Source organism: Clostridium sp., from assembly GCF_032576335.1.
GTDB lineage: Bacteria > Bacillota > Clostridia > Oscillospirales > Acutalibacteraceae > Faecalispora.
In genome coordinates, this window is record NZ_JAWFXC010000006.1 from 1 (window position 1) to 57,671 (window position 57,671).

Annotated in this window: 54 protein-coding genes and 1 tRNA gene (1 of these 55 running past the window's edge); 44 read left to right on the forward strand and 11 right to left on the reverse strand. The window is 46.2% G+C overall.

What is annotated here, in order from left to right; translation table 11 throughout:
* Positions 1–163: 163 nt before the first annotated feature.
* The 3 genes from E7L17_RS08175 (at position 164) to E7L17_RS08185 (ending at position 2,793) form a co-directional block, all read left to right on the forward strand.
* Entirely contained in the window at positions 164–562 is a 399-nt protein-coding gene (locus tag E7L17_RS08175; protein ID WP_316322770.1) for a hypothetical protein, read from the forward strand.
* A 446-nt stretch (positions 563–1,008) separates the two neighbouring features.
* The gene (locus E7L17_RS08180; protein WP_316322771.1) at positions 1,009–1,353 is read left to right on the forward strand and encodes a helix-turn-helix domain-containing protein; all 345 of its coding nucleotides are present in this window, start codon (positions 1,009–1,011) and stop codon (positions 1,351–1,353) included.
* A gap of 294 nt (positions 1,354–1,647) precedes the next feature.
* Positions 1,648–2,793, forward strand: coding sequence for a site-specific integrase (locus E7L17_RS08185; protein WP_316322772.1), 1,146 nt, complete (start codon positions 1,648–1,650; stop codon positions 2,791–2,793).
* Positions 2,794–2,958: 165 nt separating this feature from the next.
* Here the strand turns inward: E7L17_RS08185 and E7L17_RS08190 are convergent.
* The 3 genes from E7L17_RS08190 to E7L17_RS08200 all read right to left on the reverse strand — a co-directional run bounded on the left by E7L17_RS08190 (position 2,959) and on the right by E7L17_RS08200 (position 7,486).
* Positions 2,959–3,035 (reverse strand) — tRNA-Arg (locus tag E7L17_RS08190).
* A gap of 116 nt (positions 3,036–3,151) precedes the next feature.
* Complete coding sequence (locus E7L17_RS08195; RefSeq protein WP_316322773.1) at positions 3,152–4,996, reverse strand: glycoside hydrolase family 13 protein; 1,845 nt, start codon at positions 4,994–4,996, stop codon at positions 3,152–3,154.
* A 60-nt stretch (positions 4,997–5,056) separates the two neighbouring features.
* Positions 5,057–7,486, reverse strand: a complete 2,430-nt coding sequence (locus E7L17_RS08200) for a glycogen/starch/alpha-glucan phosphorylase (RefSeq protein WP_316322774.1) — start codon at positions 7,484–7,486, stop codon at positions 5,057–5,059.
* Positions 7,487–7,986: 500 nt separating this feature from the next.
* On the opposite strand from E7L17_RS08200, the gene E7L17_RS08205 reads away from it, so the two are divergent.
* From E7L17_RS08205 to E7L17_RS08220, 4 genes are all read left to right on the forward strand, one after another.
* Entirely contained in the window at positions 7,987–8,622 is a 636-nt protein-coding gene (locus tag E7L17_RS08205; RefSeq protein WP_316322775.1) for a cell division protein ZapA, read from the forward strand.
* 357 nt (positions 8,623–8,979) lie between these two features.
* Positions 8,980–11,070, forward strand: a complete 2,091-nt coding sequence (locus E7L17_RS08210) for a U32 family peptidase (RefSeq protein ID WP_316322776.1) — start codon at positions 8,980–8,982, stop codon at positions 11,068–11,070.
* 23 nt (positions 11,071–11,093) lie between these two features.
* Complete coding sequence (gene dut / locus E7L17_RS08215) at positions 11,094–11,537, forward strand: dUTP diphosphatase (RefSeq protein ID WP_316322777.1); 444 nt, start codon at positions 11,094–11,096, stop codon at positions 11,535–11,537.
* A 24-nt stretch (positions 11,538–11,561) separates the two neighbouring features.
* Positions 11,562–11,828 (forward strand): DUF4321 domain-containing protein, encoded by a 267-nt coding sequence (locus E7L17_RS08220; RefSeq protein WP_316322778.1) that lies wholly within the window; start codon positions 11,562–11,564, stop codon positions 11,826–11,828.
* A gap of 292 nt (positions 11,829–12,120) precedes the next feature.
* On the opposite strand, the gene dcd is transcribed toward E7L17_RS08220, so the two are convergent.
* Positions 12,121–12,648 carry a dCTP deaminase gene (gene dcd / locus E7L17_RS08225; RefSeq protein ID WP_316322779.1) on the reverse strand — a complete coding sequence of 176 codons (528 nt, stop codon included), beginning with the start codon at positions 12,646–12,648 and terminating at the stop codon, positions 12,121–12,123.
* A gap of 278 nt (positions 12,649–12,926) precedes the next feature.
* On the opposite strand from dcd, the gene E7L17_RS08230 reads away from it, so the two are divergent.
* The 8 genes from E7L17_RS08230 (at position 12,927) to E7L17_RS08265 (ending at position 22,384) form a co-directional block, all read left to right on the forward strand.
* Positions 12,927–13,421, forward strand: coding sequence for a pyridoxamine 5'-phosphate oxidase family protein (locus E7L17_RS08230; RefSeq protein ID WP_316322780.1), 495 nt, complete (start codon positions 12,927–12,929; stop codon positions 13,419–13,421).
* 13 nt (positions 13,422–13,434) lie between these two features.
* Positions 13,435–13,824, forward strand: a complete 390-nt coding sequence (locus E7L17_RS08235; RefSeq protein WP_316322781.1) for a PH domain-containing protein — start codon at positions 13,435–13,437, stop codon at positions 13,822–13,824.
* A gap of 803 nt (positions 13,825–14,627) precedes the next feature.
* A complete protein-coding gene (gene murI, locus E7L17_RS08240) occupies positions 14,628–15,425 on the forward strand; it encodes a glutamate racemase (protein WP_316322782.1) in 798 nt (265 codons plus the stop codon).
* A gap of 401 nt (positions 15,426–15,826) precedes the next feature.
* Positions 15,827–17,083, forward strand: coding sequence for a sodium/glutamate symporter (locus E7L17_RS08245; RefSeq protein ID WP_316322783.1), 1,257 nt, complete (start codon positions 15,827–15,829; stop codon positions 17,081–17,083).
* 286 nt (positions 17,084–17,369) lie between these two features.
* Positions 17,370–18,719: an NADP-specific glutamate dehydrogenase gene (gene gdhA / locus E7L17_RS08250; RefSeq protein ID WP_316322784.1), complete on the forward strand. Its 1,350-nt coding sequence runs from the start codon at positions 17,370–17,372 to the stop codon at positions 18,717–18,719.
* 92 nt (positions 18,720–18,811) lie between these two features.
* Positions 18,812–19,780 (forward strand): NAD(P)-dependent oxidoreductase, encoded by a 969-nt coding sequence (locus E7L17_RS08255; protein WP_316322785.1) that lies wholly within the window; start codon positions 18,812–18,814, stop codon positions 19,778–19,780.
* A gap of 472 nt (positions 19,781–20,252) precedes the next feature.
* Positions 20,253–21,542, forward strand: coding sequence for a sensor histidine kinase (locus E7L17_RS08260; RefSeq protein ID WP_316322786.1), 1,290 nt, complete (start codon positions 20,253–20,255; stop codon positions 21,540–21,542).
* Positions 21,539–22,384, forward strand: coding sequence for a response regulator (locus E7L17_RS08265; protein ID WP_316322787.1), 846 nt, complete (start codon positions 21,539–21,541; stop codon positions 22,382–22,384). Before E7L17_RS08260 ends, E7L17_RS08265 begins: the two co-directional genes overlap by 4 nt.
* Positions 22,385–22,742: 358 nt before the next feature.
* Here the strand turns inward: E7L17_RS08265 and E7L17_RS08270 are convergent, their stop codons facing one another.
* Both E7L17_RS08270 and E7L17_RS08275 read right to left on the reverse strand, forming a co-directional pair.
* Entirely contained in the window at positions 22,743–23,576 is an 834-nt protein-coding gene (locus E7L17_RS08270) for a 3-hydroxyacyl-CoA dehydrogenase NAD-binding domain-containing protein (RefSeq protein ID WP_316322788.1), read from the reverse strand.
* Positions 23,577–23,888: 312 nt separating this feature from the next.
* Positions 23,889–25,073, reverse strand: coding sequence for an acetyl-CoA C-acetyltransferase (locus E7L17_RS08275; RefSeq protein WP_316322789.1), 1,185 nt, complete (start codon positions 25,071–25,073; stop codon positions 23,889–23,891).
* Between the two features lie 356 nt (positions 25,074–25,429).
* Between E7L17_RS08275 and E7L17_RS08280 the strand changes: the two genes are divergently transcribed.
* The 14 genes from E7L17_RS08280 to hgdB all read left to right on the forward strand — a co-directional run bounded on the left by E7L17_RS08280 (position 25,430) and on the right by hgdB (position 40,016).
* Entirely contained in the window at positions 25,430–26,182 is a 753-nt protein-coding gene (locus E7L17_RS08280; RefSeq protein WP_316322790.1) for an IclR family transcriptional regulator, read from the forward strand.
* Between the two features lie 153 nt (positions 26,183–26,335).
* Positions 26,336–26,587: a hypothetical protein gene (locus tag E7L17_RS08285; protein WP_085831879.1), complete on the forward strand. Its 252-nt coding sequence runs from the start codon at positions 26,336–26,338 to the stop codon at positions 26,585–26,587.
* A 62-nt stretch (positions 26,588–26,649) separates the two neighbouring features.
* A complete protein-coding gene (locus E7L17_RS08290) occupies positions 26,650–27,099 on the forward strand; it encodes an acetyl-CoA carboxylase biotin carboxyl carrier protein subunit (RefSeq protein WP_316322791.1) in 450 nt (149 codons plus the stop codon).
* A gap of 363 nt (positions 27,100–27,462) precedes the next feature.
* Positions 27,463–29,238, forward strand: a complete 1,776-nt coding sequence (locus E7L17_RS08295; RefSeq protein WP_316322792.1) for an acyl-CoA carboxylase subunit beta — start codon at positions 27,463–27,465, stop codon at positions 29,236–29,238.
* A 267-nt stretch (positions 29,239–29,505) separates the two neighbouring features.
* A complete protein-coding gene (locus E7L17_RS08300; RefSeq protein WP_316322793.1) occupies positions 29,506–30,804 on the forward strand; it encodes an acetyl-CoA hydrolase/transferase family protein in 1,299 nt (432 codons plus the stop codon).
* A 46-nt stretch (positions 30,805–30,850) separates the two neighbouring features.
* Positions 30,851–31,633 carry an enoyl-CoA hydratase-related protein gene (locus E7L17_RS08305; RefSeq protein ID WP_316322794.1) on the forward strand — a complete coding sequence of 261 codons (783 nt, stop codon included), beginning with the start codon at positions 30,851–30,853 and terminating at the stop codon, positions 31,631–31,633.
* A gap of 32 nt (positions 31,634–31,665) precedes the next feature.
* A complete protein-coding gene (locus E7L17_RS08310) occupies positions 31,666–32,805 on the forward strand; it encodes an acyl-CoA dehydrogenase (protein WP_085831884.1) in 1,140 nt (379 codons plus the stop codon).
* Between the two features lie 14 nt (positions 32,806–32,819).
* Positions 32,820–33,599, forward strand: a complete 780-nt coding sequence (locus E7L17_RS08315; protein ID WP_085831885.1) for an electron transfer flavoprotein subunit beta/FixA family protein — start codon at positions 32,820–32,822, stop codon at positions 33,597–33,599.
* Between the two features lie 20 nt (positions 33,600–33,619).
* On the forward strand, positions 33,620–34,639 hold the full coding sequence (locus E7L17_RS08320) for an electron transfer flavoprotein subunit alpha/FixB family protein (RefSeq protein WP_316322795.1): 1,020 nt from the start codon (positions 33,620–33,622) through the stop codon (positions 34,637–34,639).
* 194 nt (positions 34,640–34,833) lie between these two features.
* A complete protein-coding gene (gene gctA / locus E7L17_RS08325) occupies positions 34,834–35,808 on the forward strand; it encodes a glutaconate CoA-transferase subunit A (RefSeq protein ID WP_316322796.1) in 975 nt (324 codons plus the stop codon).
* On the forward strand, positions 35,808–36,605 hold the full coding sequence (gctB, locus tag E7L17_RS08330; protein WP_316322797.1) for a glutaconate CoA-transferase subunit B: 798 nt from the start codon (positions 35,808–35,810) through the stop codon (positions 36,603–36,605). Before gctA ends, gctB begins: the two co-directional genes overlap by 1 nt.
* A 103-nt stretch (positions 36,606–36,708) precedes the next feature.
* The gene (gene hgdC, locus E7L17_RS08335) at positions 36,709–37,497 is read left to right on the forward strand and encodes a (R)-2-hydroxyglutaryl-CoA dehydratase activase HgdC (RefSeq protein ID WP_316322798.1); all 789 of its coding nucleotides are present in this window, start codon (positions 36,709–36,711) and stop codon (positions 37,495–37,497) included.
* 78 nt (positions 37,498–37,575) lie between these two features.
* Entirely contained in the window at positions 37,576–38,856 is a 1,281-nt protein-coding gene (locus E7L17_RS08340; protein WP_410470658.1) for a 2-hydroxyacyl-CoA dehydratase subunit D, read from the forward strand.
* Positions 38,857–38,861: 5 nt separating this feature from the next.
* Positions 38,862–40,016: a (R)-2-hydroxyglutaryl-CoA dehydratase subunit beta gene (hgdB, locus tag E7L17_RS08345; RefSeq protein WP_316322800.1), complete on the forward strand. Its 1,155-nt coding sequence runs from the start codon at positions 38,862–38,864 to the stop codon at positions 40,014–40,016.
* Positions 40,017–40,422: 406 nt separating this feature from the next.
* Here the strand turns inward: hgdB and E7L17_RS08350 are convergent, their stop codons facing one another.
* The gene (locus E7L17_RS08350) at positions 40,423–40,641 is read right to left on the reverse strand and encodes a hypothetical protein (RefSeq protein ID WP_316322801.1); all 219 of its coding nucleotides are present in this window, start codon (positions 40,639–40,641) and stop codon (positions 40,423–40,425) included.
* Positions 40,642–41,818: 1,177 nt separating this feature from the next.
* Here E7L17_RS08350 and E7L17_RS08355 point away from each other — a divergent pair.
* From E7L17_RS08355 to E7L17_RS08375, 5 genes are all read left to right on the forward strand, one after another.
* Positions 41,819–42,457, forward strand: a complete 639-nt coding sequence (locus E7L17_RS08355; RefSeq protein ID WP_316322802.1) for a 5-bromo-4-chloroindolyl phosphate hydrolysis family protein — start codon at positions 41,819–41,821, stop codon at positions 42,455–42,457.
* Between the two features lie 36 nt (positions 42,458–42,493).
* Positions 42,494–43,627: a toxic anion resistance protein gene (locus E7L17_RS08360; protein WP_316322803.1), complete on the forward strand. Its 1,134-nt coding sequence runs from the start codon at positions 42,494–42,496 to the stop codon at positions 43,625–43,627.
* A gap of 21 nt (positions 43,628–43,648) precedes the next feature.
* Entirely contained in the window at positions 43,649–44,218 is a 570-nt protein-coding gene (locus E7L17_RS08365; protein ID WP_316322804.1) for a hypothetical protein, read from the forward strand.
* On the forward strand, positions 44,215–45,189 hold the full coding sequence (locus E7L17_RS08370; protein WP_316322805.1) for a TPM domain-containing protein: 975 nt from the start codon (positions 44,215–44,217) through the stop codon (positions 45,187–45,189). Before E7L17_RS08365 ends, E7L17_RS08370 begins: the two co-directional genes overlap by 4 nt.
* A 202-nt stretch (positions 45,190–45,391) precedes the next feature.
* Positions 45,392–46,000, forward strand: a complete 609-nt coding sequence (locus E7L17_RS08375) for an HD-GYP domain-containing protein (protein WP_316322806.1) — start codon at positions 45,392–45,394, stop codon at positions 45,998–46,000.
* A gap of 269 nt (positions 46,001–46,269) precedes the next feature.
* On the opposite strand, the gene E7L17_RS08380 is transcribed toward E7L17_RS08375, so the two are convergent.
* Entirely contained in the window at positions 46,270–46,656 is a 387-nt protein-coding gene (locus tag E7L17_RS08380; RefSeq protein WP_316322807.1) for a metal-dependent transcriptional regulator, read from the reverse strand.
* Between the two features lie 236 nt (positions 46,657–46,892).
* On the opposite strand from E7L17_RS08380, the gene E7L17_RS08385 reads away from it, so the two are divergent.
* The 7 genes from E7L17_RS08385 (at position 46,893) to E7L17_RS08415 (ending at position 51,284) form a co-directional block, all read left to right on the forward strand.
* The gene (locus E7L17_RS08385) at positions 46,893–47,102 is read left to right on the forward strand and encodes a FeoA family protein (RefSeq protein WP_316322808.1); all 210 of its coding nucleotides are present in this window, start codon (positions 46,893–46,895) and stop codon (positions 47,100–47,102) included.
* A 25-nt stretch (positions 47,103–47,127) separates the two neighbouring features.
* The gene (locus tag E7L17_RS08390; RefSeq protein ID WP_316322809.1) at positions 47,128–47,349 is read left to right on the forward strand and encodes a ferrous iron transport protein A; all 222 of its coding nucleotides are present in this window, start codon (positions 47,128–47,130) and stop codon (positions 47,347–47,349) included.
* A 73-nt stretch (positions 47,350–47,422) separates the two neighbouring features.
* Entirely contained in the window at positions 47,423–49,561 is a 2,139-nt protein-coding gene (feoB, locus tag E7L17_RS08395) for a ferrous iron transport protein B (RefSeq protein WP_316322810.1), read from the forward strand.
* Positions 49,562–49,564: 3 nt separating this feature from the next.
* The gene (locus E7L17_RS08400; RefSeq protein ID WP_316322811.1) at positions 49,565–49,720 is read left to right on the forward strand and encodes a FeoB-associated Cys-rich membrane protein; all 156 of its coding nucleotides are present in this window, start codon (positions 49,565–49,567) and stop codon (positions 49,718–49,720) included.
* A gap of 158 nt (positions 49,721–49,878) precedes the next feature.
* Positions 49,879–50,160 carry a DUF2325 domain-containing protein gene (locus E7L17_RS08405; RefSeq protein WP_085831903.1) on the forward strand — a complete coding sequence of 94 codons (282 nt, stop codon included), beginning with the start codon at positions 49,879–49,881 and terminating at the stop codon, positions 50,158–50,160.
* Positions 50,161–50,207: 47 nt separating this feature from the next.
* Positions 50,208–50,759 (forward strand): DUF3793 family protein, encoded by a 552-nt coding sequence (locus E7L17_RS08410; protein ID WP_316322812.1) that lies wholly within the window; start codon positions 50,208–50,210, stop codon positions 50,757–50,759.
* Positions 50,760–50,858: 99 nt separating this feature from the next.
* Entirely contained in the window at positions 50,859–51,284 is a 426-nt protein-coding gene (locus E7L17_RS08415; RefSeq protein WP_316322813.1) for a flavodoxin, read from the forward strand.
* Positions 51,285–51,330: 46 nt separating this feature from the next.
* On the opposite strand, the gene E7L17_RS08420 is transcribed toward E7L17_RS08415, so the two are convergent.
* Positions 51,331–51,504 carry a hypothetical protein gene (locus E7L17_RS08420; protein WP_316322814.1) on the reverse strand — a complete coding sequence of 58 codons (174 nt, stop codon included), beginning with the start codon at positions 51,502–51,504 and terminating at the stop codon, positions 51,331–51,333.
* A 90-nt stretch (positions 51,505–51,594) separates the two neighbouring features.
* Here E7L17_RS08420 and E7L17_RS08425 point away from each other — a divergent pair, with 90 nt between their 5' ends.
* Positions 51,595–51,840, forward strand: coding sequence for a helix-turn-helix transcriptional regulator (locus E7L17_RS08425; protein WP_316322815.1), 246 nt, complete (start codon positions 51,595–51,597; stop codon positions 51,838–51,840).
* A gap of 79 nt (positions 51,841–51,919) precedes the next feature.
* Here the strand turns inward: E7L17_RS08425 and hemW are convergent, their stop codons facing one another.
* Both hemW and lepA read right to left on the reverse strand, forming a co-directional pair.
* Positions 51,920–53,029, reverse strand: coding sequence for a radical SAM family heme chaperone HemW (hemW, locus tag E7L17_RS08430; RefSeq protein WP_316322816.1), 1,110 nt, complete (start codon positions 53,027–53,029; stop codon positions 51,920–51,922).
* Between the two features lie 27 nt (positions 53,030–53,056).
* Entirely contained in the window at positions 53,057–54,865 is a 1,809-nt protein-coding gene (gene lepA / locus E7L17_RS08435; protein ID WP_316322817.1) for a translation elongation factor 4, read from the reverse strand.
* A gap of 281 nt (positions 54,866–55,146) precedes the next feature.
* Between lepA and E7L17_RS08440 the strand changes: the two genes are divergently transcribed.
* Complete coding sequence (locus E7L17_RS08440) at positions 55,147–56,721, forward strand: spore germination protein (protein ID WP_316322818.1); 1,575 nt, start codon at positions 55,147–55,149, stop codon at positions 56,719–56,721.
* Positions 56,718–57,671: the 5' portion of a Ger(x)C family spore germination protein gene (locus E7L17_RS08445; protein WP_316322819.1), read on the forward strand. It continues 186 nt past the right edge of the window; 954 of the gene's 1,140 nt are visible here — the first part of the coding sequence; the start codon lies at positions 56,718–56,720; its stop codon lies beyond the right edge, outside the window. The genes E7L17_RS08440 and E7L17_RS08445 overlap by 4 nt, the downstream gene beginning before the upstream one ends.

Consider the following 57,671-nt stretch of genomic DNA (forward strand, 5'->3'; position numbering starts at 1 on the left):
CTCCTCATTGCAACACCGTTGCCAGCAGTACAACTGCAAACACCACACCATACACATACCACAAGTACCGGTTGATTTTTAAAGCTTTAGATTTCATGGATAAGCCCCTTTCTTTTTCTCCCCTCCTACTGTAAAATAATGGTAAGAGGGGAGGTGAAATATAATGGATAATCCAAGTTTGAAGAAAAATATAGTTTCCCACATGTATAGCTCTCTGTTTTCGGAATTTCTAGAAAGCAATTCCTTAATATTGCTTACTCCAATGGGAGTAATTAAAGGAAAACCCGTAGACGTGAAAGAAGCATTAGACAAAGTATCGAAAAACACAGATTTTTCTAAATTATCATCAAGCGAAATTAGCTGCGGCGCCATAGCTCAACTAACAGAAAATGCCGCAGATGAATACCAAAAAGAATTTTCAATTTCTTTTCCGTTAAAAGGCAATGACGGATACATTATTCTTAAAAATGTGACTTTTGATAACTCAAATAAATCTTACAATCTTCCTGCGCTCGTTGTGTTTTTTGACCAAATCATCGGAATCACCATTGCTAATATTTAAAGTTAATAATTCAGTTTCTTTTTGCCGTTCTTGTATCTCAATTACAAGGGCGGCAACCTCTTTTGGGCTCCCATCAATAATAATTTTCAAGTTTTTCACCTCCTTCCCTGCCAAAAATCTACAAAAACGCTGTTTTTTGGTTATTTGTTATAAATTACCAACCCCCATTTCTACGCAGTTAACCTTGACATACAAGCTAAATTACCATATAATAAGTGACTGTCAGGACAACTTAATAAGGCTTTTTCGCTTTTAGTCAACCGGCTAAAGGTGCGATTTGTTACTGTCTGTCGCTGTAATTTTTGATTACACCATCATTATAGTTTCGCAAATGCGAAATGTCAACTAGTTTTAACGACATTTCTTCGCAAGTGCGAAACTTTAGCTGTTTTACACAACAGTTGCAATGTTTGGTTGTTTACAATTCTGAAAGAATGGTGTTTTATATGACTTTTTATGACACAATAAGAGATTTGCTTAATCAAAAAAATTCGAATGTAAATAGAATGTGCAAATCTATTGGCATAGGAGCGAGCACTTTCAGGACTTGGGAAACAAGAGAGACTCTTCCAAACGCAGAATATTTATCTCGTATATCTGACTATTTAGGGGTAACAACAGATACTCTTTTGGGAAAAGAGCAAAAAAATAAGCCCACCGCCGAAGCGGAAGGCTTTTCTAAAGAAGATATAGAGTTTTTAAGCAAAATTAAACATCTTTCGCCTGACAGCAAAGATTTTTTAGTTGCTCAGATTGATTTGCTGATAGCTCGTCAAGAAGACCCAAAATAAGCATTTTGTTATTTTCTGAAAGCAATTGAAACCTATTTAGTATTTCTGTATCCGTTAACTTGTCCACAATCACACCCCTATGTAATCGCACGTTATTTCAAAAGTAGCGTGCTTTTATTATAGAACAAACTTTCGGTTTATTCAAGTGCTAAAATAAAATAATCTGTTGTTTTTGTACATTTATTGCGTTTAACAAATAACGTTGTTTGTTTGTAATACAATAATATGCCAAAGATTGACAAAATACAACAGGAAAAATTTTACAATATTTAGTAATTATTGGAAGGTGAAGGAATGGGAAGGCCAGCAAAGGAAGCGCCTAATCATGGGATATATTATGAAGTTAAAAAAATTATTACCGATTCCAGCGGCAACAAAAAAAGAAAATCGTTTTACAGCACAATCAGCAAAGCGGATGCGGCGAGGCAAGCTAATGAATATCAAATTAAAGTTCTTGGAAAACCGACTGAAAATAAAACGGTCAAATTCAAGGACTATGCGATAGACTGGTTGGAAAACTCAAAAAGAGGTACAGTGTCTGCAAGCACATACGAATACACTTACAAATTAGTAGTACATAATCATTTAATCCCATATTTTAAATCGTACAATCTTTCCACCATTAAACGAGAAGATGTTGAAAAGTTTTTCAATTTAAAAAGAAGTTTTTCATACAGTCAATTAGATAAGCTAAAAATCACTCTTTCCGCTATATTTGAACGGGCGATTGAAGATGATATAATCTATAAAAACCCTTGTAAAAAAATTGTGTTGCCTAGATCGGAGCAGACTCCAAAAGAAAAGCACGCTTATACACCAGAAGAAGCGCGCCGGCTGATTGACTATGCTAAATCCGTAGAAAACGGAGAATCCATAGCAATACTGCTTAAAACCGGATTACGGAGAGGGGAGCTGCTAGGGCTGCGGTGGAAAGATATAGATTTAAAAAACAAAGTGATACACGTGAGAAATGCAGTAAAGGAAGTGCGCGGTGCCGCAGAAGAAGGCCTTCCTAAGTCTAAAAACTCCGTTAGGGATATTCCGTTCGACGATGAACTAAAATCCATTTTAACAAAGATTCCAAAGCGTATAACAAAAACTAAAGGTAAAAAAGATAATCCAATAAAGTATGATGTGGAAAACCTTTATGTAATACCAGATTCTAGAGGATTGTATATGCGCCCTACCAATTGGGCGAAAAGGGTCTACAATCCCGTTATAAGCGATTTTATGTTAGAAGAAGGTAAACATAAGCATGACACGTTAAAGTTGAGTGCACACGAGCTGAGGCACACTTATGGCACGCTCTTGTACAAGTCTGGAACAGATATTTATACGATACAAAAATTAATGGGGCATTCTGATATTAGTGTAACCATATCAATTTATGTACACAACGACCTTGATACAATTAAAAAAGCTATGAAATTAGATTATTAATCGCCGTTTTATTGATTGTAGTACGACACTTTTACGACATAATGATGGTTTTATTTGATAAAAATTGATATAAGTGAAACTGTTTCGATTAATCAGAACAAAGCAAAACCCGCATGCTTATCTGGAAAAATCCAGTATTCATGCGGGTTTCACTCTGTATTAACTTGGCGCGCCCGAAGGGATTCGAACCCCTGACCTTCTGATTCGTAGTCAGACACTCTATCCAGCTGAGCTACGAGCGCAAATCGCTGATGCCTGTCCTAAGACGGAACAGCTTTATTATTATATGCAAAGCCAGACAAAAAGTCAATAGATTCTGCAAAATAATTTTGTTTTAGGAAGAAATGCCTTGCTGCCATTACAGCAGCAAGGCTAAAAATCCTATGGGAGGAAGGGTTAGAACGCCATTATTGGGGGCTTCCCCCACCAAAGAGGTAGCGTTCTCCCAGCCTATGGGCAAGGGGATTTCTTCCTCTGCACTGCCGGAGTTAAGAGCCACTAGCAGCTGCTGGGATTCACCTTTGCGTATATAACACAAACAGCGCTCCGAAGCACAAACGGGCACAAGCGGTGAATCCTCCAAAGCGGCATGTGCGGTTTGCCGCAGCTTTGCCAGAGTGCGGTACCACTGGGTAAGGGAAGCATCTTCTTTCCCCCATGGGAAGCACCTGCGGTTAAAGGGGTCACGGTAGCCCTCCATACCGGCTTCGTCCCCGTAATAAATGCAGGGCACACCGGGCAAGGTGTACTGCATTAAAGAAGCGCCGCGTAGCCGCCTTAGCGCAATCTCTCGCTGGTTAGTGCTTAGGCACTGCTGGCTTTGCCATTCTCGGTTCCGTCCGTTTAGAGCTTCTCCGCCCAAAATGGTGAGAGCACGTTCCGTGTCGTGCGTACCAAGGTGATTCATTAAGCAGCGCAGCACCTGAGGCGGGTAATTCTCTTGTATCGAAAGCAAAATCTCCATTGCGTCTTTCGCCTGCATACCGGTAAAAAAACCGAGGGTTGCATTGCGGTACGGGTAGTTCATTACACTGTCGAGCTGATTTCCCTGAAAATAACGGCGGCGCTGTTCGTAGGCAATTTTATTGGAGGCGTCTTCCCATACCTCGCCTAGAATCACAGCGTCAGGCTTTTCTGCCTTTGCTGCATGGGTTATTTGCTCCAATAGGGAATCGGAGAGCTCATCCGCTACGTCCAGCCTCCAACCAGACGCGCCAAGACGAAGCCATTTTCGAACGATGCCATTTTCGCCGCACAGGTATTCCTGGTAGCTTTCACGGCATTCGTTGATACAGGGCAAAGTAAGAAACCCCCACCAGCAGTCGTACTTATCTGGCCATGCTTGGAATTCGAACCAATCGTAATAAGGGGAATCCTTTGATTGATAAGCGCCCTGTACGGGGTAGCGCCCCTCGCGGTTAAAATAGATGCTGTCACTGCCGGTGTGGTTAAACACACCATCCAGTAAAATGCGAATGCCATAGCGCTGTGCTTCATTGCAAAGCTGCGTAAAATCTTCTTCCGTACCGAGCAAGGGGTCAATTCTGCTGTAATCTGCCGTGTCGTAACGGTGGTTGGAGTGTGCCTCAAAAATGGGGTTTAAATAAAGGCAGGTAACCCCTAAAGATTGAAGATAAGGTAGTTTTTCACGTATCCCCTTGAAATCTCCGCCAAAAAAATCTTGGTTTGTAATTTCCCCCGTTTCATCCGGCTGCCACTGTGGCTCTTCTCCCCACTCGCCGTGCATTTTTCGCCCGGAGGGTATATTGTTTTTTGCACACCCAGAGGCATGAAAACGGTCTGGGAAAATCTGGTACAAAATTCCACCTAAAAGCCAGTGGGGCGTTTCAAAACCCGGTTCATATACGGTGAGCTGCCATTGATTTGTTCCGGAAAGATCACCATGACCGCCAAATGAACGGCCGATGGTAATACTGCCCCGGTTCGTCTGTAACAAAAAGGTGTAAAAATACAGCCCGCTGCGCGGCGGAGTAAAATCGCACTCCCACCACTCTTGGTCTTCGCCATTCATCCCGCACCAGAACAGCTCCCAGTGAAAACTCTCACCTGCATCTTCCTGCATGAGGAGTGTAGCCGCAGTACAGCCAAGGGTGCGGGGAAGTGTAATTTTAAAGTGGATGTTGTGCCCCGATGGAGTGGCTCCTACGGGGTTTTTATATACAGGGTCCCTGGAATCAAACATAAAAGAACGAAGCTCCTTTTCCCCATCGGCCACCCTGTGGTCAGGTGCGTGAGGAGTATATTATTTCCCAGCCTTATCCATTGGAGGAACGGGCTCGGCATTCCAAATCTCGGTTGCGTATTCGCGGATGGAACGGTCGGCGGAGAAGCGCCCGGCATGGGCGGTATTGATAAGTGCCATGCGGTACCAGTGCTCTTGGTTCTGGTATAGCTGCTGTGATAGGCGGCGGGCACGAGAGTAATCATCATAGTCAGCCAGAACCATATAGGGGTCACTATTCTTAAGGGAATCTGCAATTTGACCAAAGCTCACTCCACGGAAGCCGCGGCTGAGTTCGTCCAGTGCATTGTGCAGAACCAAATGATTTTGGTAGATTTCCTGCGGGCGATACCCATTTTTACGTTCCAGTACCTGTGGTGTGGTCATACCAAACAGAAGAATGTTTTCATCCCCTACTGCGTCGTGAATTTCCACATTTGCGCCGTCCAGTGTGCCGAGGGTTACCGCTCCATTTATCATAAACTTCATATTGCTAGTTCCGGAAGCCTCGGTACCGGCAAGCGAAATCTGCTCACTGATGTCAGCGGACGGAATGAGAAGCTCCGCGAGTGTGACGCGGTAATCTTCCAAATACACAATTTTCATTTTCTGGTTGACACGCGGGTCGTTATTAATGGTATTCCCCAGCTGCACAATGAGTTGAATAATCTGCTTTGCCATATAGTACCCGGGAGCGGCTTTTGCACCAAAGAAATACGTTCTGGGGGTGAAATCTGCATTGGGGTTTTCCCTTAGCCACTGGTAAGTGGCAAGAATTTCGAGCGCATTGAGGTGCTGGCGCTTATATTCGTGCAAACGCTTGACCTGCACATCGAAAATAGAATCGGGGTCTAATTCAATTCCATTATTTTTTAGTACATAGGCTGCAATTCGCACCTTATTATCGCGACGAATTTTTGCCATTCGTTCCAGTACGGATTTATCATTCTGAAATTTGAGCAGGCGGTCAAGCCGAGCTGCATTGTGAATGTAGTCTTCGCCAATGAGCTCTGTAATGAGACTTGCGTATTCTGGGTTGGATTGGTTCAGCCAGCGGCGGTAGGCAATGCCGTTTGTCACGTTGCGGAATTTTTCAGGCATTTCGGTGTAGAAATCGTGAAAAACAGTTTGCTTTAAAATTTCACTGTGAAGCTGCGAAACACCGTTGATGGAGTGCGTGCTCACCACCGCTAGATTGGCCATTTTCACATAGCCGTCATTCAGGGGTGCCATTCTGCCAACCTTATAGCCGTCTGCTCCCTTTGCGTGCATTTCCGCACAGAAACGGCGGTTAATTTCCTCTACAATCTGGTATATGCGCGGCAAGCGGCGGCGGAATAAATCCACGCCCCAGCATTCGAGGGCCTCTGCCATTACGGTATGATTGGTGTATGCCATGGTGCGGTGTACAATGCTCCATGCCTTATCCCACCCATAGCCGCATTCATCGAGCATAATGCGCATCATTTCGGGGATTGCCAGAACCGGGTGTGTGTCGTTAAGGTGAATGGCGATTTTTTCAGGTAGATTGTCAAGTGTACGGTTTACCGAAAGGTGGCGGCGAATAATGTCTTGAATCGTAGCCGAAACAAGAAAATACTGTTGTGTCAGGCGCAGGCTTTTTCCCTCGGGGTGGTTATCCTCCGGGTAAAGCACCTTTGTAATCACCTCTGCCATCGCGTTTTGCTCCATAGCCCGAAGGTAATCTCCGCCATTAAACAGCTTCATATCAAAATCGGCTTCGGCAGAGGTTGCTGCCCAAACACGCAGGCGGCTGATGCCTCGGCCGTCCATACCAGCTACATACAAATCGTAAGGGACTGCCAATACCTTGGTGTAGTCTTTGTGGCGTACCACGTGGTACTGGTTGTTCCAAGATTCTTCAATGGTGCCGTCAAAATGCACCTCTACGGCGCGGTCCGGCACAGGCTGAAACCACACGCTGCCTCCCGGCAGCCAAAAATCCGGCAGCTCGGTTTGCCAGCCCTCCACCAGTTTTTGGCGGAAAATTCCATACTCATACCGCAAGGAATACCCCATTGCCGGGTAGCCCAGTGTGGCAAGGGAATCCAAAAAACAGGCGGCAAGTCGCCCAAGGCCGCCGTTGCCAAGGCCAGCATCTGGCTCTTGGTCGTAAAGATAATCTAAATTTACATTCATACCGGAAAGTGCTTGGCGGAAAGCACCCTCCAGGCCAAGGTTAAACAGGTTGTTTTTCAAAGAGCGGCCTAAAAGAAATTCCATACACAAATAGTAAATGGTTTTTGTATCTGAGTTCGTGGCGTTATCGCGAAATTCTTTGCGACCCTTGACCAGCATATCGCGAACAACCAAAGCTACCGCCTTGTAATACTGTTCATCGGTAGCGTCCTGCCATTCCACACTCATTTCATGGCCTAGGGTTTCTTTTATGCGGGTTTGTATCTCTTCGTTTGTTAATGTATAATTCATGTAACACTATCCTCCGCTTCCTCATAAAAGTGATTTCATAATGTGCTGCGCCTAGCTTGCGAAAGCGGAATGCCGCTTGCAGCAATCAAAGGGGTGATTTGATTTAAACTTTATTCATTTTGATTTAAAGTAAAGCTTTACTTAATAAGATATGCTAAGATTGATTTATGTTTATTGTATACCAAAATTGATGGAAATACAATTCTAATAAACGTACAGAATAAAATAAGAAAAAACGTAAGTTTTGCCTTGTTATCTAAATTAATTCTTGTTTTTGTGAGTTATGATAGATTTCTTTACTGCAAGTCGAACTTTGATTATTTTTGAGCATAATTCACAAAATTGTGTGTTGCGAAAAGCTGTGGTTTTCCACGCAAACAAGAAAGAATATATGGCAATTCGGGTCAAGCTCTTTTCTATTTAGCAAAAATGCCTTATAATAAAAGGGATTGAAATTAGCAATGCTAGCCTGCTGCTAAGGCTATGAAAGGATGGTCACCATGAATAAGATTAAGGTGCGTCTGAATATTTGCGGAACCGAGTGTACTCTTACCTCAGAAGATAATGAGACCTACGTGCTCGCACTTGGGGATGAAGTGGAAAAAAGCATTCAGAGCATAATGGCCAGAAACGACCGTGTGTCGTTGACTTTGGCCGCAATCATCACTGCTCTGTCTTTCTGCGATGAGTCAAAGAAAGCAACTGCGGCTGCGGATAACCTGCGGTCTCAAATTAAAGATTACTTAGAGGATTCTTCCCGCAGTCGTTTGGAGGCGGATGAAGCTCGCCGTGAGATTGAGCGTATGAAGCAAGAAATACAAACACTGCGTACACGGCTTTCGGCAGGAGAAGCAGCTCAGGCTGCTGCCCGTGAAGCGGCTTTCACTGCGCCTGTGGTGCCAGAAGTTGAGGTGCCAGTGCAAAAAGCACCAGTGCAGGAAGAAAAAACGGCAGAACAGCCCGAAATGCCCGAGCCTCCTTATGAGGAAGAGCCTGTGGAAGAGCTGCGCCCTGCCGCACCGGCTGTGCCAAACGTGCATACCGGCCATTACTCCCGCCCGCTCTCCGCTGAAGTGCCGGAGGAATTGGATCGCAGTAGCTTCATGAGCTTTTTTGAGAAGAAAGAAACGGACTAAAGATAGAACATACCCGTTCGGAAGAGAAAGGGACGCTGTGATGAGCAACCGAGACTATACAATTGTACTTTTGCTTGCGGCTGCGATATTTTTGGTTGGCTATAATGTTCTGGAAAAAATTACAAACCAGCCCTTGTCCTCCAATTCGTTCGGGATAATAATGATAATTGTGTTTGCACTATATGTGATATATTTGGAAAAGCAAAGAAAAAAACCAAAAAAGTAGCGCCGTTTCATTTTCGGTGTTGCAATTGGTATGATTGGGCTGCCTGCGTGTTGTAAGGAGCGAGATTGCTGCTTCTGCGTTCGGCGGCCTGTACTATTATTTTATACAATAATAAGGTTGGGATACAAACAATGGAATTATTATCACCGGCAGGTTCGCCGGATTCTCTCGTTGCCGCAGTGCGCTCCGGAGCAGACGCCGTTTATTTGGGCGGCACGGCTTTTTCAGCTCGAGCTTCTGCCAAGAATTTTGATGATGAGGCTCTACGGCAAGCAGTGGAATACTGCCATGCGCGCGGTGTTAAAGTTTACTTAGCACTCAATACGCTTTTGCGGCAGGAGGAGCTTGCTGCCGCGCTGGAGCTTTCCCGGTACGCAGCTACTCTTCCAATAGATGGAATGATTATACAAGACTTGGGGTTGGTTTCACTCTTGCAGGAGCGTGCGCCAAAGCTACGGCTGAACGCATCTACACAAATGTCGGTTACCAACCCAGCGGGAGCACGATTGCTGGCTAAAAATGGATTTCCCCGTGTGGTGGTTGCAAGAGAGCTTTCCCTCGAACAAATTCGAGAGATAAAGGAAGGCACTCTGGATACACCCATTGAAATAGAAAGCTTTGTGCATGGCGCATTGTGTATGTCGGTTTCGGGTCAGTGCTATTTTAGCTCTGTGTTAGGCTCACGCAGCGGCAACCGCGGCATGTGCGCCCAGCCCTGCCGCCTTCCTTTCTCGGTGCCCGGCGGTACAGGCAACGATTTAAGCCTGCGCGACCTTTCTATGCTTTCTCGTATTTCGGAATTGGAAGAAGCGGGTGTGACTAGTGCAAAGATTGAGGGGCGCATGAAACGCCCGGAATACGTTGCCGCTGCAACAGCTGCTTGCCGTTATTCTGCGGACGGTAAACCCATACCATCGGATTTGACCGAAAACCTATCCGCGGTGTTTTCTCGATCTGGCTTTACAACCGGATATCCGGATGGCAAGCTGGGTCGCTCGATGTTTGGAATACGTTCCAAGGAAGATGTTACAGGAGCCACCAAAGAGGTATTTGCAAAACTCCATTCCTTATATAAGGATGAGTTTGCTCGCGTCCCGGTTTCGCTGGGGCTGTCGGTGCATGCAGGGAAACCCGTTACGCTCACCGCCACGGATGATGAGGGTTATAAAGCGGAAGCGCTTGGCGAATGTCCTGAGCAGGCGCTTAATCGGCCGATTGACGAAGAACGCTGCCGCACCCAGCTTGAAAAAATGGGCGGGACTCCATTCTTTGCAAAACAGGTAAACTGTGATATTGAGCCGGGTCTTTCCATGCCGATCTCTATGCTAAACCGCCTACGGCGCGACATTCTCGAGCAATTGCTCACGATGCGCTCAAAGCGGAATCCGGTTCCATTTGCACAAATACCGATACCGGAGCAGCAACCGCACAAACCAGCCAAAACGCCACGGCTGCGCGCTTCTTTTCGCCGGGTGGAGGATGTACCTGAGCTAGCAAAGCAGTGCGAATTGGTGTATTTGCCGGTAACGCTGCCGCAAAAACAATTTGAGGACTTGCTCTCTCGTGGCTTCCCAGTCGCGGCTGCCCTGCCACGTGGAATCTTCGGTTCCGAAAAGCAGCTTAAAGAACGACTGAATGCCTTAAAAAGCATCGGAGTTCGAGATGTATGGGCAGGAACTTTGGGTGGTGTTGGTCTTGCACTGGAAAGCGGCTTAAAGGTTCATGGTGGTTTTTCTCTTAATGCGATGAATACCCAGGCTATCGATTGGTTGGAACGCCAAGGGTTGGCAGATATAGAACTCTCCTTTGAGCTTTCGCTCTCGCAGGCTGTTGGGCTTGGCGGTAACTTGCCCCGAGGCCTTGTGGTTTACGGGCGGCAGCCGCTCATGCTGTGCCGCAACTGTCCCGGGAAAAATGGCACACAAAGCTGTGCGGAGTGTGGCGGTAACGCGTGGTTAACTGACCGCCGCGGCATTCGCTTCCCTGTGATGTGTGATGGGGATGCCAGCGAGGTTTTAAACTCGGTTCCGCTGTATTTGGCAGACCGAATGCGCGAAGTTCGGGGGCAAGATTTCGGAGTATTAAGATTTACTGTGGAAAACTCTGTGGAAATTGAGGAAATCTTTCGGAATTATCTTGGTTTGCGGGCTGTGGAAAATACAAAACGTGACAAAGAGCAGCAACCTTTTACACGAGGTTTGTATTATCGTGGGATTGAATAACAAAACATGCAGGAGGAGCACCAATGGAACCCATTCGTTTTCAAAAATTACACCCTAACGCAGTTTTACCACAGCGGGCTACCCCCGGCAGTGCCGGTATGGACCTAGTCGCCTGCCTGCAAGAGCCGGTGCAATTGCTGCCGGGCGGGCGGGCAATGGTTCCCACCGGACTGGCAATGGCACTGCCTACCGCAGAGTGGGTGGGGCTTGTGTATGCACGGAGTGGTTTGGCGGTTCGCCATGGGATTACTCTTTCCAACTGCGTTGGCGTGATTGATAGCGACTACCGGGGTGAAATCCGCGTAGGTTTGTGTAATTTAGGGCAAGAGGCATATACCATTGAGCCGGGCGAGCGCATTGCGCAGCTCGTTATCACTCCGGTGCTGCTGCCGCCTGTGGAGCAGGTGGACGAGCTGGACAGCACCGAGCGCGGAACCGGTGGATTTGGCTCAACCGGAAAACAGTAACACACAGAAAAGAGGAAAACCGAAATGAAACATAATTGGCTCAAAAATTTGTTTCTGGTGATTCTGCTTGTGCTGGCAGTGGTGCTGGGCAAGCTGCTTGGTTCGGTAACGGCAAAGCAACCGCTTCTTTCTTGGCTTGGTATGAGTGCAGATTTTGGCCTAAAACCTGTGACGGTAGATTTATCTGTGGTGAATTTCACGTTTGGATTGATGGTAAATATAAATGTGGCACAGGCACTGCTGCTTGCGGTAGCAATTCTTATCTTTAGTTCGGTTCATTTGCGTCCCTAACACAAGAGTGATAAGTTTACATAGTTATTTCCATCAAAAAACCGCTGTTCTTCAAATGAGAACAGCGGTTTTAATAATTGTGGTGGATGATTCAGAGCGTGCTGCAAAGGTTTTCCCCACTTTCTCGTTCTCTTGTGGAAAACAATAACCGTGCAGATTGATGAAATAAAAGAAAAAGTGGAGAAGTGTGATATTCATTGCCATGGCGTACTATTATATAATGAAAAGCACTATTTTATTTTGATAAAAAAGAGAAGACTTCAACTTGAAGTCTTCTCTTACCATAATATACTTATTTGCAGCCTTCAAAATCCTTATAGAGCAGGCTGGGCTGAATCCCTTTGTTGTTTTGGTATTTGCCGCTGCAATACGGGTCGTATTCCCCATCAATGGTATGGAAGTAAATCTGGCAAACCTCAACATCCGGGTAAATAATTAAAGGCTGCACCACAAAAATCTCCAAAGTCCAAAATCCGGCGAAGCCGACGTCACCAAAACCGGCAGTGGCATGAATGCACATTCCAAGGCGGCCAATCGAGGAGCGTCCCTCCAACATGGGGACAAATCCCTCGGTTTTTGTAAACTCCTTGGTACGGCCAAGGTACAAACGGCCAGGAGCCAGGGTAAGACCCTCCGGTGGAATTTCAAGGAGTGTGGCGGGGTTAGGGGTTTTCATGTCCAATACAGGGGCGTCATAAACCAATAGCTCGTTGTGCAGAGACAAATTGTAGCTGTTTGGGTTCATTCTCGATTCATCGAAGGGATCGATGACAATCTCTTTCCCCATATGTTTTAGAATCTCTTTTCCCGATAATATCATGACGAAAGGCTCTCCTTTTTGTGCAGTCGGTTTTTATTATGTATCATTTGTAATTGCGATTAGGAATAAAGACAAAATAAACAGAACTTCTGCTTATTCACACTCTTTTGAAATAGGTAAAATTAATTATAACACATTGCAGATTTTGTGTAAAGAAAGGCGGCACAGAGCTTTTTTGGTGAAAATAGGAAATACTTGCGCTATAAAGTAAAATAGAGTATCATACACGCAGAAGAAAGCCTGTAAACCAAAAGGTACTAAGAAAGGGCTGTGTTTTTATGCGTTCTATGAGAAAAAAGGATCGGCAAACGACGGAAGAAGAAGCGTACCAAATATTAGAAGCTGGGGAATACGCAACACTTTGTACGGTGAACGCAGAGGATGGTACGCCGTATGGTGTTCCGATTTCCTTTGTGGTAAAAGACCACTCCATTTATATTCATATGGCTGTGGCCGGGCAAAAGCTGGAGAATTTAAAAAAAGACCCCCGTGTTTGCATTATGTGTGTTGGCCAAACACTGCTGTACCCGGAACAATATAGCACGGACTTTGAAAGTACCATTGTTACTGGTTCAGCAGAATTTATAATAGATCGAACAGAAAAACTCGAAGCACTCAAAATGCTGTGCGATAAATACGGTATGCCAGAGGGTGGAGAATTCTTAGAAAAGAAAATGCAAGGCGGAGTAGACCGTATGGAGGTTGTAAAGATACCGATAGAATCCATTACCGGAAAGGCCCGCTGGAGAAAGCCGAAACCGCCGCTGGAATGAATGGAGGATTACGATGGGAGATGCTGTTGTAAACAAATCATTTTTATTTTACGGGAAAGAATCGCCTACACCAGAAATAAAGCGCTTGCTGCATTCGTCGGAGGAGCTTCAGTTTTGTGTGAAGACTTTCCGGGATGTGGCAGCGTTTACAGATAAGAGAATTTTAATCGTAGACCGACAAGGAATAACCGGGAAAAAGATTGAATATTTTTCGGTACCCTACCGCAGTATTGTCACTTATGCCCTTGAAACAGCAGGTACTCTGGATTTGGATGCCGAAATAAAGCTGGTTCTTTCTGGTGGCATTGTACTGGAGCTCAACTTTTTTAAAGATAAAGAAAATCAAATGGAGGAGCTTTTGTTCCAGGTTTACGATTTAATTACGCAGTATGTTTTGGGATAAGAGCTTTGTTATATAGAAGAGCGGTTATTTTTCTTTGGGATTCTATCTTTCTTTTTGGGGAGGACAGAGTCCTTTTTTTGAGGAATCGTGCCGATTTTTAGTGGGCTATAAACCAGCGTTTATGGCGAGTTCAAAAAAAATTCATATTTTTTTTATTGGATTATAGAATAATATGTATTTATTTGGAGGACAGAATAAGAAAAACACTTGCCATAGATTTGGTAGCTTTGTATAGAATTGTTTTGGGGCCCATGAGTGGAAACCGTGCAAAATTTTTATATAATTCACAATACTTCAGAATACTACAATTTGTAAGGAATCAATATATGGGGGATAACATACACATAAGTAGTTTTAATACACAATACTTCTTTCTTGACGCAATTCGACTATTTTCATCTCTAATTTGAAGGAAGTAAAAACGAAAAGAAGCATTTTGTTGCTTTTTCGGCATTTTTCGCGCCTTATTTCAATCAAGGAAGAAAGTCTCTGCTGTGAATCCGTTTTTTATGGTAAGAAGGGCGGTGATAAATTCAAAATAAACGGGGTGTGTTTTATAGGCACAAGGGATAGTAAAAAAGACGCGAAAAACAGTGAATAAAAAGGACAAAAATAAATTGATTTATTGATGGTATAAATAGATGTATATGTGTCCTCGAGGTGTAGACAAACACCGCCAAAATCCACTGCTGGCCGTCATTTTCGGGCTATTGCCTTTGCAAAACAAATGCACTATAATAAGGGCGTATTCTAAATCGACAGCTCGGACAGGTGACTGCCCGGCGGGAAAAAAGGAGGCTGTTATGTCAATTTTAAAGGGGTCCATAGGGGTGATGGATTCCGGCATTGGCGGGCTTACGGTAGCAAAAGAAATCCAACGTATCCTGCCTCATGAGGACATCCTGTATATTGGTGACAGTGCCAATTGTCCCTACGGAAACAGAACGGCACACGAGATTGCAGAGTTGAGCCGCAATATGCTCCGCTATTTGGGCGAGCGGGGAGTAAAAGTGGTAGCAATTGCCTGCAACACCATCTCAACCCTAGTTGATGTATTAACACCAGATTTTGATTTTAAGATCGTTGGCATTGTAGCTCCTTCCGCTGCATATGTTGCGCGTTCGGGAATTAAAAGGGTAGGGCTTGTGGCAACCGAGTTTACAGTTGCAACAGGGAACTATGATAAGTTAATTCATCAGCTTGACCCTACGGTACAGGTTACCGGCAAGGGCAGCCCACTACTGGCGGGGCTGGTTGACAGAGGTGACTTTAACCAGCAAGAAATTAACACAGAGATCCGTACCCAGATCAACTACATCTTATCCAAAGACTCTGAGATTCAGCACATTATATTAGGGTGTACACATTACCCGATAATTGAGGCGAATTTTAGAGAGTGTTTCCCGGAGATTACTTACATTAATCCGGCTCTGGAACAGGCGAACGCCGTTCGCAGTTATTTAGAGGAAAATAACTCTTTGGGCGAGGAAAAGGAAGGGAGCTTTACCATTTGCACTTCAGGCGACCCGGAGGTTTACGTTCAGGTAGCAAAGCGCATTGGTATGAAAGAGCCTTCTTCCGCAATTCACATTGCTCTATAAAAACGGTATTCCAATTTGTTTTTAAAGAGTAAAGAAATCGGAAAGCTATTGTACATAATAGATTAGCTTTCAGGCAAGGCAGAGTGAAACATATTGCACAGCCTGCGTTTCGTATTCCACCGCTGAATATTTCAGCGTTAGCGGGAACAGTGCTGTAGCGGAGCACGTGGTTGCTCATGAAAAGCCACGGGATTGGCAGAATAAGGAGTATTCCAGCATAGGGCTTTTGGCAGAATAACGAGAACAAAGCTTTTGGTTTGGTTATGTTGGATAAAAAATGCTCCGGCGTCAAATAAAATTTATTGTAACTTTGACGTTATTGTATTTTTCTGTAGCATTTTGACATTGCGGTGTCATACTTACAGACAACCAAATTTCTATTGTTGTAGGAGGAAAACTTTATGGGCGCTCTTAAAGGAGTTATTGATGTCGCTACCAACGATGCTGGTATGACGACAGTAGGCCTGAACATGTACCTGGCGGCAGGTATAGCAGCTATTCTGTTCTGGGTTGGTACTTATTTAGTAGACAAAATTCGCTTTCTTAGAGAAAAATGCATTCCCGCACCGTTGGTCGGAGGACTTTTCTTTGCTTTGACGAACACAGTTCTCAATGCAACCGGTGTTATGTCAATTTCGTTTAACGACACATTGCAGTCCTTCTTTATGTTGGTGTTCTTCTGCACCGTCGGTTTTACGGTAAGCATTCCGCTGCTCAAGAGCGGCGGTAAATCCATTATCATTATGTTGGTACTCGCAACTGTAATGACATTCCTGCAGAACTTCCTGGGCGGCGGCATCATGGCTGCATTTGGCCAGGATCCCAGACTCGGCGTCGCAGCAGGTTCCACCGCTTTGATCGGTGGCCCCGGCACAGCAGCAGCTTTTGGTGCTACCATGGATGCTCCAATCGCACAGGGCGGTTACGGCATGGGCGGCTCGGGTTCCCTTGTTGGTGTTACCGCAGCGATCTTCGGTCTTGTTATGGGTTCCATTATGGGCGGACCCACTGCAGCAAGAAGAATTCGCAAGCACAACCTCAAATCCACTGAAGCAGCACTCGTAGACGGTGAAGATGGTGAGACCTTCAAGAGCACCAGCTTTGACTTTACTCAGGCTTGCATGCTTCTTGCAGTTGCAATCGGTATTGGTCAGCTCGTTTCCGTTGGATTGAAGGCCGCAACTGGCATTACACTCCCCGGCTACATCGGCGCTATGCTCGTTGCCGCTGTTATGCGTAATGTGATTGATGCTGGCGGTAAGAAATTCCAGGCAGAAGAAATCGATGTTCTTGGTAACTTGTCCTTGAACATGTTCCTCGCAATGGCGATGATGGGCCTCAAGCTGTGGCAGCTGGTTAATCTGGCTCTGCCGCTGATTATTACACTTGCAGCTCAGATCGTTCTGATGTATCTGTTCGCTTACTATGTAATATTCAATGTAATGGGCAAAAACTACAACGCAGCTGTTCAGACCGCTGGTTTCATCGGTTTTGCAATGGGTGCTACCTCTAACGCAATGGCTAACATGCAGGCGATTACCCGCCGCTATGGCCCTGCAAGAGAGGCATATTTCGTAATCCCCATGGTTGGCGGCTTGTTTATCGACTTCGTCAACGCAGCAGCGATTACCGGCTTCCTCAACTGGTGGACTCCGTGATTTCGCTTCCCTACTAAATTCGCTTAACTAAGTGTGTGGTTCTGCCGCCCGGCGGTCTTCTGGGCGGCAGAGCGTGGATAAAAGAAGTTCGGCAGTTCAGGATGAATTGTGTGGTTTTATACTGCATGCCGAGTCTGAAAATAGCGCGACGTTACTTTAAGCAAAACAGGAAAAGCAAATTTGAAAGGAGTGTTCGCACAAATTTTAAATTTGCAAATCCTTTTTGTAATATTTACGTATATTTTCCCTATTTTTAGAGAAAAATTTTTTTATGGAGGTCTTTGTTATGAACGCGTATGTTGAAAGAGTGTTGCAAGAAACCCAGAAGAAAAATGCCAACGAACCCGAATTCCTGCAGACAGTTGAAGAGGTTCTTACTTCTTTGGCTCCTGTGGTAGAAGCCCATCCTGAGTACGAGAAGGCTGGCTTGCTCGAGAGAATGGTTGAGCCCGAGCGTACCATCGAATTCCGTGTAGCATGGGTTGACGATGCCGGTAAGGTTAACGTAAACCGTGGCTATCGCGTACAGTACAATGGAGCAATCGGACCCTACAAGGGCGGCCTGCGTTTCGCTCCTTCCGTAAACCTGTCTGTTATCAAGTTCTTGGGCTTTGAGCAGACCTTTAAGAACAGCCTGACCACTCTGCCTATGGGCGGCGCTAAGGGCGGTTCCGATTTTGATCCCCGTGGTAAGAGCGATGCAGAGATCATGCGCTTCTGCCAGTCCTTTATGACCGAGCTGTATCGTCACATTGGTCCCGACATCGACGTTCCCGCTGGCGACTTGGGCGTAGGCGGAAGAGAAGTTGCTTACATGTATGGCCAGTATCGCCGTATTCGTGGCGCTTTTGAGAATGGCGTTATCACCGGTAAGGGTCGTTCTTTCGGCGGCAGCGTAATTCGCCCCGAAGCTACCGGCTTTGGTGCAATCTACTATGTAAACGAAGTTCTTAAACATGAAAATGATTCCATTAAGGACAAGACTTTCGCTGTTTCCGGCTTCGGTAACGTTGCTTGGGGCGCAGTGAAGAAGATTGCAGAATTGGGCGGCAAGGCTGTTACCATTTCTGGTCCTGACGGCTACGTTTACGATCCCGATGGTATCGTAACTGAAGAGAAGATTGAATTCATGCTTCAGATGCGTTCCAGCGGCCGTGACAAGGTTCAGGATTATGCTGACAAGTTCGGCGTAGAATTCTTCCCCGGCGAGAAGCCTTGGGGCCGTAAAGTTGATGTTATTCTCCCCTGCGCAACTCAGAATGACATTAACATGGACGAGGCAAAGAAAATTGTTGCTAATGGCATTAAATACTATATCGAAGTTGCTAACATGCCCACCACCAACGATGCTCTGGTATACCTGATGGGCCAGAAGAACATGGTCGTTGCTCCTTCTAAGGCTGTTAACGCTGGTGGCGTTGCTGTTTCCGGTTTGGAAATGTCTCAGAACAGCGAGAGACTGTCTTGGACCGAAGAAGAGGTTGACGCGAAGCTTCACCAGATCATGAAGAACATTCATGATTCTTCTGTTGCTGCTGCTGAAGAGTTCGGCCTGGGCTACAATCTGGTTGCTGGTGCAAACATCGCTGGCTTCAAAAAGGTTGCAGATGCTATGCTGGCACAGGGTGTATTCTAAGAAACACTAACAATTATATTGTTTGGGATAGGCGGGCGTTCTGCGCCCGCCTATTTATTTGTTTACAGCAAAGCAGGAGGCACTTGAGAGTAATGAAGTATAAGGTACTGTTTTTAAAGGAACTCGATGTTTCCGGAAAGCAAATCTTATGGGATGACGGCGCTGAGCTTTTGATTACGGATGGCCATAGCGAAGAGTGTTTCATTAATGAGCTTCAGGTGCATCAGGTGGATGCGATTATGTGCCATAATGAAGCAGTAACTCCCGCAATGATGGATGCTTCGAAAAACCTGAAGGTGATTGCAAAACAAGGCGCTGGGCTGGATAATATTGATGTAGAGTATGCAACACATAAAGGCATTCAAGTAGTTTATGCTCCGCTGTGCAATTCCAACGCGGTGGCAGAGCACGCTATGATGCTAATGTTAATGGCTGCACGCCGCTATAAGTGTGTGGACAGTGAGTTTCGAGCTGGGAATTGTGATGTGCGCTACGCATTGCAAGATACATATGAGCTTGAGGGTATGACGCTTGGCATTATAGGCTGTGGTCGAATTGGCCAAATGATTGCCAATAAGGCGGCGTTCGGTTTTGGTATGGATGTAGTCGGTTACGCCCCCAATGCAAAGCAAGAGGAAATGAAGGCGCCCATCCGCCTGTTAAACCATAGAGACGAAGTGCTAGAAAGAGCAGATATTATTACGATACACTTGCCCTCTCTGCCGTCTACCAGAGGCAGCATGGATTATTCTGCTTTTCAAATGATGAAACCAAAAGCTTTATTCATTAATTGTGGGGGCAAGGATGTTGTTGTTGAAGCAGACATGGCTCAGGCACTTAATGAGGGCTTAATTTGGGGCGCCGGAATCGATGTGCTTGACTCTGAAGCGGTTGAATACGGCAATCCAATATTGGAGATGGACAACGTTATTATAACTCCCGGCACTGCGGCAATAACCCGGCAGGCAGTTGTTCGCAGCTGTTCTACTGCAGCACAGGGCATTGTGGAGGTTATAAACGGTAAACCAATTGCTTTCCCGGGCAACAGAATTGGTAAATAAGTTTTTTCTCCCTCCCGTATTCATTACGAATACGGGAGATTTTTTAAAAAGTCATTGATCGATTTTCTCTACCTTTACCTTTTGTTTTGTGTTGGAAAACAAGCTCGGAGTGCAAAAAGGATGAGTAATTTCGATTCAAAAAAATACCAATTCTTACAAGTTCATTCGAGCAATTATTTGATATTCAAAACGTCTAAAAAACAGTTTTTTTTATTGATAGAATTTCGAATTACTGAATAATACATAAAAAATCACTCTTTTTCACCGAATCCGCGTATATAGTTGATTTTACGAAAAGCTATGGTATAATTATAGTTATATATTAACAGTATTTTTCTTTCAAAGTTTTCTTTTTTTTAGGAGGTGTTTTCTCCCTGTTAAATGGCTCAATTCAGCCAATTCGTTAAGCAATAAATGGGAGGAAAACAAGAAGATAAGGGGAGAGAATAGTATTGCGGTAAGGGGAAAGAAAATGTTGGATTTAAAACACTGGAAGCGAATGTTGCTGATTGCAATTATTGTTACTTTTTCCTCTCAGCTATATTTTAATTTTTTTACAGATAACTTCCGAATTTCGGCAGCAGTCATTTTATTCCCGGTTTTACTAATGACCATCGCTAAAGACCAAAATTCGGCGGCAATTGGTTGCGTTACCGGTGCTATGGTTTTTGTTGTACGTTTGTTTTTAATAAGCTCTGGAATATCGCAATTGCAGGACAATGTGACGGTTGCGCTCATAGGTGGTCTGTTTTATGTGGCATATGGGCTGCTGTTTTCACTTTTAGTAAAAAACAAGCACACCATACCGTTTCAAAAACTGATTGTTGGAATGGCGCTCAGCGATTTTTGTGCTAACTTTTTTGAAGTTGGCCTGCGTACCGGAATGCGTTACAACAGTATTGAAACACAGATGTATATTTATTTGTTTGGTATTGCGGTAGCCCGTACCATCGTTGCGGGGTCGATTCTGTTAGGGGAACAGAATTATCGTGCACTCATGAAAAAGATGGAGCATGAAAACCGCTACCAAAGGTTATACCTTATGACGACACGTCTGAAAAACGAAGTGTATTTTATGGAGAAAAATACAGAAGAAATTGAGTCGGCGATGAGCAATGCCTACCGCCTGTATGAAAAGCTCTCTGTGCTGGATCTTGAGCCCGAGCTAAAGAAGATGGCTCTCTCAATCGCACGTGATGTTCATGAAATAAAAAAAGACTATATTCGCATTATGCAGGGAATACAAAAAGAAATTGATGAACAATACAGTGAAGAACAGATGGGGATTCGTGACCTGTTGCAAATATTGAAAGAATCCACGTATCGCGTTCTTGAAGCGCGCAGACTCGACATTCAGTTGGATTTTAAAGTGAAGGATGAGTTTGTAGTTGCTGACCATTATGCTTTAATGCTGATTTTAGTGAATCTAGTCAATAACGGAATTGAGGCAATTGAAAAGAAAGGCTATAAAGGCTGGATTTTGGTTTCTGTTGTGAAGGAATATAAACACATTGTTTTTACGGTAGCGGATAATGGGCCAGGGATACCGAAAAAAGCAATGGATCGTATTTTTCAAATGGGTTTTTCCACTAAATTTGATGAAGAGACCGGGAATATTTACCGAGGAGTAGGTCTGTCAGGGGTACAGATGACGGTTGAAGAAAAATTTCACGGTTCTATTGAGGTAAAATCTGAGCTTGGGGTTGGAACGGAGTTCCGTGTAATCATCCCCGCGGAAAAGCTGGAGGAAAGTATTATATGAATTTTTACATTGTTGAAGACGATATGTCAGTAATCAATAACCTGGAAGATATTATTGAAAACCATAACTTAGGCAGTGTGTGCGGTGACTCAGAAGGAAAGGCTCCGAATCCGGAGGAGATTATGGCGTTAAAGCCGGACGTAGTTCTGGTTGATTTTTTAATGCCAAATGTTGATGGAATACAGTTAGTCTCTGCTCTGCGTGAAATGGGTAGTACTGCAAAATGTATTATGATTTCACAGGTATCGAATAAAGAACTTATTATGAAAGCGTATAATGCGGGTGTGGATTTCTTTATCAGTAAGCCCATCAATGTCATAGAGATTAAACGAGTCATTGAAAATATTACCCGGCAGATTCAAATGGAGCAGACTTTATCCAATATTCGAAAAATGTTCCAAGTTGATATCGGTTCAGCTGCGGCGGTAGAAAAAGATGATAAGGATACTCCTGTTCGAAGACTGCAATATATCTTAAATCAACTTGGCATGTCTGGTGAAAAAGGCTCGAAAGACATTGTTACGGTGTGCCAGTACTTGTATGACCATGAGAAAACCAGTATGGCGGAAGAGAACATTGGCAAGCTCTGTGAACTGCTCAGCGATAATCCAAAGAGTATGGAACAGCGTATTCGCCGTGCCATTGCAAAGGGAATGTCGAACCTAGCGAATTTGGGAATCGAAGACTTTATGAATGATACCTTCACACGGTATTCAAGCACCCTCTTCTCTTTTGAGGGGATCAAAACAGAGATGGATTTTATTCGTGGAAAACGCTCTTCTGGTGGTAAGATCAATATAAAGAAATTTATTAACGGTCTGTTGGTATTTATGGATCAATAACAAAAAAACGCTGCCATAATAGGCGGCGCTTTTTTTACACATCATCTTTGTCGCTATAAAAAGTATTCCTGCTTGGACGCAAAAGCGGGTGGCACTCCGGCAACTGCAACTCAACTCGGCGGCTATCACCGCGCCCGGCGCCTCGCGCCGTTCTGCATGTTACTCGAGACGGTATATGCGCGCCGCCCAACCGCTTTGGTCTGTTCTTTTATCAAGCGGTGAGAGAGGAAAACAACCCTTACATTCCCTTTTCATTATATATAGAGTATTCAGAGGTACTTTGCAATTAGAAAACCCAGTCACTTCCAACGGAGAATGGAAGCGACTGGGTTTTCATAGTTAGCATGGTGAAATCAAATTAATAGGTATAAAAGCCTTTGCCGGTTTTTCTTCCCAGCGCGCCGCCGCGAACCATTTTACGCAGCAAGGGGTGCGGGCGGTATTTGGTGTCGCCCGTTTCGGACTGAAGAACTTCCATAATAGCGAGGCAAATGTCCAGACCAATCAGGTCGCCCAGAGCAAGCGGTCCCATCGGGTGGTTAGCACCAAGCTGCATAGCAGTGTCAATATCTTCAGCAGTGGCAGTGCCATCTGCGTAGATGCCAATTGCTTCGTTGATCATCGGGATCAGCACGCGGTTTACGATAAAGCCAGCAGCATCCTTTGCAACGACGGGGGTTTTGCCAATTTCTTTCGAAATTTCAGTAATGCGGTCAACCAGCTCCTGCGGAGTGTTGAGACCAACAACAATTTCAATCAGCTTCATGACAGGAGCCGGATTGAAGAAGTGCATGCCGATAACGGGGCGGTCCAATTTGGAGGACAGCTCTGTAACCGACAGAGAGGATGTATTGGTGGAGAAAATAGTCTCCTTTTTGCAAATGCCCTGCAAAGCCAAGAACAACTCACGTTTTGCCTGCATGTTTTCAATAGCAGCTTCCACTACCAGGTCACAGTCTGCAACCTTTTCTTTCAGGCCGGTGGTGATTTTAGCAAGAATTTCGTCTTTCTTTCCTGCTTCCATTTTTCCCTTGGAGACCAGCTTTTCCAAACTTGCCTGAATCTTCTTTTTGCCGCCCTCTGCATAGCTTTCCTGAATGTCACACAAAACTACTTCGTAGCCTTCTGTAACTGCAAAAGCTTGAGCAATACCGGAGCCCATGGTTCCGGCGCCAATTACGCCAACTTTCATGTGAATGACCTCCTGTTTCTATCATTTCTCCACCCGCGGGCAGCCGTGAAGGCGTAAACCCTCAATCCCCTACTGCGGATGAAATACAGGTACTTCGGAGCCGGGTGAAAGAATTCCTTCCGGCGGCGGAGAACCATTCGAACCAACTGAAACGGGAGCGCCCGTGCAGAAAAATCTGCGCGGGGCGCCTGACCGAACAATGGTAAATAAGTACCTCACGCTGTTCATAACCCTATGGTTACTGAATGATTGTGAGAAACGATAAATACAAAATAGAGACTCCTGCCGATAAAGGCGGGAACAGAATTTTGATTATAAGCCTTCTACGATGGTAGAAACGCCCATGCCTCCACCTACGCACAGTGTAGCAAGACCCTTACCGCCGCCACGGCGCTGCAACTCATACAACAGGGTGCAGAGGATACGGCAGCCGGAAGCGCCAACCGGGTGGCCAATCGCAATTGCGCCGCCGTTGGGGTTAACCTTCTCTTTGTTCCACTTCAGCTCCATGCCTACTGCCAGAGCCTGCGCAGCAAATGCTTCGTTGGCTTCAATTACTTCGAGCTCATCAACGCCCATGTTGAGCTTTGTGAGAAGCTTCTGGGTGGAGAATGCGGGGCCAATGCCCATGATTGCCGGGTCTACGCCAGCCCAAGAGCCGCCAACCCATCTTGCCAAAGGCTTAACGCCCAGCTCTTTTGCCTTTTCTGCACTCATTACGATTACAGCGGCAGCACCGTCGTTAATACCGGAAGCGTTTGCAGCGGTAACAGTACCGTCCTTCAGGAATGCCGGCTTCATGCCGCTGATTCCTGCCACTGTTGAGCCGGCACGAGCCTGCTCGTCAGTGTTGAAAATGGTAACGGCACCCTTTTTGCCGGGAATCTCCAGGGGAGCGATTTCAGCATCAAATTTGCCAGCCTTTTGTGCAGCTTCGCATTTGTTCTGGCTCCATACAGCAAACTCATCCTGCATTTCACGGGTGATGCCGTATTTCTTCGCTACATTTTCTGCGGTAACGCCCATGTGGTAGTCGTTAAATGCATCCCACAGAGCATCGTTAACCATGGTGTCTACGATCTTATTGTTGTTCATACGGTAGCCAAAGCGAGCCTGCTGCAACGCATAAGGAGCAGCGGACATGTTCTCCATACCACCGGCGATAATAACATCCGCTTCACCAGCACGAATACGGGAAGCAGCGACGTTAACGCTCTGCAAGCCGGAGCCGCAAACCTGGTTCAGGGTCAGCGCGGGAACCTCCTGCGGGAGCCCTGCGAGAATAACAGCCTGGCGTGCTACGTTCTGGCCAAGGCCAGCCTGAATAACGCAGCCCATGAGAACCTCATCTACGTCGGATCCTTTAATGCCAGCTCTTTTCAAAGCCTCTTCAATAACAAAAGCGCCAAGGCGGGGAGCCGGAACGCCAACAAGACTTCCGCCGAATTTACCAACTGCCGTTCTTACGGCACCTGCCAATACAATTTCTGTTGCCATAATGGTGTAACCTCCTAAATTTTCTGGTGGGTCATTCCGCTGTAAAATGGGAATGCACAGCGGTTTTTCACAATTAAAGTTATCTGCCAACCATTTCACTATAAGGAATTCATTCTGAATAATGGAATCAATTCATACCTATTATCTCACTATCGAGGTCAAAACACAAGGGTCGTCTAATTGGTTTTTTTAACAAAATGAAATATGCTTTTTTAGTGTTTTTGTCGTTTTATAGATGCAGATACTTTAATTTAAAGCGGAAGGGAAATAACAATTGCATAATGTGAAATTATCTTGTATGATGAAAACCGTATTTTAAAGCAAGGGACTTAAAATGAATTAAAGGAGGTATAAACATGGTACAAAGCTTGATACGTGCGATGGAGGTACTTGAGCACCTGCGCAAAGCTGATAAATCTTGTTCGCTGGCAGAACTTTCGCAGATGTCTGGTCTGCCTTCCAGCACTGTACACCGGATTTTGCAAACCTTTTGCAGTGCAAACTATGTGTCTCGTGACCCCAAAACACATCTCTATCGGCTGGGTACTGCCCTAATTCCGCTGGGAATGGCTGCCACAAGGCGTTTGCGTCTGAGCGATTCCGCGAAGCCTGTATTAAAAGATTTGATGAAGATTACGAGGGAAGATGTTTTCCTGATAATTATATCTGGTAACAGCGGTATGGTACTCGAGAAAGTGGAGGGGCCGAACCCTCTAAAGGTGATTGAACGCTTTGGCAATGAGGTAGATTTGCATTACGGCGGTAGCCGCCGTGCTCTTTTGGCTTTTCAGTCCGAAAATTTCATCCGCAGTTATATTCAAAATAAATTGAGAGAAAACCCTAGCTTTACACCGGAAGAAGAGAAGAAACTACTTAGCAGTCTTTCCCATATTCGTGAAGAAGGCGTTGCAATTTCCAAAGGAGAATATATACCAGATGCTGTGGGTATTGGTGCCCCGGTGTTCGATATGAACGGTAAAGCGGTTGCATCCATTGGTTTAATTGCTCCTCAATCCCGCACAAGCAGAGCGCAGGAAGAAGAGTTCAAAGCACTGGTAAAGCAGCATGCAGCCCAGTTATCTTCCCTGTTAGGCTTTGTCCAAAAATAACAATAATATAGCATCATTTTTATTTAAAATAAAAAACCAATGTATTGTTTTTTTATTGACACTCATCTAAATTGATGCTATCATTTATTTTGAAAATTCCAAAAAATGAAATGAATTTCATAATACGGGAAACCAAGAGGGGGGATTTAGAGCATGCCAGTTGAGCAGTTATTGCCGCTGTTGTTCTCAGGACTGACCGTAATACTGACGATTGCGATTCTTTCAACGCTGACAAAGATAAAGGCAGCCGTGGAAGAGTTGGCAGCAAGACCAGTAGTAGCGCCGGCACCGCAGCCTGTGGATGATGGAAAAGACGAGATTTATGCGGTCATTATGGCCACGATCAGCGAGGATTTGCAAATTCCGCTGGATCAGCTGCAGTTTAACAGCATTAGAGAGTGTTAACGACGAGAAAGCATCCTTTAACGAACGAAAAAAGAATTATGTTGTGATAGGAGAGACCGATTATGAAATACTTGGCAAGAGTCAATGGCAAAGCATATGAGGTGGATGTGGAGCGTGCTCCCTCCGCTTACAAACCGATTCCGAGAGGAGTCTACACTGGTGAAGTTCAGGCAGCTCCGGCTCCTGTAGCAGCTCCTGCTCCCGTAGCAGCCCCGGCACCTGTAGCAGCTCCCGCAGCAGCACCTGCACCCGCAGCAGCTCCCGCCCCCAAGAAGGCACCTGCAGCTGCAGCAGCTGGTGACACCCCCGTTAACTGCCCGATGCCCGGTACCATTCTGCAAGTGAAGGTTACCGAAGGTCAGGCTGTTAAGGCTGGCGATTCTCTCTTCATTTTGGAAGCGATGAAGATGGAAAACGAGATCGTTGCTCCTTGCGACGGTACCGTAAAGAGCATTTCTACCGCTAAGGGTGATGCTGTTCAGTCGAACGATCAGCTTGCTATTATCGGTTAATTTCCCCTCAGTTTTATATTGCTGCCGAAAGTTCTTCGGCTTGCGCTGAAATAACGGCTCGCAGGATTCTTTAAAACCAGCTTTGCAGTGAGGCAGGTTTGCACGAAGAATCCAGTGCGGGCTTTTCAGCGGGCATAATCAAGTTTTGAACAAGAGGCTGGTTTATGCTTTTCCTGAAAAATACAACTTGGCAAATGCGTGTTTGTGTGCTAGAATATATATTAGCACGAGTACATTGTCGAAAAATTAACAAATCGGCCTTTTGGCTGTATTTTTTCGATTTTTCATGTAATTTTCAGTAACTGTCATAAAATCTGCCTTTTTAGACCAATTATTTTCAATTGAAAAAGGAGGCACCTGTCAATGGCTGAGCACGGTTACTCAATGCCCTCGTACTTTAAAAATATGCCGATCATTGGTTCGGCAAACCCCCAGGTGAATGCAGAAAACGAAGCGGAATTCCGCAAAGTGGAACAAGAAATTGCAGAGAAATTTGCAGAAATCCGCAACAGCGGCCGTTCCGATGAATCGATTCATGAGTCTGGACAAATGACCGCTACCGACCGTATTGAGGCTTTGGTAGATCCCGGTTCATTCCTGCCCCTCAACAGCTTGTTTGACCCCGAGACCAACTCTACTGGTAGCACCGGTATTATTAAGGGCCTCGGCAAAATTCGCGGCAAGTGGGCAATGATCATTGCTTCTGATAATAAGAAGCTTGCAGGCGCATGGGTTGCAGGCCAGGCAGACAATCTTCTGCGTGGTTCTGACACTGCAAAATGTCTGAACATCCCGCTCGTTTACATCCTCAACTGCTCTGGCGTTAAGCTCGACGAGCAGGAGAAGGTGTACGCAAACCGCCGCGGCGGTGGTACTCCCTTCTTCCGCAATGCTGATTTGCAGCAGAACGGCATCCCGGTTATCGTAGGTATTTATGGCACCAACCCGGCTGGCGGTGGATACCACAGCATCAGCCCCACCATCCTGCTTGCTCATGAAAAAGCAAACATGGCAGTTGGCGGCGCTGGTATCGTTGGCGGCATGAACCCGAAGGGTTATGTGGATGATGAGGCTGCACAGGCACTGATCGAGGCAACCAAGAAGCAGGTTAATGACCCGCCCGGAAACGTTGCAATTCACTACGGTGAGACAGGCTTCTTCCGTGAAGCTTACACCGAGGAAATGGGCGTTCTCGAAGCAATCCAGAAGTATATGGATGATATTCCGGCTTACAATTCGGAGTTCTTCCGTGTAGATGCACCGCAGGAGCCCAACTTTGAGCCCAGCGAGCTGTACAGCATCTTGACCATGAACACCAAGCGCCCCTACAACGTAGAGAACGTTCTCAGCCGCATTTTTGACGGCAGCCAGTTCGACGAGTACAAGAAGGGCTACGGCCCCGAAATCATCACCGGTATTGCTAAGGTTAACGGCTTGCTGGTTGGTGTCATCGCGAACTATCAGGGCATTCTGATGAACTACCCTGAGTACAAAGAGAACAGCGTTGGCGTAGGTGGAAAGCTGTATCGTCAGGGCCTGATTAAGATGAGCGAGTTTGTTACTCTCTGCGGCAGAGACCGTCTGCCCATCATCTGGTTCCAGGATACAACCGGTATCGACGTTGGCAACGATGCAGAAAAAGCAGAGCTCCTCGGCCTTGGCCAGTCTCTGATTTACTCCATCCAGTCCGCTAAGGTTCCGCAGATTGAAATCACCCTGAGAAAGAGCACCGCTGCTGCTCACTATGTTATGGGTGGCCCGCAGGGTAACGACACCAATGCCTTTACTCTGGGCACTGCAGCCAGCGAAGTAAACGTTATGCACGGCGAAACCGCTGCTGCAGCAATGTACTCCCGCCGTTTGGTGAAAGACGCCAAGGCAGGCAAAGATCTGAAACCCACCATCGATAAGATGAATGAGATGATCGAAGAGTACCGCATTAAGTCTGGTCCGCTGTTCTGCGCACAGCAAGGCTTCATCGATGAGATCATCGAGCTGACCAAGATCAGAGATTACGTCATTGGATTTGCTGAGTCCGTTTACCAGAACCCGCGTTCCTTCTGCGCATTCCATCAGATGATTCTGCCCAGAGCGATTCGCGATTTCAATAACGTATTTGCGAAAGCATTCGAAAAATAATCAAATCCTCCGCTTAAGGCGGCGATTCGTGTAGTTGGAGTTCCGGCGCATTGCCCAATCAAACAGTGTGGTATCCACCCTTATGTTGATTAAGGGAGTGCGCCGGTTTTTCTAAACTTTCGGCTATGAAAAGTCGGACCCCGGCGTGAACGCAAAGCGGCACGCCGCCGGAGAATATTTCCGGAAACACCGGGCGCTCGGGGTGAGTCGCAGTGGGCGGCTGTATCCCTAAGCAAGCTTTATTTTTGGATGAGGAGCTTATAATATATGGATTGGAAAGATCTATACGCGCAGCGAAAAGTATCTGCTGAAGAAGCGGTGTCACACGTACGTTCCGGCGATAGAGTGGTAACACCCAACGCGGCTGGCGCGCCGATTACTTTAATTGATGCATTGGTTGCGCGAAAAGATGAGCTTAAGAATGTTGAGATTGCCCACATGGTGCCTTTGGCAAAAGCGCCTTATGCTGCACCGGAGATGGAAGGGCATTTTATCCACAATTCTATTTTTGTAGGCGGTGCAACCCGCGCTACCGTTGAGGCTGGCATTGGCGATTATACGCCTTGCTTTTTCCATAAAGTACCCGAGCTGTTCGACACCACCTTGCCGGTAGATGTGGCATTGATCCATGTGTCTACACCAGATGAACATGGCTATTGCAGCTATGGCATCACGGTTGACTATGAAAAACATGCTGCTGAAGTGGCAAAGTTGGTCATTGCTCAGGTAAATGAAAATATGCCTCGTACATTGGGTGATTGTTTCATCCATGTAAGTGAAATTGATTATATTGTGGAGTGCAACGAACCGATTCTTGAGCTTGGCGCCCCCAAAATTACTGAGATTGAGAAGAAGATTGGCGGCTATTGCGCTGAGTTGATCCATGATGGAGACACCTTGCAGCTTGGAATCGGTGCGATTCCAGATGCCGTGCTTCTGTTCCTGAAAGATAAAAAGGATCTTGGTATTCATACGGAAATGTTCTCGGACGGCGTGGTCGAGCTGGTAGAGGCCGGCGTGATCAACAATTCCAAAAAGACGCTGCACAAGGGGAAGAGTGTTGCAACCTTCCTGATGGGCTCAAAGCGTTTGTACGACTACGTTCACAATAATCCGGCGGTAGAAATGTACCCGGTAAATTATGTGAACGACCCAGTAGTTATCGCAAAGAATGACAATTTGGTATCGATTAACTCATGTGTTCAAATTGATCTGCTTGGCCAGGTGGTTTCTGAAAGCATTGGGCCGGTACAGATTAGCGGCGTTGGCGGACAAATCGATTTTATTCGAGGTGCATCCATGAGCCGAGGCGGTCGTTCTATTTTGGCGATGAACTCTACCGCGGCAGGCGGCAAGGTTTCAAAAATCGTGCCATTTATTGATCAGTGGTCTGCGGTGACTACTTCTCGAAACGATGTGCAATACATTGTAACCGAGTACGGCATTGCAGAGTTGCGCGGCCACACCATGCGTGACAGAGCGCGCAGCCTGATTGAGATTGCCCACCCTAACTTCCGAGATTCCTTAAAAGAGGAATTCGAAAAGCGTTTCCATACAAAATATTAACATAAAGCTTCTGCCCAACTTGGCAGAAAAGTCAGGAGGAAAACAGATGAGCCTAGTTACATTTGAAGCAAAGCATGATAACCTCATCGGAATTCTTACCATGAATCGGCCTCAAGCGCTCAATGCGGTTAACCTAGAGGTCATGAAGGATCTGGAACAAGCACTGGAACAAGCGAAACAAAGTGGTGTTCGCTGCTTAATTCTTACTGGCGCCGGTGAGAAAGCGTTTGTAGCTGGTGCAGATATTGGCGAAATGAGGAATCTAACGAAGAAACAGGGCGAAGAGTTCGGCCTGCTCGGCGATCGGATTTATCATTTGGTAGAGCAGTTCCCCGCTCCAGTAATTGCAGCGGTTAACGGTTTTGCCTTAGGCGGCGGCTGTGAGCTTTCACTCGCATGCGACGTTCGCCTTGCCTCTGAAAAAGCAGTGTTTGCTCTTCCTGAAGTAGGTCTTGGTATCACTCCTGGTTGGGGTGGTATGCAGAAGCTTGCTCGGGCAATCGGCCCCGGCAAAGCGAAGGAATTGGTATTTACCGCCGGCAAAGTGAAGGCGCAGGAAGCCCTTGCAATCGGGTTGGTGAACGCAGTATATGCACCGGAAGAGCTGCTCCAAAAAGCAGAAGAGCTGGCGCTGAAGATTGCTGCAAATGCTCCGGTTGCTGTGCAGAACGCGAAGCGTGCGATGAACGAGGGCGTTGGCCTTGGTTTGTGGGAAGCCGCTGAGCTGGAGGCAAAGTACTTTGGTGATTGTTTTGAAACCCAGGATCAGCGTGAAGCGATGGGCGCGTTTGTGGAGAAACGTAAGCCTGCGCCATTCGTTGGCAAATAAATCTTTTAACTATTAAAAACAGGGGGATCGATATGAATTTTGAGCTGAACAACGAGCAGTCGATGGCTCGAGAAATGTTCGCGGCCTTTGCAGAAAAGGAAGTAAAGCCCTTAGCTCACGAAATTGATGAGGAAGAGCGCTTTCCGGCAGAGACTGTTGAAAAGATGAAGAAGTACGGCTTTTTCGGTATTCCGTATCCGAAGGAGCTCGGTGGCCAGGGCTGCGATGTTCTTACTTACATCATGTGTGTGGAAGAGCTTTCTAAGGTCTGCGGTACAACCGGTGTTATCGTTTCTGCACATACCTCTCTTTGTGCTGACCCGATTTACAAGTACGGCACCAAAGAGCAAAAAGAAAAATATCTTGTTCCGTTGGCTTCCGGTAAGAAAATCGGTGCGTTCGGCCTTACAGAGCCCGGCGCAGGTACCGATGCTTCCGGCCAGCAGACCAAAGCTGTTCTTGATGGCGACAACTATATCCTCAACGGCAGCAAAATCTTTATCACCAATGGCGGCGTAGCAGACATTTATGTTGTGTTCGCAATGACCGATAAGTCCAAAGGCGTGAAGGGCATTACTGCTTTCATCGTTGAGAAGGACTTCCCGGGCTTCTCCATTGGTAAAAAAGAGAAGAAGATGGGTATTCGCGGTTCCGCTACTACGGAGCTGGTATTCGAAAACTGCATCGTTCCCAAAGAGAATATGCTCGGCCAGGAAGGCAAGGGCTTTACCGTTGCTATGACCACACTGGATGGCGGCCGTATCGGCATCGCTGCTCAGGCGCTGGGTATTGCAGAGGGCGCTTTGGATGAGACCGTTAAGTATGTAAAAGAGAGAAAGCAATTTGGCCGTTCCATTGCTGCATTCCAGAACACTCAGTTCCGTCTTGCAGACATGAAGGCAAAGATTGATGCTTCCAAACTTCTCGTTTACCGTGCAGCTATCTTGAAGCAGGCTGGCGCTAAATTCTCTACTGAAGCTGCAATTGCAAAGCTGTATGCGGCTGAGACTGCAATGGAAGTTACCACACAGTGCGTTCAGCTCTTCGGCGGCTACGGCTATACCAGAGAGTATCCCATTGAGCGCATGATGCGTGACGCAAAAATCACCGAAATCTACGAAGGCACCAGTGAAGTTCAGCGCATGGTTATCTCCAACGCGCTTTTGAAATAAGGGGGGGGCACGCAGTGAAAATCGTTGTTAGCATTAAGCAGGTTCCAGATACCAATGAGGTAAAGCTGGACCAAACGACAGGAACCCTGATTCGTGAAGGCGTTCCCAGCATCATCAATCCGGATGATAAGGCTGGCCTTGAGGCTGCCCTCCGTTTGAAAGACCAAATCGGTGCACATGTTACCGTTTTGACCATGGGCCCACCCCAGGCAGACCTTGCTCTGCGTGAGGCATTGGCTATGGGCGCAGATGAAGCAATCCTCGTAACAGACCGCGCATTCGGCGGCGCTGACACTTGGGCTACTTCTTCTACCTTGGCCTCCGCTATTTCGAAGCTAGATTACGACCTCATCATCACTGGCCGTCAGGCAATTGATGGCGATACCGCTCAGGTTGGCCCGCAGATCGCCGAGCACCTCGGCCTGCCCAACGTTAGCTATGCGGAAGAAATTGAGGTTGATGGCGATACTTTAAAGATTAAGCGCCAGTATGAAGACCGTTATCACATCATTCGTGTCAAAACACCCTGCCTAGTTACTGCTTTGGCCGAAATGAATGAACCCCGCTACATGACTCCCGGCGGCATTTTTGATGCCTTCCAGAAGGAAGTTACCGAGTGGCATAGAGCAGACCTTGACGTTGAAGATGGCAACATCGGCCTGAAAGGCTCTCCCACCCGCGTTAAAAAGTCCTTTACCAAAGCGGTTAAAGGCCAGGGCACCGTTGTAACGATGGAGTCTGAAGAGGCAGCCAACTGGCTGACTGACCGTCTGCGTGAAAAATTCATTCTGTAGTAGGAAAGTGGTGAGGAATAATGAGTAACGAAGCATATAAGGGAATATTCGTATTTGCCCAGCAGGTAGAAGGCAAGCTTTCTAACGTAGCGCTGGAGCTGATTGGCAAAAGCAAGGCTTTGGCCAAAGATTTGAACACAGAGGTTACCGCTGTTGTTCTGGGTGATAAAATTGGTCACCTGCCACAGCAGCTTGGCCGTTATGGCGCAGACCGCGTTGTTATCGCGGAAGACCCGATACTGGAAACTTATACCACCGAGCCTTACGCGCATGTTATCACTGAAATTGTGAAAAAATATCAGCCTGAGATCGTGTTGTACGGTGCAACCGCAATCGGCCGTGATTTGGCTCCCCGTATTTCTGCACGTGTACACACCGGCCTTACCGCCGACTGCACCTCGCTGGAAATTGAAGAGGGAACCGGCAACCTGCTGATGACCCGCCCCGCATTCGGCGGCAACATTATGGCAACCATCGCTTGTGCGGATCACCGCCCCCAGATGGCTACCGTTCGTCCCGGTGTTATGCAGCGCCTGACTCCCAATGAGAGTGCAAAACCGGTTATTGAAACATTCTCTGTTTCTGACTTGGCTGAGCATGTAAATGTGGAAGTTATTGAAGTTATTAAAAAGGTTAGCGAAAAAATGGACATTCAGGAAGCCAGCGTTTTGGTTTCCGGCGGCCGTGGTATGGGCTGCCCTGAGAACTTTAAAATGCTCGAAGAGCTGGCAGAAGTTCTGGGTGGTACCGTTTCTTCCTCCCGTACTGCAGTTGATGCAGGCTGGGTTGAGAAAGACCGCCAGGTTGGCCAGACCGGTAAAACGGTTCGCCCGAACCTGTACATCGCTTGCGGCATTTCCGGCGCCATCCAGCACTTGGCTGGTATGGAAGAGTCCGATGTCATCATTGCGATTAATAAAGACCCCAGCGCTCCCATCTTCGAGGTGGCAGACTATGGCGTTGTGGGCGATGTTATGAAAATCCTGCCGATGTTCACAGAGCAGGTAAGAAAAGCTAAGGAAGAAAAAAGCAACGCTTGATTTGTAATCTAGCTTTCAGCACGGCAGCGCGTAAGAGGCCTATTATTAGTGACCTCCGCGCCGCCGCGCGGGTTTTCCCCGGCTTAATGTGGGTCTTTTTGCAATGCCGTGCTGAAAATTGCTTTTTCTGAGGTGGAGCTGGCCGGTTCTGCCAGTCGATTCCATCTATCATACTTAATATTGGAGGTTTTACCGTGGGAAAAGTGTATACGCTATCTGAAGCAGTAGCGAAATTCGTAAGCGACGGTGACAGCATCGCATTTGGTGGCTTCACCACCAACAGAAAGCCCTTCGCTGCTATCCATGAAATCCTGAGACAAGGTAAAAAGGATTTCGTCTTAAATGCAGGCGCTAACGGCGGAGACGCAGACATGCTTATTGGCTGCGGGCGCGTAAAGGCTTACATCAACTGCTACACCGCCAACTCCGGTTTTACAAACGTTTCTCGCCGTTTCCGTGAGGCGATTGAAAAAGGTACCATCCTGTTCGAGGACTATTCTCAGGATGCCATCATGCAGATGTTCCATGGTGCTGCTCTGGGTCTTCCTTATGTTCCCAGCCGTTTGATGATGGGTACCGGTCTTGCCGATAAGTGGGGCATCTCCAAAGAGATTAGAAAAACCATGGACAAACTTCCCGATGAGAAGTTCGTCATTGAGCAAAACCCGATGAAGCCCGAAGAGAAGCTTCTGCTTCTGCCTGTACCGGAGATTGACGTTGCTGTTATTCACGTACAGATGGCTTCTCCCGATGGAACCTGCCGCATTTTGGGCGATGAGTTCCAGGATACCGATATTGCAGGCGCTGCAAAGAAGGTTATTGTTACTTGCGAAGAGCTCGTTTCGGACGAGTACATTCGCCGCGATCCGAACCTGAACACCATTCCCGGCTTCTGCGTGGATGCGATTGTTCATGCACCGCACGGTGCACATCCGTCACAGTGCTACGATTACTATGACTACGATGGTAAATATTACAAAGCATACGACGTTGCCTCCAAAACACAGGAAGCATTTGATGCTTTCTGCGAGGAGTGGGTATTCTCCACCCCGACACACGAGGATTACCTCAACAAGGTAGGCGCCGCAAGGATTGCTAACTTGAAGGTTGTTCCGGGTCTCGGCTACCATGTTGATATGACGGCACAGGCAAAGGAGGAGAAGAAGTAATGGCTAACTACAACAATTACACCAACAAAGAAATGCAGGCAATCACGATTGCCCGCGCGATCACCAATGACCATATCGCTATTGTTGGTACAGGACTTCCCCTCATCGGCGCAACTGTTGCCAAGAAGATATTTTCCCCTGACTGCACTCTCATCGTTGAGAGTGGTTTGATCGATTGCGATCCCATCCAGGTTCCTACCTCGGTTGGTGATTGCCGTTTCATGGCGCACTGCTCCGTGCAGTGGCCTCCGGTTCGCTACATTGGCTTCCAGGCAAATGAGTGGCTGAAGAATAGAGACAGAATGATCGCTTTCATCGGCGGCGCTGAAATTGACCCTTACGGCAATGTCAACTCCACCTCCATGGGCGATTACAATCACCCCACCACCCGTTTCTCCGGCTCCGGCGGTGCAAACGGTATTGCTACCTTTGTTGACACCGTTATCATGATGCAGCACGAAAAGCGCCGCTTCACTGAGAAGATTGACTACATCACCAGCCCCGGCTGGATGACTGGCGGTCTTGACGGACGTAAAAAAGCTGGCTTGCCCCAGAACCGCGGCCCGCTGATGATCGTTACCGACAAGGGTGTTATGAAGTTTGACGAGACCACCAAGAGAATGTACTTGGCTGGCTACTACGAGTCTTCTTCCATTGAAGAAATCGTAGAGAACACTGGCTTTGAGATTGATACCTCCAGAGCAGAACTGCTGGCACCCCCCTCTCCGGAAGTCATTAAGGCAATCCGTGAAGAGATTGACCCCGGCCAGGTATTCATCAAGGTTCCCAAAGAGTAATTTAGAACTTAATAGATTCTTAGTACTGCGGCGGAGTCTTTTGGGGCTCCGCCCGCGGTGCAGAGTTTCGAATTGATTCGGTTCAAGAGTTAGGAAGGTTACTATGGAAGCAAAGTATACGTTAGGTATTGACGTTGGTTCCACCACGTCGAAATGTGTTATTTTAAAAGACGGGCAGGAAATCATCAGTAAAGCTTTGGTCGCCGTGGGTGCTGGTACCAGCGGCCCAGAACGTGCGATTAAAGAGGTGCTAGATAACTGCGGAATGAACAAAGAAGACATGAGCTTTATTCTTGGCACCGGCTACGGGCGCAATTCACTTACGATTGTGGATGACCAGATGAGTGAGTTGAGCTGTCATGCAAAAGGCGCATACTATCTGTTTCCCGAAGTTCACACGGTAATTGATATTGGTGGGCAAGACATGAAGGTGCTCCAGATTGACAATGGTCTGATGGTCAACTTTCAGATGAACGACAAGTGTGCTGCTGGCACCGGCCGTTTTCTGGATGTAATGGCTCGTGTACTGGAAGTAAATGTTGCCGATTTGGGCGATTTGGGTGCTCAGTCTACCAAGCGTGTTGCAATCAGCTCTACCTGTACGGTTTTTGCTGAGAGCGAGGTTATCAGCCAGTTGGCTCAGGGCAGTGAGACGTGCGATATCATCAATGGTATTCACCACTCCATCGCAGCTCGTATGAGCGGCTTGGCTCGCCGTGTTGGCGTACGCGACCAGGTTGTTATGACCGGCGGCGTTGCTCAGAACGCAGGCGTAGTAGCCGCATTGGAAGAAGAGTTGGGCCATAAGGTCTTTACTTCTCCCCTTGCACAATATGCCGGTGCTCTTGGTGCCGCGCTCTTTGCGTACCAGAAAGCAACCCGTAAAAAATAACATTTAAAATTTTCTGTGTGGGACTCCCCGCACATTATAACTCTACTTTTATAAAGGAGCGAGAGAATTATGGCAGATATGGAAAAAACAGCTCCCGCTGATCAGACTGCTTCTGCAGCCGCAGCGCCTGCTAAAAAACCTGCAAAACCCGCCAGCCCTGGCGTTACTGCACTGCGTAAGGTCGTTTCTGACGTTTATGCTGGTGCTTGGGAAGCAAAGAAAGCCGGCCGCCCGGTAGGTTGGTCTTCCTCTAAGTTCCCCTGCGAAATCGCAGAGGCACTCGATTTGGCTGTTGTATACCCCGAAAACCAAGCAGCTGGTATCGCCGCTCAGCATGATGGCGAGCGTTTGTGCGAGGCTGCTGAAAATATGGGCTTTGATGCTGATATCTGTGGTTATGCCCGAATCAGCCTTGCCTATGCGTCTGGTGTGGAAACCACCAACGTATCTCGTCAGATGCCCCAGCCGGACTTTGTTCTGTGCTGCAACAACATCTGTAACTGCATGACCAAGTGGTACGAGAACATTGCTCGTATGCACAACATCCCGCTCATCATGATCGACGTTCCCTATAACAACACAACAAATGTTGATGAGAGTCAGGTTGCTTACATTCGCGGTCAGTTCGACGAAGCGATTAAGCAGCTTGAGAAAATCTCTGGCAATAAGTTCGATGAGAAGAAGTTTGAGCAGGTATGTGCTAATGCAAACCGTACCGCAAAAGCTTGGCTCAAAGTTTGTGACTACTGCCAGTATGAGCCCTCCCCGATGTCCGGCTTCGACCTGTTCAACCACATGGCAGACGTTGTTACCGCTCGCGGCAAGCAGTCTACTGCAGAAGCGTTTGAGCTGCTGGCAACTGAGCTGGAAGAGCACGTAAAGAACGGCACATCCACTCTTCCCTTCGAAGAGAAGCACCGCATTATGTTCGAAGGCATTCCCTGCTGGCCTGACCTGAAGGCTTTGTTTAAACCCCTGAAGGGCAGCGGACTCAACGTAACTGCTGTTGTTTACGCACCTGCTTTCGGTTTTGTTTATGACGGTATTGACGACCTGTGTCGTGCATACTGCAAAGCGCCGAACAGCGTTTGCTTGGAACAGGGCGTTGAGTGGCGTGAGGGCCTCTGCCGTGACAATAAGGTAGATGGTGTTCTCGTTCATTACAACCGCAGCTGCAAGCCGTGGTCCGGCTACATGCCCGAAATGCAGCGCCGCTTTACTGCTGATTTGGGTATTCCCTGTGCCGCGTTTGACGGTGACCAGGCGGATCCCCGTAACTTCAACGCTGCTCAGTACGAAACACGCGTACAGGGCCTAGTTGAAGCAATGGAAGCAAATAAAGCTGCGAAGGAGGGCTAACGAACATGAGTATCGAAACGATTATCAGTGAGCTGGCCAGCATTGCTGCAAACCCCGGAAAGCAGCTGGCAGATTTTAAAGCACAGGGCAAAAAAGTAATTGGCATTCTGCCTTACTATGCACCGGAAGAGCTCGTACATGCCGCAGGCATGGTTCCCTTTGGCATCTGGGGCAGCAATAATAAAACCATTTCTATGGCAAAAGAATACTGCGCAACTTTCTACTGCACCATTGCACAGCTTGGCCTTGAAATGCTGCTGGATGGCACGCTCGACAAGCTTGACGGTGTAATCACCCCCACCATTTGCGATACTCTGCGCCCGATGAGCCAGAACATTCGCGTAGCAATGGCAAAGCTTGAGAAGATGCCCACCATCTTCCTTGCACATCCCCAGAACCGTAAGCCTGCTTACGGCCTGAAATTCTGTATCGACCAGTATACCAACATCAGAAAAATGCTGGAAGAAATCGGCGGCGCTCCGGTAACGGACGAAGCGATTCAGAATGCAATTAAGGTATACAACAGAAGCCGTGTTGCCCGCCGCGAGTTTGTAAAGCTTGCTAGCGAGCACTGCGACGTTATCACCCCCACAAAGCGCAGCGCTGTGCTGAAAGCCGCTTGGTTCATGCTCAAGGATGAGTACACTGAGAAGCTCGAAGCGCTCAATGCAGAGCTCAAGAAGCTGCCTGCTTGCGACTGGAAGGGCGTTAAAGTGGTTACCAGCGGTATCATCTGTGATAACCCGACCCTCCTCAAGATTTTTGAGGACAACAACGTAGCAATTGCTGCTGACGATGTTGCTCACGAGAGCCGTGCATTCCGTGCCGACGCTCCGGAGAATGAGGCAGACCCGATGATGGCTTTGGCTCTGCAGTTTGCAAGCCTAGACCACGATGTTCTGCTTTATGATGAGAAGTCCTCTGAGAACCGCCGTGGCGAGTTTGTTGCCAACATGGTCAAAGAGAACGGCGCACAGGGATTGATTCTGTTCATGCAGCAGTTCTGTGATCCGGAAGAGATGGAGTACCCCTCTCTGAAGAAGGCTTTGGATGAAGCCGGTGTCATGCACATTAAGTTGGGCATTGACCAGCAGATGCGTGACTTCGGTCAGGCTGCAACCGCTATTCAGGCTTTTGCAGACGTGCTCAAGTCCATCTAATTACATTTATGATTGACCCCCTCTGGGATTTTTCCCGGAGGGGGTCTTTTTTATTTCACAGTCATCGCCCGTAAATGGACGAAGTACCTAGCTACCGAACCTGCTTCTGCGAGGGAACGAGAGCGCTCTAAAAATGACCGCCGACGGAAGATTGCAAATTGCTATCTGTTTGTACTAGCAAAGGAGAGTGGGCATTTTTAATGGAGCGCCTTTACAGTAGCTATTGTTTTGCGGTTTGGGGTCGTTCCCCAAACGGATTCCAAAGGCAGAGCCTTTGGTGAGTCTTTCCGCCTTTTCTCCTCATCGAGAAAAGGCGAGCCTGCCCCGGCTTGAGGGGCGAATGAGAAAAAAGAAGAAACTCCCTGCGGTGGCAACCGCTTGAAAATCATCTATTATAAATGACTTGTTATATAAAAAGTTCTGCGCTAAGGCGCAAGGAATTCTGCTGGCGCAGGGCTTTGCCCCTCGTGCCGGGGCGGGCACTTACTTTCATGTAAGGATGAAAGTAAGCAAAGGCCTTCCAAAGGGAGAGTATCGATTCTCTCCCTTTGGATTCCCTCTTAACGACCAAAGGCTCTGCCTTTGGAATCCGACTGAGCTCCCGCTCTGCATCTAATTTCCGCACAGGAGACAAGCCTGTTTGTTGCAAATTATGCGTAAGGTTTTGCGTTGTTGCTTACAAATTAAGAAAAGACATTTTGGAATACCTATTTCATGGAAGAGGTTAAAAAGCAAAAAAACGCCGTTCCAATGAAGGAACGGCGTGAGCCGCACGGGCGATGGTGCGGCGTTACTTGCTTACAGACATTAGCGCGGCGAAGCTGGAAGAAATTCTATCTATCCTCCATATGCTCAGGAAGTGCTCTTGCGGTTTTGCATTAATCCAGGGAGTGGAAAACACTGCTAATCTCGTTTCAGAAGCAACTTCCCTCAACAACCCACACACAATCGCTCCATCATTCACTTCTGTGTAAGTGAACGATGCTTCCAGCCTCGCGTTGCCTTTGTCTGCAAGGCAATAAAAAAGCGCTTGTCACGGAAACCCTCGATTCAAAGGGTGCCCCACAACAAGCGATACTGTTAATACCGAACGCAGCTCACTTACTAACAAATCGCTCACAACCTAGCAATGGGGGTACACCACATTTCTCCCCCTCTATACAAAAGGGAAATAATGGGTTATAATTGTGAAGCAAAGTGCAGTGTAAACTGTTGTTATGGAGGGCCTTTCTCCGTAGCAGGGGATGGGTGGTAGGACACTCATCCCTGCTTTGCTTTTTAAATCACCTTACGAGTTAAATATTAACATTATTTACCATATAATGCAAGACAAAAATATAAAAATGGGAAAATATATCACATCATGAATAATTTCGTTATGTTTCGTCGGATTTCTCATCCGGCTTTTTTATTTTACATAGCAAAATGGAACGACAGAGAGTCAGCGGGTAGCATCTGTAAGCGAACGAGAGTGCTCTAAAAATGACCGCCGACGGGCAGAATTAATATATGAAAATAGCAGAAAAAACAGTTGCATTGTATTATGATAAGAATTAATAGAAAATTCAAAAAGAACACTTTTTAAAGAGAGGTTCATACCAAATGGCAAATAAATATAGTCGATATGCCCATTGTAAAGTATAATTTCATAGAACAGATGCAAAAGAGAAAGAAAATTACTGAAATTTTCGGGCAAACTTTGAGTTGATGAGAGTGCTTGACCATGCGCTTTTCTTGACAGTAAAATGCAAAAGCATTACAATGAATACACAAAAAACCGGCTGGGAGAAAGGGAAAAAGGAATGCGTGAGATAACAAAAAAATCAGCAATTCCAGTATATGCTGCCGCGGTACCGTGGGTAATTGCAGCACTGGTTCTTCCATTTTATCAGGCTTGGCACTTTGTGCTTGCTGCGGTAATTTCCGTTGTTGTTTATATTGGGATGAACCGTATTTTTCCTGCAACTACAATTCTAGTGCCGGAGGAAGTGCGCCCTGCGGATACAGGGGATTCTACCGCAGATGCACTCATTAATGATGGCCGCGAGCAGTTAAAACATTTGCGTACGCTCGATGAGGGAATTGCAGACCCTGCGGTAAGTGCGCATATTGTTCGCATTTGCAATATCAGCGGCAAGATTTTTGTTTATTTAGAAAAAAATACAGCCAAAGCAACAAAGCTTCGTCTGTTTTTCAATTATTACCTGCCCACTACCGTAAAGCTGCTACAAAGCTATCAGAATATGGCCTCGCAGGATATTTCCGGGGAAAATATTGAGTCCGCCATGCGGGGTGTGGAGGGAATACTCTCTAGTATTGAAGAAGCGTTTGAAAAACAGCTCGACCATCTATTTGCAGATGAAGCGCTGGATATTTCAACAGATATTACAGTATTAGAAAATATGATGGCTCGTGAAGGGCTGGCAAAAGACAAATTATAAAAAGAATCGCAAATAGAAAAGAAAGGGTGTTTTTATATGGAGCATCAGGATTTCATGCCCGAATTGACTTTAGAAACGACTGCTATTACTGTTGAGGGAGAACCCAAAGAAGAAGAGGCCACCGCTCCAAAAGCGCTCGATAAAAGCCAGCTAACCCCAGAAGAGCAAAAGCTGGTAAGCGCATTTGCTCAAAAAATAGATTTAACAGACACCAATCAGGTGCTTCAATTCGGTGCGGGAGCGCAGAAGAAGATTGCCGATTTCTCCGGTTCAGCACTTGCCAACGTTCGCACGAAGGATATGGGCGAGGTAGGCGGAATGCTTACTGATTTGGTTACCGAGCTAAAGGATATGGAGTTAAAGCCGGAAGACAAAAAGGGCATCTTCGGCTTTTTTAAGAAGACCAATAACCAAATTGCCGCAATCAAAACCAAGTACGATAAGGTTGAGGTAAACGTAGATAAAATTACCACAACACTGGAGAATCACCAAATTCAGCTTATGAAAGATATTGCCATGCTCGATAAAATGTATGAGCAGAACCTCAACTATTTTAAAGAGGTTTCTATGTACATTCTGGCTGGTAGAGAAAAGCTAGAGAGTGTGCTGCAAAACGAGCTGCGCCTTGCACGTGAGAAAGCAGAGCTTAGCGGCCTGCCGGAGGATGCACAGGCGGCTAACGACCTGGCTAACCAATGTAATCGTTTTGAAAAGAAGCTGCATGACCTCGAGCTGACCCGAATGATTTCCATTCAAATGGGCCCGCAGGTACGCCTGATTCAGAACAACGACAGCCTGATGGCTGAGAAGATTCAGTCATCCCTTGTGAATACCATTCCCCTGTGGAAGAGCCAGATGGTTCTTGCTTTGGGCCTAGCGCATTCCCAACAGGCTTTGGAGGCACAGCGCAGCGTAACCGACATGACCAACCAAATGCTCCGCAAGAATGCCGAAATGCTGAAAATGGGCACGATTGAAACCGCAAAGGAATCGGAACGCGGTATTGTTGATATTGAAACGCTTCAGCAAACAAATCAAGCGCTTATATCTACATTGGAAGAAGTTCGCCGCATTCAATCGGATGGTGCACAAAAACGCCGAGCCGCTGAAGTTGAGCTGGGGCGTATTGAGGGCGAGCTAAAACAAAAGCTGTTGGAATTAAAGGATTAATTATTATCTCAGGAGGGAATCATGGATTTGCTGAAAAACCGGAAAACGGCGTGGGCAGTTTTGGTCGTAGTGGTTGTTTTGTCGGTATTGTTGGGGTCGGTGCGTTCGGTATCCTCACTGCGCCAGCAGGCAGACCAGGCTTTTGCACAGGGTGCACGTGGTGACGGCTTGGGGATTTCTCATTATTTAGAATCAAGAGTCTCTCTATCGGGTAATCTAATAACAGTTGCCGGTCGGTATTTGGATGGAAACGACGCGCGTGTAACAGCCCTGCGGCAAGCGGCAGACAATTTAGCGCAGGCGCAAACGCCATCCGCCAAATACCAGGCGAATCAAACCTTGCAGCCTGCCTTCCAGTCGGTTTACGATGCACTGGAGGGCTTGTACCTTTCGCAAAAGGATGAAGATTACCGCGTTCGGTTTTTGGCAGATTTTAAATCGCGTGAGGATTCCATCCGTTACGATGGGTACAACAAATTGGCACAGAATTTTAACGATCAGGTGTTAAGGGCATCACCCGGCGGTGCATTGGCATCCGTTCTTGGTGTTCGCCCGCTTGAGCTGTATTCAATGACGGGAGGAAACAAATGAAAAAGCGCGTAAGTGTGCTTTTGGCAGTAACCCTATTGCTATCCGTATGGTTTGCTCTGCCTGTTTCAGCAGAAGTGAAGATACCGGAACACACCACACAGTTTTATGTGAATGATTTTGCCGGTGTTCTTAACAACGAAACAAAAAGCGGAATTATGAACGCCAATATGGAGCTTCAACAAAAAACGGGCGCTCAGATTGTGGTAACAACAGTCGATTTTTTGGATGGAGCCGATATTAACGATTATGCTTATAAGATGTTTAATGAGTGGAAAATCGGTTCCAAAGAAAAAAATAACGGTATTTTATTGCTGTTGGCCATTGGTGACGATAACTACCGTGTGGTACCCGGTTATGGCATTGAAAATGACCTTTCATCCGGCGATCTCAAACAGATGCTAAACAAATATTTGGAGCCGGATTTTGCCTCGAAAAACTACGATGCAGGTGTGCGTAAAACGTTTGAAGCGCTGATTCAGTGGTACAATAGTCACTACAATGTGAATATAACCGGAAAAACATCGAATTACCAAGGGCAAACCATTTCGGGTGGTGGCGGAAGCTACCGCAATACAAGCCAACGTTCCAGTGGTTCCAGAAATGTGTTTGGTTCATTCTTTTTTATTCTTATCTTATTTATTGTGTTTCGCTCCCTTTTCTCCCGCAGGCGTTCTTACAGAGGGCCTTACGGCGGGGGCGGATATTATGGCGGCGGGTATAATCATGGCGGTGGCTCTTGGTTTTGGCCGTTTATGTGGGGCAGCATGTGGGGCTCTAGCCGCTCGAGAGGTTACAGAGATAACCGGCGCGATGATGATGACGATAACCACGGTGGCTGGTTTGGCGGTGGCGGTGGTTCCAGCGGCGGAGGCGGCGGTTGGTTCGGCGGCGGTGGCGGCGGCTTCGGTGGAGGCGGCGGCTTTAGCGGCGGCGGTGGTGGTTCCAGCGGAGGCGGAGCTGGCCGTTTTTAACAATTGTATTTATTCTACCAAAATTAGACCTTTTTTTCACTTTGGGTGTTTTATATTTAGAATATAGGTTGCTGTATTGCCTTAGTTGCACGTTAAAACTAGGAATCATGAATAGAAAATGCCCCTTGTGGGGCTTTTCTGCACTTTTGTTCGAGAATGTTTTCTAATTAATGAAATGCTCTAGAAATATGAGGTTTTCAGCATGAAAGCAAATTTCTCAACACCGGCTCAGGATTACTACAACATGGTAAAGAGGCAATCGCGAATGCTTGGCGATTACGATTTGTACACGGTCTGCCATTCTCTTCGCGTTGCCCGTACCAGTTATTTTATTGCGCATCTTTTGGGGCTTACCTCTGAGCAATGCAGGCGAGTGTATTACGCAGCCAATGCACACGATATTGGCAAAATAGGGATACCAGATTCTATTCTTCACAAAAGAGGAAGTTTGACTGCGGATGAATGGATTATTATGAAGCAGCATTCGGCGCTGGGAGCGGGGATGCTGATGCAGTCGGAGCCAATGGAGGGAATTGCTTATATCGTTTGGTGCCACCATGAGCGCTATGATGGGACTGGCTACCCAAACAGACTAACCGGTGAACAAATACCGCTGGAGGCACGCATTATTGCGGTGTGCGATTCTTTTGATGCAATGAAGAGTAAACGGGCATACCGTGATTCCTTACCAGATAAAACGTGTCAAAATGAAATTGAAAAGAATATAGGGGTTATGTACGACCCGGTTGTGGCAGAGCTGGTTCTGGAGAATTGGCAGACAATGCAGAAGCTGCAAAGTGTAGATATTTAAAGAAATGAAATACGGCAGGCTCCTAAAGTAAGGAGTCTGCCGTTTCTGTTTCATTTTAAAACATTCGATTCTATATTGCTGTTGCACTCGCAATATAAGAACATATGCGTATAAGATTAGGCACCGGCTATACCGGTGGATTTTCTTGCTTTTGATCAAGATGATAAAGGCATAATAATAGAAAATAGACTCAAAAGCAAAAAACTCTCTAGCGGACAAAGCAGAGAGTTTTCTCATATTATAACTGTAATAGTAGAATTCCGGTAAGTTTATTGTGGTTCAATCCGTTCATGACGACGCTGCCAAAATTCCCTCAGCTTTTGAAAGCTCTCAGCACTGATGGCATGTTCCAAACGGCAGGCGTCTTCTTTGGCTATCGATTCTTCCACGCCAAGCTTCATCAACAATTCTGACAACAGGGTGTGCCTTTCGTAGATTCTCTCCGCAATTTCCCGCCCACTATCCGTAAGCTCAATATAACCATTGTCATCCATAGTTATCAGTCCGTTCTCACGGAACTGCTTCATTGCATGGCTTACGCTGGGTCTGGAAAAATTCATCTCGTTTGCAATGTCTATGGAGCGAACTTCGCCCTTGCTGCTTTTTAAAACCAGAATTGTTTCCAAATAATTTTCTGCGGATTCCTGTATTTTCACGCAAACTCCCCCCTTCAAAATTGTTATTTCTTATCATACCATAAACGTGCACTTTTTACAACGCTCCAAAAAGCCGGAATTTGTTGACTTTTTTCTAAAAAAATCGGGGTCAGGCAGTTGACTTGTTCCGTTAGCTATGATAAACTAAATACGCAAAAGGTTAGCATTCGCTAACTTTGTTCGATGAATCATAAAACCGATGACGGCAAAATACAATTTGTCTAGGAGGTAACGATATGCCGCTTACAATGGCGAAAGCTGGAGAAAGCAATTTGATTAAAAAAGTGACCGGTAAGGATGAGGTTCGCCGTTTTCTCGCCTCCTTGGGTTTTGTGGAGGGTGAAAGTGTTACGGTAATCAGTGAAATTGCTGGCAATATGATTTTGAATATCAAGGACACCCGAGTCGCACTAGATAAAACCATGGCGATTCGGATTATGATATGAATATATGAAAAGAGGTTGAGGCTTGATGAAGACTCTTAAGGAGGTTCAGTTCGGGGAAACCGTTACTGTGGTTAAGCTCCACGGAGTGGGAGCTGTAAAACGCAGGATTATGGACATGGGCATTACAAAAGGCGCTCAAGTGTTCGTACGAAAAGTTGCCCCGCTGGGGGATCCGATTGAAGTGAAGGTTCGCGATTATGAGCTGAGCCTGCGCAAAGCGGACGCGGAATTGATTGAAGTGGAATGATTGCCCCCGCTAAGGGCATTCTAGCGGCACTGTGTTAGTCAAGACTTCCGCAAAAAACGAGGAGGAACGAAACATGTCTATAAAATTAGCGCTTGCGGGTAACCCCAACTGTGGTAAAACCACTTTATTTAACGAGTTGACTGGCTCGTCTCAATATGTGGGTAACTGGCCCGGAGTTACAGTGGAGAAAAAGGAAGGAAAGCTTAAAGGACATAAGGATGTTATTGTAACAGACCTGCCCGGTATCTACTCCCTTTCTCCCTATACATTGGAAGAAGTGGTAACCCGCAATTACTTAATCCATGAAAATCCGGATGTAATTGTAAATCTGGTGGATGCCTCCAACTTGGAGCGCAACCTCTACCTGACCACCCAATTGATTGAGATGGGTCTGCCGGTGGTTCTGGTACTCAATATGATGGATATTGTTCGTAAAAACGGCGATACCATTGATTCGAAAAAAATTGGTGAAACACTTGGCTGCCCGGTAGTAGAGATATCAGCATTGAAATCGGAGGGTATACAAGAGCTTATTGCTGCGGCGCTTAGCGCGGCACAGCAAAAGCCGCACGCGATTGCGGCTACCTTTAGCAATTCAGTAGAAGTAGCATTGCAGCAGGTTGTGCAAATGCTGCCAAACAGCATGAAGAATCGCCACCAGCGCTGGCTTGCCATTAAGCTGTTTGAGCGCGATGAGAAAATGCTTGCAGAAGCCGGTTATTCCGAAAAAGAGCGTGCAAAACTGGAAGAGATTATTGTTAAGTGTGAAAACGAGCTTGATGATGATACCGAGTCAATTATTACTAATGAGCGCTACGAGTACATTGCCAAGGTAATTCATAAGAGCTATAAAAAGAAGGTAACTGGCCTTACTACCTCAGATAAAATTGACCGTATCGTAACCAACCGATTTTTGGCTCTGCCGATTTTCGTTTTGATTATGTGGTTAGTTTACTACGTGTCGATCTCTACAGTGGGTACCGCGATGACTGACTGGGTAAACGATGTGCTCTTTGGTGACATTGTACCGCCGAAGATTGAAGCTTTCTTGGTTTCCGTTGGAAGTGCAGACTGGCTGAACTCACTGATTTTGGATGGTATTATTGCCGGTGTTGGCGCTGTTCTCGGTTTCTTGCCGCAGATGCTTACCTTATTCTTGTTCCTCGCTATTTTGGAGGACTGCGGCTATATGGCGCGTATCGCGTTTATCATGGACCGTATCTTCCGCCGTTTTGGTCTTTCGGGTAAATCCTTTATCCCGATTCTGATCGGAACCGGCTGCGGCGTTCCTGGAATAATGGCTTCTCGTACCATTGAAAATGACCATGACCGAAAGCTCACCGTAATAACGACTACGTTTATTCCGTGCAGTGCAAAGCTGCCGATTATTGCCTTGATTGCGGGCGCCATGTTCCCGGATTCTACTTGGGTTGGGCCTTCCGCTTACTTCCTTGGCATTTTTGCAATCATTGCTTCTGGAATTATACTCAAGAAGACCAGTGTTTTTGTCGGTGACCCCGCTCCGTTCGTCATGGAGCTTCCTGCATACCATGTACCGGGCGCTAAGGGTGTGCTCATTCACATGTGGGACCGCGGAAAGGCCTTTATCAAAAAAGCAGGTACCATTATTCTGCTGGCTACCGTTTTAATTTGGTTCTTACAATCCTTTGGCTGGAATATGCAGATGGTAGATGTAGAAGATTCGATGCTGGCTACTTTGGGTAATTTCATTGCGCCGCTGTTTGCACCGCTGGGCTTTGATAACTGGAAGTTTGCCGTTGCAACGATTACCGGCTTAATTGCAAAAGAAAATGTGGTTAGCACTTTCGGCATTCTGTTTGGTTTTGCCGAGGTTGCAGAGGATGGCGCAGAGGTTTGGAGCAACCTGCAGGCTGCGGTATCGCCTTTGGCTGCTTATGCTTTCCTCGCATTCAACCTGCTCTGCGCTCCTTGCTTTGCTGCGATTGGTGCAGCTCGTTCCGAGCTTGGTTCCACAAGGTGGACGCTGTTCTCAGCGGGTTACCAAACCTTGTTCGCTTATATTATCTCTCTTATTATTTACCAAACCGGCAGCCTCATTATGGGTGGCGGATTTGGATTCTGGACCGCGGTAGCGTTTGTACTGATTGCCGCACTTCTATACCTTTTGGTTCGTAAGCCGGCTGGCACAAATTCTACAGGCAAGCGTTTAAACAGAAAGGTGTCTGTGTAAACTATGGCTACTGTAATTATTTCAATTATTGTGTTTGGCGGAATTGCTTTTGCAGCCTACCAGACCTACCGTACCCATAAATCGGGTGGATGCAGCGGATGCAGTGGCAGCTGCGGGTGCTGCCCCTCTGAACAAGAGAAGGCACATCAAGAAAAATAACTGCAAAGTTTTTAGGATTTTTAACTAGTGATTTTAGCTGGTTGGCAATAGAGTTAGCGTACCGCTAACTCTATTGTTTAAACTGCTAGTTAGATGAAACTAACTAGAAAAACAATAAACTACAAATGTTTTGAAAGAGAAAGGATGGTAAGAAAAGTATGAGCGTTGTCATTATTGGAGGCCATGACCGAATGGTATGTACCTACAAAGATATTTGTAAGCAATTTAAGTGCAAAGCGAAAGTATTTACACAACAGCCGGCCAATTTAAAAACACAAATAGGCTGCCCAGATCTTCTGGTCTTGTTTACCAGTACCGTGTCTCACCAAATGGTGTATAGTGCGCTTCAGATGACAAAAAATACTGGAACGGCGGTTGTGCGTTCACACAGCAGCAGCTCCTGTGCGCTCAAGAACATTCTTGCTGAGCATTGCTGCTAACCGAGGTTTATTCTTGGCGCCGAATTCGATATGAAGGGTAAGAGCATATGCTGGAACGTTATTTGGTGGAATATTGCGCTTCTACATTAGCAGGTTTAAAAACGGCAAGTCTTTTTAGCTATACCGGCGAAGAAAAAGATGTTGTTCGCAATGAGATAGATTGCCTCAATCAAATTTTGAACCCGCGCGGTGTTTATTTGGAATTGCTGCACAGCGGCAAAACGCGAGACCTTATTTATGTGTACCGTGCCTCCGCTTTAGTTGCGGATTTAAACCGCTTGGAGGCGTCCCATTTTTTAAATCAATATGGTTACCCCGTAGGCAGTTTACTCAATTGTTTGGATTATTTACGGCAGCGAATTGCGCTGACACAATCGTTCCCTCATGAAATCGGGTTGTTTTTGGGCTATCCGGTGGAAGACGTAGCAGAATTTATTAAAAATCGCGGTCGCAATTGCAAATGCTGCGGTATTTGGAAAGTTTACCACAATGAGTTAGAGGCAAAGCGCTTCTTTGCGAAAATTGATAAATGCAGAGAAGTTTATACCAAGCTGTTTTGTGGCGGACGGTCGGTGCTACAACTGACTATCGCTGCTTAATAATAACGAATCGGGAAGAGGATGGCTTGTTTCTCTTTATTTGAGAAAAACCTTCTTCAATCGATTCAATTTTGAAAAACAGAAAGGCAGTGAAGGAAAATGGCAAAATTGGCAGTAGTCTATTGGAGTGGTACAGGTAATACAGAAGCGATGGCAAACCTTGTGGCGGATGGTGCACGGGAGGCTGGAGCGGATGTTTCGGTTTATACTTCTGCGGAATTTACTCCTGAGTTGGCGGATGAGTTTGAGCATATCGCATTTGGTTGCCCCTCAATGGGAGCAGAACAGCTGGAAGAAAGTGAGTTCGAACCCATGCTTGATTCCATAAAAGACAAACTTGCCTCTAAAAAAGTAGCTCTGTTTGGCTCTTACGGCTGGGGCGACGGCGAGTGGATGAGAACTTGGGACAGCGACTTGCAAGGCGACGGCGTTCCGGTTATCGGCACACTCATTGCAAACGAAGCTCCCGACGATGAGGCCTCGGAAAACTGCAAGGATTTGGGTAAGGCACTTGCCAACGCATAATTCTTGCACAACATAAAATTTGGTTGCACCTTTCGGAACAGCCCGGTCAAAATGGACCGGGCTGTTCCTTTTTAGACTCCTCTTTGTGTGCTAGGACAAGTATGGAATGTGATTCTTCCAGAAGCACATTCTCGCCTTCCTGCTGCGCTTCTATAAGTAGTTCAATTGTGGTTGCAACTCGAGCAGCCAAAGTGTAATACATCGCTTTGTAGTTGGGCATTTTATCACCTCTGTATCATTTTATGCAATTTTTGCATAAAAGTCAATATGCAGTTAATGCATAAAGTAAACTGTTAATGAGGTGAATCGAATGTATCGAAGGCTAAAGGATTTAAGAGAAGATTGCGATTATACACAGCAGAAGCTCGCACAATTATTGAAAATAAGTCAGGCAACTTATTCTCGCTATGAAAGTGGAGCACTGGATATACCCAGTATGATTCTAATTGAACTGTCGAAGCTGTATGATACAAGCGTTGACTATATTTTGGAACAAACAGATGAAAAAAAGCCTTACGCAAAGAAAAACAAAACAGATAAAGGCTTTTTAATCTAATAATATTATAAATTAAAAGCAGGCTCCGTAGGGTTTTGTCCCTACAGAGTCTGCTATTTATATGACGTTATGTGTTATATTATCCTAGCAATATATCGGCAATCAGTGAATTCGAAACCAAGAACCCCTTAGGGGAAAAACGAATGGATTCTTCATCGCAGTACACCAACCCATTTTGCGTATATCGATTTGCACGCTGAAAATAGTCTTCAGGAAAGGGTCTACCAAAACGCTTTTGGTAATCTGTTTGCCGAAGCCCCTCACTCAAACGCAAACGCAGCATGGCGTATTCCTCTGGGGAACCGCCATCACCCTCACAGTTATTGTGCGGCTCTGCTAAAAAGCTTTGCAAATCGCTGGGGTAATAATAGCGTTGACCATCAAGAAAGGAATGAGCGGAGGGTCCTATCCCGCAATACTCTTCCGCGTTCCAGTATTTTAAGTTATGGCGGCTTTCAAAGCCTGAAATCGCAAAATTCGAAATCTCATACTGGTTGTAACCAGCCTGCTTTAGCTCTTCACATGCCAACAAATACAACTCGGCGGTTTCATCCTCATCCGGCAAAGCCATATGGTCTTTACGCTCGTAATAGGGTGTGCCCGGCTCTATTTTAAGAAGATAAGAAGAGATATGCTGTACCCCGCAATCGGCACAAAAGGCAATGGAACGTTTTAGGCTTTCGGGTGTTTGCTGTTGCACGGCCAGCATGAGATCTAAAGAAATATTTTCAAAACCAGCACGTTGGGCCTCTTTTACAGCTTCTCGAACCTGGCTTACCGAATGGCGGCGCCCCAATAGAGCGAGTTCCTTTTCATTTGCAGACTGCAATCCCATTGAGATACGGTTTGCTCCGGCTTCTCGCAGGGTTTCAAAAAATTCAGGTTCATATTCACCTGGGTTTACTTCCACCGTAATTTCGGCATTGTGTAAACCCCAGCTTTTTTTTGCTGCTTCCAATAGTGCAGCGATTCGGTTAGCACCCAACACAGAAGGAGTTCCACCCCCGAAATAAAGGGTATCTGCCTTGCGGCCAAGCTGCAAGGCAGTTTTTTGCAGTAAGTGCTTCATTTGCTCAGTGTAAGCGTCCTTTATCTCTTCATTGCCCGGTGTAGAATAAAAATCACAGTAGGGGCATTTCATCTTGCAGAATGGTACATGCAGGTATAGGCCAATTGGTTCGCGGTTCATAATCCCTCCGTCCAAGGTGCGGTTACGTTATTCATCCAGCTTTAAAACGCTCATGAACGCATCTTGCGGCACTTCTACGGAGCCGAGCTGGCGCATACGTTTTTTTCCTTCCTTTTGCTTTTCAAGCAGCTTTTTCTTTCTTGAAATATCGCCGCCATAGCATTTCGCAAGAACATCTTTGCGCATAGCACGCACGGTCTCGCGGGCAATAATACGCCCGCCAATGCAAGCTTGAATGGGAATTTCAAAAAGCTGGCGAGGGATTTTCTGTACAAGCTTCTCTGCCATTTTACGCCCACGGGAATATGCTTTATCTGCATGGATGATAAACGACAAGGCGTCTACCATTTCACCGTTAAGAAGAATGTCAAGCTTCACAAGATTGGATTTTTCATACCCAATCAGCTCATAATCGAACGAAGCATATCCGCGGGTACGGCTCTTGAGCGCATCAAAAAAGTCGTACACAATCTCATTGAGCGGTAAGGTGTAGTGAATGTCTACACGATCGGTATCAATGTATTTCATATCCTGAAATACTCCACGCCGCTCCTGGCAAAGCTCCATAATATTGCCCACATATTCCGAGGGGGAATAAATGTGAGAGTTTGTCATGGGCTCCTCTGCCATCATAATTAAGGTGGGGTCAGGGTAGTTTGTGGGGTTGTCCACATACACCACTTCACCGCCTGTTTTTGTAATGCGGTATACAACACTTGGTGCGGTTGTAATAATATCGAGGTCGTATTCGCGTTCCAACCGCTCCTGAATAATCTCCATATGCAACAGCCCTAAAAATCCGCAACGGAAGCCAAAGCCAAGCGCAATAGAGGTTTCAGGCTCAAAAGAGAGCGACGCATCGTTTAGCTGCAAACGCTCCAATGCCTCACGAAGGTCGGAATAGTGAGCGCCGTCTGCCGGGTATACACCACAGAATACCATAGGCTGTGCCGTACGGTAGCCGGGCAGAGGTTCTTTTGCCGGGCAGTTAGTCAGTGTAACGGTGTCGCCCACGCGCGCATCCTGCACCGCTTTAATAGAAGCAGAAATATACCCTACCTCTCCGGCGCAGAGGCTCGCAGCTGGTTCCATGCCGGTAGCACGCAGGTAGCCCACTTCCACTACGTTAAACTCACTGCCGGATGCCATCATTCGAATCTGATCTCCGGCGTGTACGGTTCCCTCTTTGACACGTACATAAACAATGACTCCACGGTAGGAATCGTAATAGGAGTCAAAAATCAAAGCCTGAAGCGGTGCGTTTTCATCGCCCTGCGGCGGGGGAATATCCTTTACCACACGCTCCATCACTTGGTCAATGTTCAGTCCTGCCTTAGCTGAAATGCACGGTGCGTCCTGTGCTGGCAGGCCAATAATATCTTCTACCTCGTTTTTTACACGGTCGGGGTCTGCACTGGGAAGATCTATTTTGTTAATTACCGGCACAATTTCTAACCCGGCATCCAGCGCCAGGTAGGTGTTCGCCAGTGTTTGCGCTTCAATTCCCTGTGAAGCATCCACAATGAGAAGCGCCCCCTCACAGGCCGCCAATGAGCGCGATACCTCGTAGTTGAAGTCTACATGGCCAGGGGTATCGATAAGATTAAAGATATAATCCTCCCCATCGTTGGCTCGGTAAACCAGCGTGACCGCGTGCGCCTTAATTGTAATGCCGCGTTCCCGCTCCAAATCCATGTTGTCTAACAATTGATTTTCCATGTCTCGTAGAGCAACCGCCTTTGTTTGCTCCAAAATACGGTCAGCCAATGTGCTTTTACCATGGTCTATATGGGCGATAATACTGAAATTTCTGATTCTGTCTCTTGGAATCGACATACTGTCACCTGATTCTCCCAACTGTTCAAATTCTATGTGCTTTCATTGCAAACATACTGTAATTATGTAATACAGTATTATACCATAAATGCCGCGGAATGAAAAGGAAAATGTAGAGTCTTGGTGCGGTCGGTGGGTGGAAGAAAACGGCTAAAGAACTGGTAAATAAGGTATAGATTATCGTGCTTTGCTTATAATAAACATGAATTAATGTTGTTGTATTGCTCTTCATTTAACAACGGAATTGAAATAAAAGAGTGTGAAACGGAGATGAAGCGGTTTTGTGGAGTCCATTTCCTAATCAAAAACAAAAGCAAAGCAAGATAGATAAAGCGATTAAAAAGCAACAAAAGCCGAAGGATGCAGAGTCTACAAGTGAAGAAGAGAAATTAAGTGCTTCTCTTGAAGAGAACTGCCAGCACTTTGAAGATTTATTTAATGATAACGATACCATTATTGTAAGGGAGATGCAGAATGCGCATCATTCCAACTTGCAGTTTCGATTGTATTACAGTGAGGGAATGGTAGATACCTCTAAACTCGAAAACAGCGTGATGCGGCCTTTGATTCAGTCCCAAGAGCGAGTTGAGGCGAACGACCCCATTGAAGGCTTGGTAAAGCGAGTTCTCACGGCAGTAGAAATGCAGATAATCGATAGCTGGGAAGAAATTATAGACGCAATCACGTCTGGCGATGCTGTCATGTTTATCACAAATTGCTCGCGTGCAATTATTCTGCCCGCGAAAAAGTTTGAACTACGAAGCATTGAGGAACCGGATTCTGAAAAAATTATTTCTGGCCCGCGCGAGGGGTTTAATGAGAGCCTTATTGTAAACCTTACCTTACTGCGCCGCAAGCTGCGCACGCAGGATTTGAAACTGAAATATTATACGTTTGGCCGCCGTACACAAACAAAAGGCTGTATTTGTTATTTAGACAGTTTGGTAAACAAAAGAATATTAAAATTATTACACGAGAGACTTAAAAAGATAGATATTGATGGAGTCTTAGACACCAACTATATTTCTGAGCTGATTCGAGATTCCTCTACCTCCCCATTTCGCAGTACTGGCTATACAGAACGACCCGATGTGGTCGCTGCAAAGCTGCTGGAGGGCAGAATTGCTATCTTTTTAGACGGTTCTCCGGTGGTGCTAACGGTTCCTTATTTATTTATCGAAAACTTTCAAAGTAGTGAAGACTATTATCTTAATTTTTCGTACACTTCTTTTTCTCGCATGCTGCGTATATTGGGATTTTTTCTAACCATTACCGTACCGGGCTTTTATATTTCGATTGTTGCGTTTCACCAAGAGATGCTGCCAACGCCTCTTCTCATTAACATAGCAAATGAGAGGCAGGGGGTGCCGCTACCGGCTGCTGCAGAGGCGTTTATTATGCTGATTGTGTTTGATATTCTTCGAGAGACAGGTGTGCGAATGCCTTCCAATACTGGCCAAGCACTTAGTATTGTGGGTGCCCTTGTAATTGGGCAGGCCGCTGTGGAAGCAAAGCTGGTTGCGGCGCCAATGATAATTATAGTTGGTCTAACCGGTATTACAGCACTGCTGGTACCGAAAATGAATGCACCCATTATTTTTATTCGTATTTTTATTCTCCTTGGTGCTTCCGTAATGGGCCTGTTTGGTATGGTGTTAACGCTTAGTGCTTTGTTTATACACATGCTTAATTTAGATTCCTTCGGAGTGTCGCAGCTTACTCCTTCCGCAAAGCTGCAATTTCAGGATGTAAAGGATAAGATGATACGTGCACCGTGGTGGACGATGATTCGACGCCCCGTAAAAATAGGACAGGATACGGTACGTCAAACTACGTACCCAAAGGCAAAAGAATGAAAAAAGCATTATGTACCCTGCTTGTCTTTTGTCTCATGCTTCCCTTGGCAGGCTGCTGGAACTACCGGGGATTAAATGAGATGTCTATTGTTGCTGGAATGGCTATTGACAGTGTGGACGGGCAGTATTTAATTACATTCGAAGTGATGGATATGCAAAGATCCACAAAAACGGAGGGTCCTTCCTCTGAACTCGTCTTTTCAAAGGGTCCATCTATTTTTGAGGCAATTCGCAATGCAAAACGCCAATTGGCCAGCAAACCTTATTTCGGCAACATGCAAATTGTGATTATCAGCAGTAAAATAGCGGAAGAAAACGGCATTAACGCGTTGATAGATTTTTTACTGCGGGATGCTGAAATGAGAGAAACAATGGAGATGGTAGTTTCTCGTGAAGAGACGGCGCGTGAATTGCTTATGAACATTAAGAAAGACACCGGAGCGGTATCTTACGACATGACACGAATTATTCGAGAAGATTCAAAGGTGACCGGTTCGGTTTTCAGCGCACAAATTTATCGGATCTATAATAAATTAAAAACGCCGGGAGTAGACGCGGCCCTGCCGGTCTTTTACCTTGCAGAAGAACCGGGAACCGGCAAAAAGCATATTGAAACCTATGGCAGTGCGGTGTTTCGTAAGGACAAGCTGGCAGGGTTCCTTTCTGCGGAAGAAACGAAAATGCTGCTTATGTCTAACGATATTTTAAACGGAGGCCTCGTAACAGTTTATATGCCTTCAATCACTCCCCATAATATTACTATCGAATTAAAGAACGTGGAATCCGATATGAATGTTGAAGCAACAGGTGAAAAAATAAATGTAAAATTAAAAATCAATATACAAGCCTATTTAGGAGAGTTCCCGCACAGTAGCAGTAAAGGTGACCTCGCAGTTATTGACCCGGTTACTGCCGCAGCGGAAAAGATGCTCCAAAACCAAATTCAGGAC

What these genes read in the sequence shown, in the direction of transcription:
- E7L17_RS08205 (WP_316322775.1), top strand. Translation starts at nt 7,987, where the DNA reads ATGAATAAGATTAAGGTGCGTCTGAATATTTGCGGAACCGAGTGTACT.
- E7L17_RS08230 (WP_316322780.1), top strand. Translation starts at nt 12,927, where the DNA reads ATGCGTTCTATGAGAAAAAAGGATCGGCAAACGACGGAAGAAGAAGCG.
- E7L17_RS08410 (WP_316322812.1), top strand. Translation starts at nt 50,208, where the DNA reads ATGCTGGAACGTTATTTGGTGGAATATTGCGCTTCTACATTAGCAGGT.
- dcd (WP_316322779.1), bottom strand. Translation starts at nt 12,648, where the DNA reads ATGATATTATCGGGAAAAGAGATTCTAAAACATATGGGGAAAGAGATT.
- E7L17_RS08370 (WP_316322805.1), top strand. Translation starts at nt 44,215, where the DNA reads ATGAAAAAGCGCGTAAGTGTGCTTTTGGCAGTAACCCTATTGCTATCC.
- E7L17_RS08195 (WP_316322773.1), bottom strand. Translation starts at nt 4,996, where the DNA reads ATGTTTGATTCCAGGGACCCTGTATATAAAAACCCCGTAGGAGCCACT.
- E7L17_RS08245 (WP_316322783.1), top strand. Translation starts at nt 15,827, where the DNA reads ATGGGCGCTCTTAAAGGAGTTATTGATGTCGCTACCAACGATGCTGGT.
- E7L17_RS08280 (WP_316322790.1), top strand. Translation starts at nt 25,430, where the DNA reads ATGGTACAAAGCTTGATACGTGCGATGGAGGTACTTGAGCACCTGCGC.
- E7L17_RS08220 (WP_316322778.1), top strand. Translation starts at nt 11,562, where the DNA reads ATGAAACATAATTGGCTCAAAAATTTGTTTCTGGTGATTCTGCTTGTG.
- E7L17_RS08295 (WP_316322792.1), top strand. Translation starts at nt 27,463, where the DNA reads ATGGCTGAGCACGGTTACTCAATGCCCTCGTACTTTAAAAATATGCCG.
- lepA (WP_316322817.1), bottom strand. Translation starts at nt 54,865, where the DNA reads ATGTCGATTCCAAGAGACAGAATCAGAAATTTCAGTATTATCGCCCAT.
- gctB (WP_316322797.1), top strand. Translation starts at nt 35,808, where the DNA reads ATGGCTAACTACAACAATTACACCAACAAAGAAATGCAGGCAATCACG.
- E7L17_RS08340 (WP_410470658.1), top strand. Translation starts at nt 37,576, where the DNA reads ATGGAAAAAACAGCTCCCGCTGATCAGACTGCTTCTGCAGCCGCAGCG.
- hemW (WP_316322816.1), bottom strand. Translation starts at nt 53,029, where the DNA reads ATGAACCGCGAACCAATTGGCCTATACCTGCATGTACCATTCTGCAAG.
- dut (WP_316322777.1), top strand. Translation starts at nt 11,094, where the DNA reads ATGGAACCCATTCGTTTTCAAAAATTACACCCTAACGCAGTTTTACCA.
- E7L17_RS08265 (WP_316322787.1), top strand. Translation starts at nt 21,539, where the DNA reads ATGAATTTTTACATTGTTGAAGACGATATGTCAGTAATCAATAACCTG.
- E7L17_RS08290 (WP_316322791.1), top strand. Translation starts at nt 26,650, where the DNA reads ATGAAATACTTGGCAAGAGTCAATGGCAAAGCATATGAGGTGGATGTG.
- E7L17_RS08255 (WP_316322785.1), top strand. Translation starts at nt 18,812, where the DNA reads ATGAAGTATAAGGTACTGTTTTTAAAGGAACTCGATGTTTCCGGAAAG.
- E7L17_RS08420 (WP_316322814.1), bottom strand. Translation starts at nt 51,504, where the DNA reads ATGCCCAACTACAAAGCGATGTATTACACTTTGGCTGCTCGAGTTGCA.
- E7L17_RS08180 (WP_316322771.1), top strand. Translation starts at nt 1,009, where the DNA reads ATGACTTTTTATGACACAATAAGAGATTTGCTTAATCAAAAAAATTCG.
- E7L17_RS08425 (WP_316322815.1), top strand. Translation starts at nt 51,595, where the DNA reads ATGTATCGAAGGCTAAAGGATTTAAGAGAAGATTGCGATTATACACAG.
- E7L17_RS08360 (WP_316322803.1), top strand. Translation starts at nt 42,494, where the DNA reads ATGGAGCATCAGGATTTCATGCCCGAATTGACTTTAGAAACGACTGCT.
- E7L17_RS08355 (WP_316322802.1), top strand. Translation starts at nt 41,819, where the DNA reads ATGCGTGAGATAACAAAAAAATCAGCAATTCCAGTATATGCTGCCGCG.
- E7L17_RS08385 (WP_316322808.1), top strand. Translation starts at nt 46,893, where the DNA reads ATGCCGCTTACAATGGCGAAAGCTGGAGAAAGCAATTTGATTAAAAAA.
- gdhA (WP_316322784.1), top strand. Translation starts at nt 17,370, where the DNA reads ATGAACGCGTATGTTGAAAGAGTGTTGCAAGAAACCCAGAAGAAAAAT.
- hgdC (WP_316322798.1), top strand. Translation starts at nt 36,709, where the DNA reads ATGGAAGCAAAGTATACGTTAGGTATTGACGTTGGTTCCACCACGTCG.
- E7L17_RS08405 (WP_085831903.1), top strand. Translation starts at nt 49,879, where the DNA reads ATGAGCGTTGTCATTATTGGAGGCCATGACCGAATGGTATGTACCTAC.
- E7L17_RS08390 (WP_316322809.1), top strand. Translation starts at nt 47,128, where the DNA reads ATGAAGACTCTTAAGGAGGTTCAGTTCGGGGAAACCGTTACTGTGGTT.
- E7L17_RS08320 (WP_316322795.1), top strand. Translation starts at nt 33,620, where the DNA reads ATGAGTAACGAAGCATATAAGGGAATATTCGTATTTGCCCAGCAGGTA.
- E7L17_RS08275 (WP_316322789.1), bottom strand. Translation starts at nt 25,073, where the DNA reads ATGGCAACAGAAATTGTATTGGCAGGTGCCGTAAGAACGGCAGTTGGT.
- E7L17_RS08305 (WP_316322794.1), top strand. Translation starts at nt 30,851, where the DNA reads ATGAGCCTAGTTACATTTGAAGCAAAGCATGATAACCTCATCGGAATT.
- E7L17_RS08235 (WP_316322781.1), top strand. Translation starts at nt 13,435, where the DNA reads ATGGGAGATGCTGTTGTAAACAAATCATTTTTATTTTACGGGAAAGAA.
- E7L17_RS08260 (WP_316322786.1), top strand. Translation starts at nt 20,253, where the DNA reads ATGTTGGATTTAAAACACTGGAAGCGAATGTTGCTGATTGCAATTATT.
- E7L17_RS08375 (WP_316322806.1), top strand. Translation starts at nt 45,392, where the DNA reads ATGAAAGCAAATTTCTCAACACCGGCTCAGGATTACTACAACATGGTA.
- E7L17_RS08300 (WP_316322793.1), top strand. Translation starts at nt 29,506, where the DNA reads ATGGATTGGAAAGATCTATACGCGCAGCGAAAAGTATCTGCTGAAGAA.
- E7L17_RS08285 (WP_085831879.1), top strand. Translation starts at nt 26,336, where the DNA reads ATGCCAGTTGAGCAGTTATTGCCGCTGTTGTTCTCAGGACTGACCGTA.
- E7L17_RS08175 (WP_316322770.1), top strand. Translation starts at nt 164, where the DNA reads ATGGATAATCCAAGTTTGAAGAAAAATATAGTTTCCCACATGTATAGC.
- E7L17_RS08415 (WP_316322813.1), top strand. Translation starts at nt 50,859, where the DNA reads ATGGCAAAATTGGCAGTAGTCTATTGGAGTGGTACAGGTAATACAGAA.
- E7L17_RS08365 (WP_316322804.1), top strand. Translation starts at nt 43,649, where the DNA reads ATGGATTTGCTGAAAAACCGGAAAACGGCGTGGGCAGTTTTGGTCGTA.
- E7L17_RS08200 (WP_316322774.1), bottom strand. Translation starts at nt 7,486, where the DNA reads ATGAATTATACATTAACAAACGAAGAGATACAAACCCGCATAAAAGAA.
- E7L17_RS08210 (WP_316322776.1), top strand. Translation starts at nt 8,980, where the DNA reads ATGGAATTATTATCACCGGCAGGTTCGCCGGATTCTCTCGTTGCCGCA.
- murI (WP_316322782.1), top strand. Translation starts at nt 14,628, where the DNA reads ATGTCAATTTTAAAGGGGTCCATAGGGGTGATGGATTCCGGCATTGGC.
- E7L17_RS08310 (WP_085831884.1), top strand. Translation starts at nt 31,666, where the DNA reads ATGAATTTTGAGCTGAACAACGAGCAGTCGATGGCTCGAGAAATGTTC.
- E7L17_RS08270 (WP_316322788.1), bottom strand. Translation starts at nt 23,576, where the DNA reads ATGAAAGTTGGCGTAATTGGCGCCGGAACCATGGGCTCCGGTATTGCT.
- E7L17_RS08400 (WP_316322811.1), top strand. Translation starts at nt 49,565, where the DNA reads ATGGCTACTGTAATTATTTCAATTATTGTGTTTGGCGGAATTGCTTTT.
- feoB (WP_316322810.1), top strand. Translation starts at nt 47,423, where the DNA reads ATGTCTATAAAATTAGCGCTTGCGGGTAACCCCAACTGTGGTAAAACC.
- hgdB (WP_316322800.1), top strand. Translation starts at nt 38,862, where the DNA reads ATGAGTATCGAAACGATTATCAGTGAGCTGGCCAGCATTGCTGCAAAC.
- E7L17_RS08185 (WP_316322772.1), top strand. Translation starts at nt 1,648, where the DNA reads ATGGGAAGGCCAGCAAAGGAAGCGCCTAATCATGGGATATATTATGAA.